This is a genomic window from Sphingomonas soli NBRC 100801 (assembly GCF_001591025.1).
In the GTDB taxonomy this organism is placed as follows: domain Bacteria; phylum Pseudomonadota; class Alphaproteobacteria; order Sphingomonadales; family Sphingomonadaceae; genus Sphingomonas; species Sphingomonas soli.
Map to the genome: position 1 here is coordinate 169647 of NZ_BCTZ01000003.1, position 56009 is coordinate 225655.

Below are 56009 nucleotides of genomic sequence, written 5' to 3' on the forward strand. Positions count from 1 at the left end.
TGCGATGCGCAATGGCGCTCCCGCCACCTTTTATGACCCCGAAGCATGGCGTGCCCAGGCCGAAATGGGCTGGGCGAGCATATTGGTGCCGGAGGAGCAGGGCGGCGTCGGGATGGGGTATCTGTCGCTCGGGCTGGTGCTGGAGCAGCTGGGGCGCAACCTGGCCGCTACGCCGCTTGCCGCGACGGCTGGGGCGACCAGCGCGATCCTGATCGGCGGATCGGATGCGCAAAAGGCGGCATGGCTGCCCCGGATCGCAAGCGGCGAGATCGTCGCGACGCTCGCTTTGGACGAAGGTCCGCGCTTCACGGGTGCCGCGGGGACCGCGACGGTCAGCGGCGGCAAGCTCAGCGGCACCAAGGAGTTCGTGGCGGAAGGCGATAGCGCGCAGCTCTTCGTCGTTTCGGCGGCTGACGGGCTGTATCTTGTCGAGGGCGGCGAAGGCGTGACGCGCGCGCCGCGCAAGCTGACGGATTCGCGAAGCCATGCGCAGATCCGCTTCGACAATGCACCGGCGGAGAGGCTGGAGGGCGGCGAGGATCTGCTGACCCAGGTGACCGATCGTGCCGCGATCGGCATCGCCGCCGAGATGCTGGGCATGGCCGAGAGCGCATTCGCCCAGACCAACGATTATCTGAAGACCCGCGTCCAGTTCGGCCAGACGCTGGCGAGCTTCCAGGCACTCCAGCACCGGATGGCGAAGATGTTCACCGAGCTGGAATTGATGCGCTCGGCGGTGGAGGCTGGGCTTGAGGCCGCCGATTCGGGACGCGCCAGCATCAGTCAGGAAGCCAGCCTGGCTAAGGCGCTGGCCAACGAGACGCTGCACCTGGTGAGCCGCGAGATGATCCAGCTGCACGGCGGGATCGGCATGACCGACGAGCATGACGCCGGCTTTTACCTGAAGCGTGCGCGCGTGCTGGAGCAGATGTGGGGCAATGCCGCCTGGCACCGCGACCGGTTTGCGCGGCTGAGCGGCTACTGAACCCCATCCGATGGAATTCCGGATCGGGCGGGCCCCGCGCGGCAGCGGCTGCGCGGGGACGGTACTATGACATTTGCGCAACAGTCCATGTACGTCCCGCTTTGCAACTCTTGTTATGCTTGACGGACCTTAGGGAAATCGCTGTATTCGAGTTTCCGGTATGGAGCCGCAAAGTGCTCCGGCCAGTGGTGGGAGAGGTTTTATGACGCGGTTACGTCTTTTGGCGGCTTGTGCAGTTCCGGCGTTGATCCTGGGGGTGGCGGCACCCGCTTATGCGCAGGATGCGCCCGAGGCCACGCAGGGCGATGACGAGATTATCGTGACTGCGCAAGGCCGTTCGCAGGTTCTGTCCGAAGTGCCGCTGGCGATCACCGCGATCAGCGCGGACAGCCTGGAGAATACGGGCGCGACCGACATTCGCCAGCTCAACCAGATCGCGCCATCGCTGATGGTTTCGTCGACGGGCAGCGAAGCGAACGGATCGGCGCGTATTCGCGGCATCGGTACGGTGGGCGACAATCCCGGCCTGGAAAGCTCGGTCGCGGTCTTCATCGACGGTGTGTACCGCTCGCGTTCGGGCATGGGGCTGAACGAACTGGGCGATATCGACCGGATCGAAGTGTTGCGCGGCCCGCAGGGGACGCTGTTTGGCCGTAACGCATCGGCCGGCATCCTCAGCATCGTCAGCAAGGCGCCTTCGGCCGCCGGCTTCAGCGCCGGCGCCGAAGCCACCTATGGCAATTACGACTTCCTGCGCCTCGCAGGGCACGTCAACGCGCCGCTCAGCGAATCGCTCGCCGGACGCATCGACGCGACCTATGTGAAGCGCGACGGCTTCTATCGCGACGTGACCAACAATCGCGACGTGAACAATCGCGACCGCTATTTCGTTCGCGCGCAGCTCCAGTACGAGCCTTCGAGCGATCTGACGATCCGGCTGATCGGCGACTATACCAAGCGCAACGAGGATTGCTGCGGCGCGGTCTATCTCGATTCGGCGGCCAACCAATATATTGGCGGACTCAACGATCCGGCGCAGAACAGCATCGTTCGCGTGCTCCAGGGCCTGGGCCAGCCGATGGCGGCGTTCAGCAATCCCTATAGCCGCAACCTCTATGTGACGCCGGGCCGCTCTTATGGCGGATCGACCACCGATGGTGGCGTGTCGATGGAGGTGAACTGGGATCTGGGCGGCGCGAAGCTGACCTCGATCACCGGCTATCGCGACTATAAGAGCGATCAGGCTTCCGACACCGACTATAGCTTCGTCGATATCCTGTATCGCGCGGACAATGGCGGCGCCGCCCGCTCGTTCAAGACGTTCAGCCAGGAGCTTCGCCTCCAGGGGACGGCGATGGACGAGAGCATCGACTGGCTGATCGGCGGCTATTACGCCAACGAAGACCTGGAAGTGACCGACAATCTGCGGTTCGGCAGCCAATATGGCCGCTTCGCCACCTGCCGCATCGTATCGGGCGGCGGATTGGCCGCGCTCTACTCGCCTACGTCGGCGGGCTGTCTCGCGGCCCGGCCGGCTGCGTTCGGCGCGGCGTCCCCGCTGATCTATGCGGCGTTCGACACGCTGGACGGGATCAACAATCGCGGCTCCACGCTCGATCGCTACAAGCAGAACAGCCGCAACTATGCGTTCTTCACGCACAATATCGTCCACATGGCACCCGGCCTCGATCTGACGCTTGGCCTGCGTTACACCAACGAGCGCAAGCGGCTGAATTCGACGTTCGGTAACGACAATGTGGGCTGCGTGGCGAACCAGACCGCGCTGCTGCCGCTCCGGTCGAACGCGGCGCTCACCGCAGTGGTCGACGCGCTGATCGGCCTTTCGTGCCAGGGCAATTCGACCGCCGAGCTGAACAATGTCAGCATCGCATCGACCCGCAAGGAGGACCGTTGGACCGGCACGGCCGTGCTCTCGTACAAGTTCAACGAAGACCTGATGGGATATGGCAGCGTTTCGACCGGCTATAAGGCGGGCGGCTTCAACCTCGACCGTTCCGCGCTCAAGGCTCCGATCGCGCCGTTCGGCGGGCAGGCGGGCGCGCAGGCGCTGGTCGGCAACCTGCAGTTCGATCCGGAAACGGTGACGTCCTACGAAATCGGCCTGAAATATGGCAGCGGTCCGTTCAGCGCGAGCCTCGCTCTGTTCCGCCAGGAGTTCAAGAACTTCCAGCTGAACACGTTCAACGGTACGGTTTTCCTCGTCCAGAACATCAACGGCTGCAAGAGCGATCTGGGCGGTGCGGATCGCGACCAGAGCAAGTTCACTGGGACCGCAAACTACAACGCCAATGCGAGCGCCACCGGCGCGTGCGCAGCGAACCAGACGACCTATGGCGTGGTATCGAGCGGTATCGAGTTCGAAGCGTCGCTGGTGCCGATGCGCGACCTGCGCTTCGGCATGGGCCTCACTTATGCCAAGACCAAGTATCACGACCAGCTCGTCGGCAATGCGCGCGGCGCGCCGCTCGATCAGGCTCTGCGGCTGCTGCCGGGCCAGAACCTGTCGAACGCGCCGGAGTTTGTCGCCACCGCCTCGCTGGCGTTCACGCCGGAACTGGGCAGCTCGGGCCTTAGCGGCCTGTTCTACCTCGATGGCCGCCTGACCGACGATTACAACACCGGATCCGATCTGTTCCCGCAAAAGGCGCAGAACAGCTTCGCGGTGTTCAACGCGCGCATCGGCATCCGTGGGCCGGAGCAGCGCTGGGGCGTCGAATTCTGGGGGCAGAACATCTTTGCCAAGAACTATACCCAGGTCGCGTTCAACTCGCCGTTCCAGGAGGGAGCCACCGGCGCGCCCTTCACCGACCCGCAATATCCGGGCGGCCGCCAGATCTTCTCGGCCTATCTCGCCGAGCCGCGGACCTATGGCGTCACGCTCCGCGGCAAGTTCTAAGCCGGATTTCATAGCGCAATAAGGGAAGGGCCCGCGGGAAACTGCGGGCCCTTTCGCGTTTCACGCGCGGTTCATGCGGCGCGGCGGAAAGCAGGAGGAAAGGAGCCTGTGATGAAATATGTGTTCGCCGCCACCCTCGCGCTGATCGTAACCACGGTCAGCGCAGCCGCTCAGCCGGTCGCGCACGGAGCATGCGACGTGAAGGTGAGCTTCGGCAGCTACGCGATGGGGATCGACCGCCCCACCTTCGAGCGGGTGGAGCGCTTGCTGGCACGAGACCGGCGCGTGGCGAAGAGCGAGCAGCAACGCTGGGGCCGTGAGGGCGAGGTGACGATCTGCGCCAAGCTGGGCCGCCGGGCCGACGCCGCGCCCTTATTCTACCGGATCAAGGCGTTGTTCCCCCGCAATCCGCGCGGACCGCTGACGCTGGAGGCCGGCCACCGCAAGGCGCAGGCGGGCAGGCCGCCGCGCGGCTAGCGAAAGCGGGGACCCACGGGTTGCTGGATTCAAACGCTAGCGGCCGAGCACGCCATCGTCGAACAGGCCGAACGCCAGCGTGGAGGCGTAATAGGCGATCGCCTGTTCGCGGGGCATGGTGCTCGCCCATTTGCGCATGTCGAACGCCGCGTTCTGGAGCGCCATCAGCGCCTGCGACGCCACCAGCGGATCGATCGCGCGGATCGATCCCTCGGCGATCCCATCCGAAAGCATGCCGGCGAAGCGCCGGGCGATGCGGTTCGAGCGATCGATCATCGTGGTGCGCACGCGCGGGGGCAGGCCCGACAGCGCGGTGGTGCGCAAAAGCGGGCCGCGTTCCGAGAATTGCACGTCGAGCAGCGTGGCGATGGTGCTCTCCAGCCGCTGCCAATGGCTGCCTTCATGGCTTTCCGCCAGTCGCTGCGCATCGGCGATGATGTCGAAGCTGCGCTTGTAGCAGGCGATGACCAGCTCATCCTTGGCATCGAGATGGTGGTAGAAGCTGCCTTTGGTCACGTTGAGCTCGCTGGCGATCTTCTGCACCGATGCGCCGCGATAGCCGAGTTCGTTGATCAGCCGGGTGGCGGCGAGCAGGAAAGCTTCACGGCCGGGCTCGGGCTCGTCATGCTCAAGGCTGAAGATCTCGGGAGTCCATGCCTGCCCCGGCGCCGCAATGCCGTGGCGGAAAACGTCCATCAGGCGCGCTTCGACACGGGGATATTCGTCGACTTCGTAGCGGGTGAGCCAGGCGGGCAGCCAGAAGGTGTTTTCGAGAAGCACATGCGCGCGCGCGCCGAACAGGTCGGTCTGGTTTCGATTGGCCGGCGCGCCCCACAGGCTGCGCGTCTTGCGGAACACGCCGCGCCAGCGCTCTAGCAACTCGCGCTTCACTGGATCTTCCATGGCGCGCAGATCGGAGAGGATCGCGAAATCGCGCTCCTCGCCCCGGCGGATGCGCGCCAGCCGCTCCATATTGACCGTGAGGTAACGGCGGACGCGCGATTCCGGATCGGGATAGGCCGCAGCTTCGGCCAGCATCGCATCGAGCCGGTCGAGCGTCTGTTCGAACGCGGCGGCGGCAAGATCTTCCTTGCGCTTGAAATAATAGGTGACGGAGGTGGTGTTCAGCCCGACGCGGCGCGCGACATCGGCGAAGGTCATGCCCTTCGCGCTCTGCTCGTTGATCGCATCGGCGGCGGCCGCGAGGATAGCATCGCGCTTGGCCTGAAACCGCTTGGTGCCGCTTTCGATTTTGTCTGGCGCGTTCATCCGGCCAATCTAGCCAATTTGCGGCCATGCCAAAGCGCTTTTTTGAATGCGCGATGTGCCGAATTTTCTCCGCCAACCGCCTTTACCGAATATCGGGTACGCTCTAAGCCCGGTAGAACGATTTGATGGAGAGCATGTCATGGACTTCACGCTGACCGAGCGCGAAACCTATTTCCGCGACCGCGTGAAAACGTTCATCGATAGCCGCATCCGGCCGCGCGACGCCGATTACCATGCCGAGGCGGCAACGGGCGATCGCTGGAAGGTCAATCGCGTTCTCGAGGAGGTGAAGGCCGAGGCCAAGGCTGCGGGCCTGTGGAACTTCTTCATGCCGCCGCATTCCGGGCAGGCTCATGTCGATGACAGTTTCGAGTTTCGGGGCACCCAGCTCACCAACCTCGAATATGCGCTGTGCGCGGAGGAAATGGGCCGCATCGGCTGGGCGTCCGAGGTGTTCAATTGCTCGGCCCCCGATACCGGCAATATGGAAGTGTTCCACCGCTACGGCACGCGCGCGCAGAAGGACCAGTGGCTCAAGCCGCTGATGGAGGGCGAGATCCGCTCGGCCTTCCTGATGACCGAGCCTGCGGTGGCTTCGTCGGATGCGACCAATATCCAGACCGCGATGGTCCGCGACGGCGATCATTATGTCATCAACGGCCGCAAATGGTGGTCCTCGGGCGTGGGCGATCCGCGCTGCAAGGTCGCGATCGTGATGGGCAAGACCAATCCGGACGCCGCCAAGCACGCCCAGCAGAGCATGATCCTGGTGCCGATGGACGCCTCCGGCGTGAAGATCGAGCGGATGCTTTCGGTTTACGGGTATGATCACGCGCCGCACGGGCATGGCGAAGTGGTGCTCGAAAATGTGCGCGTCCCGGTGGACAGCATATTGTTGGGCGAAGGGCGTGGTTTCGAGATCGCGCAGGGTCGCCTGGGGCCGGGGCGCATCCATCACTGCATGCGCACCATCGGTGTGGCCGAAGAAGCGATCGAGGCGATGGCAAAGCGCCTGCTTAGCCGCGTCGCCTTCGGCAAGCGCATCGCCGATCATTCGGTTTGGGAACAGCGCCTCGCCCGCGCGCGCATCGATATCGAGATGACGCGGCTCCTGTGCCTCAAGGCGGCCGACATGATGGACAAAGCGGGCAACAAGGCGGCCCAGCTAGAAATCGCGATGATCAAGGTGCAGGCTCCCACCATGGCGCTGCAGATCCTCGACGACGCGATCCAGGCGCATGGCGGCGGTGGGGTCTCCGGCGATTTCCATCTGGCGCACGATTGGGCTGCGATCCGCACGCTGCGCTTCGCCGATGGTCCGGACGAGGTGCATAACCGGGCGATCGCGCGCAACGAGTTCGGGAAGTGGGGTGCGTGGAAGGCGGAGGTTGCGCCGCGCCACTGATCGTCACCTCGGCGAAAGCTGGAGTCTCGTATAACAATGCGCCGCCCCGAGTGGCCTAAGATCCCAGCTTTCGCTGGGATGACGGAGTGGGAATGGAAGCAGCGATTCTCCGCGAACCCGGAAAGCCCCTCGAAATCACTGAGGTGAAGCTGTCCGCGCCCGGCCCGCGTGAGGTGCTGGTGCGCACGGCGGCGGCGGGCGTGTGCCGCTCCGATCTCCATTTCGCGGACGGTGCCTGGCCGCATCCGATGCCCACGGTGCTGGGGCATGAGGCGGCGGGCGTGGTCGAGGCGGTGGGCAGCGACGTGATGCATGTGAAGCCCGGCGATCACGTCATCACCTTCTTCACGGTCTTTTGCGGCACCTGCGAATTCTGTGTGAGCGGCCGTCCGTCCTTGTGCGTCGATCCGTCCACAAAGCGCGGCAAGCACGCAGAGCCGCGGCTGAGCCTGCCCGATGGCACCCCGGTAAACCAGTTCATCAACCTCTCTGCCTTTGCCGAGCAGATGCTGATCCACGAAAATGCCTGTGTCGCGATCGACAAGGCGATGCCGCTCGATCGTGCGGCGTTGCTCGGCTGCGCGGTCATCACCGGAGCGGGCGCGATCTTCCATGACTCCAAGGTCCAGCCGGGCGACACCGTCGCGGTGATCGGCGCGGGGGGCATCGGCCTCTCGGCGATCAACGCCGCGAAGATCGCGGGCGCGGGGACTATCATCGCGATCGATCCGGTGCCGGAGAAGCGCGCGCTGGCGTTGAAGATGGGCGCGACGCATGCGCTCGACGCCGGCGACGCCGACGTCGCCAAGCAGGTGCTCAAGCTCACCGGCGGCGGCGCGCATTATGCGATCGAGGCGGTCGGGCGCTCGAACACCGCCGAGCTCGCCTGGAATATCCTGCGGCGCGGCGGCACCGCGACGATCCTAGGCATGATCGCCCCGGGTAACACGGTGAACATTCCCGGCCATACCTTCCTGAGCGGCAAGAAGCTTCAGGGTTCTTCGCTGGGCAGCACGCGCTTCCCGATCGACATGCCGCGTCTCGTGAAGATGTATCTCGATGGCCTGCTGGATCTCGATACGATGGTCGCCGAGCGTATCCGGCTGGAAGACGTCAACGATGCGCTGGAGAAATTGCGCAAGGGAGACACCGCGCGTTCGGTGATCCTGTTCGAATGAGCGATCTGGACGAAACCCGGCTGGGCGAATGGCTTTCGGCGAATGTGAGCGGGTTCGCGGGGCCCTTCACGGTGGAGAAGTTTCCGGGCGGGCAGAGCAACCCGACCTACCGGATCGATGCGGCGAGCGGTTCCTATGTGCTCCGCCGCAAGCCGTTCGGCCCGATCCTGCCATCCGCCCATGCCGTGGAGCGCGAGCACCAGCTCATCGCGGCCTTGCACCCGGCGGGGTTCCCGGTCGCCAAGCCCTATGGGCTGTGCGAGGACGGCGCGGTTATCGGCGCGCCTTTTTACATCATGGAGATGGTGGAGGGCCGCACGCTCTGGGACGGGTCGCTGCCCGGCATGGCCCCCGCCGAACGGACCGCGCATTATAACGCGATCACCGATACGCTCGCGGCGTTGCACTCGATCGATTACGCCGCGGTCGGGCTTGGCGAATATGGCAGGCCGGGCAATTATTTCGAGCGGCAGGTGGCGCGCTGGTCGAAGCAGTATCGCGCGAGCCAGACCGACGATCTGCCTGAGGTGGAGGGGCTGATCGAGTGGCTGCCCCGCACCGTGCCCGAGCAGACGCGGACCAGCATCGTCCATGGCGATTTCCGCATCGACAACATGATCTTCGCCCCTGCGGAGCCGCGCGTGATCGCAGTGCTCGACTGGGAATTGTCGACGCTGGGCGATCCGCTGGCGGACTTCTCCTATTATCTGATGAGCTGGGTGACCGAGCCGGAAGGCCGTTCCGGCGTGAAGGGGCTGACCGGTGAAACCGGCATCCCGGCGATCGAGCAGGTGGTGGAGCGTTATTGTGCTGCCACGGGCCGGGATGGCGTTCCCGATCTCAACTGGTATTTCGCCTATAATCTCTTCCGGCTCACCGGGATCGTCCAGGGAATCAAGAAGCGGATGATCGACGGCAATGCCTCCTCGGCGCAGGCGGCGGCAACGGTCGAGCGGCTGCCGGATCTCGCCGCGGCGGCGTGGAGTTTCGCAAGGCAGGCAGGGGCGTGAACGCATGTGGACCCTCACCCTTCCGGCGCTTCGCGCCTCCCTCCCTCTCCCAATGGGAGAGGGAAGGGGCCCGCGAGGCGCAGCCGAGTGGGAAGGGTGAGGGTGAGGATGGAGGCAACACATGAGGCTTAAAGGCAGAACCGCCATCATCACCGGCGCAGGATCGGGCATCGGCCGGGCCACCACCCGCCTGTTCGCCGCTGAGGGCGCGAGCGTGGTCGCCGCCGATCTGAGCGAAGCAGTCCATGACACGGTCGCGGGGCTCGACAAGGCGATCGCCGTCCGGATGGACGCGGGTTCCGAGCCCGATGTCGAGGCCCTGGTCGCCACCGCCTGTGAGCGCTTCGGCGGGCTGGACATCTTCTATGCCAATGCCGGGATCTCCGGGGGAGGGGACGGCATCTTCGATTCCTCGGTTGAGCTGTGGACCGAAGTGCTGCGGGTGAACTTGATCGGCCCGGCGCTGGCGATCAAGCATGCCGGCCCGAAGATCGTGGAGCGTGGCGGCGGCGCGATCCTGTGCACCGCGAGCGTAGCGGGGCTGCGTTCGGGCGCGGGCGGCCCGGCCTATTCCGCGAGCAAGGCCGGCGTCATCAATCTGGTCCAGACCGCCGCGCAGCAGCTTTCCACCTCAGGCGTCCGCGTCAACGCGATCTGCCCCGGGCTGATCGAGACCGGCATGACCCAGCGTGCCTTCGATTATGCGCGAGAGGCGGGCAAGCAGGACAAGCTCGGCCAGCTCAATCCGCTGCGGCGCGCGGGCGCGCCGGAGGAAATCGCGCGGGTGGCGCTGTTCCTGGCCAGCGACGAAGCCAGCTATGTCAACGGCCAGTCCTGGGTAGTTGATGGCGGGCTCTCCACAAGCCATCCTGTAACCCGGCAGTTGTTCGGCAAAACGTCGTTCTGATCGCTGCGATTCGACGGGCGCAGCCTGTCTCCCGCACGATCCTGCCCGTTGAGGGAGGGTTTTTGATGCGTTCGATTACCAAGCTGTTGGTCACCGCCACCGCGCTGGCCAGCGCGACATCCGCATGGTCGCAGGAAGTTGTTGTCACCGCCAGTCGGCAGGGCTCTTACCTCAATGCCGAACGGAATGCGCCCAGCGAGCGCCCGATCATCAACCTGAAGCGCACCGCCGATTTCGCTGTGTTGCCCGCCCAGATCCTGGGCGACACGCGCGAGGAAGCTAAGCGGCACGAGGAAATCTACGCCATGTTGCGCAGCGCGATCGAACTCGCGCCAAAATTCGGCGTCGAGCTTTCAACCGGCGACTATCTGGTCGAGGCGCTGACCCTTGCCAATTACAAGAATCTCACCTTGTCGGGTGGCGGACGAAGCGACACCAATGCTGCGCGGTTTCTGGTGAAGACCCGGCTGGCCGATGGTGTGGATTCCAAGACGGCGCTCGAACGCATCACGAAGTTCATCAAGGCCGTGCCCGCTATCGGCCGCGCGGAGCTTAACGCCACTTCGGGCCTTACGCTCTCCGTGGTGAGCCCGGATCAGTACCGCACTGCGATCATCGATCTGATCCTTGCCGACGCCAAGGCTACCGTCGCGAAGTTCGGTACGGATTATGGCGTGCAGGTAACCGGGCTGGATCGTCCCGTCGAATGGGCGCGCGCGAGCCTGACCGAAGTGTTCCTGTATCTGCCCGCTGCTTATACGGTCGTGCCGAAATAAGCGGCGGCCGGGGGCTAATCCCGCACCCGGATCAACCCCTCCTGCGCGCAGCTGGCGACCAGCCGGCCGTCCTGCGTGTAGATTCGACCGCGATTGAAGCCGCGCGAATGGCCGCTCCACGGGCTGTCGGTGGTGTAGAGGAGCCAGTCGTCGAAGCGGAACGGCTCGTGAAACCACACCGCATGGTCTAGGCTGGCGGTCTGCACGCCGCCCATCCACGAAACGCCGTGCGGCAGCATGCAGGTGCCGAGCAGGGTCATGTCGCTGGCATAAGCAAGCATCGCGCGGTGCAGCGCGGGCTCGTCGGGGAGGGGGGCGATGACCCGGAACCAGCTGTGCTGGATCGCCGGATCGGTCTTTTCCGGGCGGAACCAGTTGCGCGGGGCGACCGGGCGGATCTCGATCGGGCGGGCGCGCAGGAAGAAGCGGCGGAGCTTTTCGGGCACCTGATCCTCGATCTCCTTGCGCAGGTCGCGCTCGGAGCGGAGGTCTTCGGGCGCTGGCACATCGGGCATCGGCTGCTGATGGTGCAGCCCCTCGGCCGGCAGCTGGAAGCTCGCGGTCATGTTGAGGATCGGCTGGCCCTTCTGCATCGCGATGACGCGTCGATTGGCGAAGCTGCGCCCGTCGAAATCGCGGACCACGCGGTAGATGATCGGGAAATCCTCATCCCCCGGCCGCATGAAATAGGCGTGGAGCGAGTGCGCCGCCTTGTCATCCTCGATCGAGCGCTGCGCCGCCTGCAGCGCCTGCGCGATCACCTGTCCACCAAACACGCGCCCGACCCCGCCGGGCTGGCGCGGGCCGCGATAGAGATCGGTGTCGATCTGCTCGATATCGAGCAGGGTGAAGAGCTGCTCCACCAGCTCCAAGGGCGACAATTCCGGGCGCATCAATATCCCGCCGCCCGCGCCAGCGCGTCCGCATGGAAATTGCTGTCGCCGAACATCTCGGCAAGGACGCGCGCGCGCTTCATGTAGAAGCCGATATCATATTCGTCGGTCATGCCTATGCCGCCATGCATCTGCACGCCTTCCTGCACCGCCAGCGTGGTGGCGAGCCCGGTCATCGCCTTGGCCACGGCCACTGCCTCGCGGGCGTCCTCGCCGCTGTCGAGCAATTGCGCTGCCTTGAGCACGGCCCCCCGCGCCACTTCCATCTCGCTATAGAGATGCGCCGCGCGGTGCTGCAGCGCCTGGAAGCTGCCGATCAGCACGCCGAACTGCTTGCGTTCCTTGAGGTAGCTCACCGTCATGTCGGCCGCGCCGCCGCCCACGCCCAGCAATTCCGCCGACGCTCCGGTGCGCCCCGCAGCCAGCAGACGGCCAAGCGGGCCGTCGCCCGCATCCACGTCCCCGATCACCGCATCGGCGTCCACCTCGACCCCGTCGAACCGGATGCGCGCGGAAAGCGAGGCATCGGCCAGCCGCTCGGGGGCTGCCGAGAGGCCCTTTGCATCATTGGGAACGGCGAACAGCGTCGTGCCACCGCCGGTCTTCGCGGCGACCAGGATCAGATCGGCGACATGGCCATGCGCGACGAAGGTCTTGGCGCCGGTCAGGCGAAAGCCGTTGCCCGCGCGCTCGGCCTGCATCTCGATCCGGCCATTATGCTTCGGGCCCTCGTCGATCGCCAGCGCGGCGACGGTCTCGCCTGCCAGGATGCCGGGGAACCAGCGCGCGGCATGCGCGGTGCCCTTTAGCGCCTCGACCGCCGCGACGGCGGTGCTGAGAAACGGGGAGGGGGACAGGTTCCGCCCGATTTCCTCCAGCACCACCCCCGCTTCGACATGGCCCAGGCCCAGCCCGCCATCGCTCTCCGGGATCAGGATGCCGGTGAGCCCCATTCCGGCAAACTGTTTCCACAGATCGCGGCTGAATCCAGTCGAGTCCTTGGCGTCGCGCAGCGCGCGCATATGGCTGACCGGGGCGTGCTCGGCGACGAACTCCTTCGCGGTATCGCGGAGCATCGCCTGTTCGTCGTTCAGATAGAGAGGCATTCTTCTTCCTTCGTCATCCCAGCGAAGCTGGGATCTCTCGCCTCAGGCGCGCGCTCGCGGCCTGAGACCCCAGCCTTCGCTGGGGTGACGGTGTGGGTTACGAGGGCAGGTCCAGAATCCGCTTGGCGATGATGTTGAGCTGGATCTCGCTGGTCCCGCCCTCGATCGAATTGGCCTTTGTGCGCAGCCATGCGCGGGGTGCGGCGCCGCCGTTCGATGCCTCGCTTTCCCATTCCAGCGCGTCGCTGCCGCCCGCCGCCATCAGCAATTCGTGGCGAGTCTTGTTCAGCTCGGTGCCGTAATATTTCATCATCGAAGGCTGCGCCGGATGCGCCTTGCCGGCCTTCAATTCATCGATGAAGCGCTCGGACATGGCGGCGAATGCGCGCGAGCGCACGTCGAACAGGGCGATCTGCCCCCGAAGGATCGGGTCGACGCCCTTGCGCGCCGCCTCGATCAGCTGATCGGTACCTGCGCCGAGCCCCATGCCGGAGATCATCTCGCGCTCATGGCCGAGCAGATATTTGGCGACGTCCCAGCCCTTATTCTCGTCATGCACGCGATTGGCCTTGGGCACCTTCACATTGTCGAAAAAGGTCTCGCAGAAAGGCGAATAGCCGCTGATCAGCAGGATCGGCTTGGTAGAGACACCTTCGCTCGCCATGTCGAACAGCAGGAAGCTGATGCCGCCCTGCTTGGTCGTCTTGTCGGTCCGCACCAGGCAGAAGATCCAGTCGGCCTTGTCGGCGTAGCTGGTCCAGACCTTCTGCCCGTTGACGATATAATGATCGCCTGCATCCTCGGCCGAGGTGGCGAGGCCCGCCAGATCGGATCCCGCGTTCGGCTCCGAATAGCCTTGGCACCAGCGGATCTCGCCGCGCGCGATCTTGGGCAGATGTTCGAGCTTCTGTTCCTCGGTGCCGTATTTCAGCAGCGCAGGGCCGAGCATCGAGATGCCGAAGCTGTTCAGCGGATTGCGCGCGTTGATGCGCTTCAATTCCTCGCGCAGGATCTTGGTCTCCGCCGGAGAGAGCCCGCCGCCGCCATACTCCTTCGGCCAGTCCGGCACCGTCCAGCCGCGTGCGCCCATCCGGTCCATCCAGACCTTCTGGTCGGGATGCGCATATTCGGGATTGCGCCCGCCCCAGGTCGCGTCCTTCTCGCCGCGCATCGGCTTGCGCATCTCGGGCGGACAGTTCTCCTCGAGCCAGGCCCGGGTTTCTGCGCGGAATTGTTCGAGGTCAGACATCACTCTCTCCACTCGTCACCCCAGCGAAAGCTGGGATCTCAAGCCGCAGGGACGTCCTCGCGGCACGAGGCCCCAGCTTTCGCTGGGGCGACGGCAATCAATTAAATCGCTCGCCCTTCTCGGCCTTTTCGCGGAGCAGCGGGGCAACCTTGAAGCCGTGCTTCTCAAGCCCCGCCACGATCGTCTTCAGGCCCACCGTGTCCGCCCAGAACATCGGGCCGCCCCGATAGACCGGCCAGCCATAGCCATAGATCCAGACCACATCGATGTCGGAAGCCCGCTGCGCCTTGCCTTCGGCCAGGATCAGCGCGCCTTCGTTGACCATCGTGTAGAGCGTGCGCTCGATGATCTCCTCGTCGGTGATCTCGTGCTGCGGGGTGCCGGTCTTCTTGCGGAATTCCTCGATGATCTCGGCGACGCGCGGGCTGTTCGAAGGTTGGCGCTTCTCGTCATAATCATAGAAGCCCGCGCCCTTTTTCTGGCCCCAGCGGCCTTCGGCGGCCAGCGCGTCGCGGATATTCTCGATGCGGCTGGGATCGCGGTGCCAGCCGATATCGACGCCGGCAAGGTCGCTCATCTGGAACGGCCCCATCGGCATGCCGAATTCGACATGGACCTTGTCGACCTGCTCGGGGGTGGCGCCCTCGTGCAGCATCTTCATCGCTTCCATCTGGCGCGGGATCAGCATGCGATTGCCGATAAAGCCGTAGCAGACGCCCGCGACGACAGCGACCTTCTTGATCTTCTTGGCGATCGCCATGGCGGTGGCGAGCACGTCGTCGGCGGTCTTGTCGCCACGCACCACTTCCAGCAGCTTCATGACGTTGGCGGGCGAGAAGAAGTGCAGGCCCAGCACGTCCTGCGGGCGCGTGGTGCTCGCGGCGATCTCGTTGATGTCGAGATAGGAGGTGTTGGAGGCCAGGATCGCGCCAGGCTTGGCGATCTTGTCGAGCTTGCCGAAAATGTCCTTCTTGACGTCCATGCTCTCATACACGGCCTCGATGATCAGGTCGCAGTCGGCCAGGTCGGAGAGGTTGAGGGTTGGGGTCAGCAGCGCCATCGCGCCCTCCACCTGCTCGGCGGTCATGCGGCCCTTGGCGGCGCTTGCCTCGTAATTCTTGCGCATCACGCCCGTGCCGCGATCCAGCGCTTCCTGCTGCATCTCGACGATGGTGACCGGGATGCCGGCGCTCAGGAAGTTCATCGAAATGCCGCCGCCCATCGTGCCGGCGCCGATCACGCCCACCTTCTTGATGTCGCGCAGCTTGATGTCGTCCGCCACGCCGTCGATCTTCGAAGCCTTGCGCTCGGCGAAGAAGATGTGGCGAAGCGCTGCGGATTGCGTGCCCATGATCAGCTTCATGAAGCCCATGCGCTCGGCCTGGACGCCCTCGGCATAGGGCTTGCCGGCGGTCTGCTCGATCAGGTCGATGATCGTCGCGGGTGCCTCGAAGCCGCGGAAACGCTTGGCGTTGGCCTTGCGGAACGCGTCGAACACGGCGGGATCGACGGTCACCGGGCGCTCGCTGGAGCGCGAAATCGGCTGGTCGATGACTTCGTTCGCAAAGGCGACCGCATCGGCGAGCAGGCTGTCCTCGCCCGCCAGGCGATCGACCAGCCCCGCTTCCTTGGCCTTGCCTGCGGAAACCGGATCGCCCTTGGCGGCCAGTTCCAGCGCGAACTCGACGCCCGCGACGCGCGGCATGCGCTGCGTGCCGCCCGCGCCCGGCAGGATCCCCAGCTTCACTTCGGGCAGGCCGAACTTCGCGGAGGGGACCGCGATCCGGTAATGCGATGCCAGCGCGACTTCGCAGCCGCCGCCCAGCGCGGTTCCGTGCACCGCCGAGATCACCGGCTTGTCGAGCGCTTCGATCTGATCGAGCAGCACCGGCAGCGACGGCTCCTGCATCGGCTTGCCGAATTCGGTGATGTCGGCACCCGCGAAGAAGGTCTTGCCCGCGCAGATGATGACCACCGCCTTGATGCCGTCGTCATTCTTCGCTTCCTCGATCCCGGCCTGAAGGCCCTGGCGGACGGCCGCGCCGAGCGCGTTCACCGGCGGGCTGTCGGAAGTGAGGATCAGGACTGCGCCCTGGCGGCTCGTGGTGATCGGCGAGGTCATTTTCGTCTCCAAATCGTCGCCCCAGCGAACGCCGGGGTCTTTTGCGGCATTAGATCCCAGCGTTCGCTGGGGTGATGGTCACGTCAAAGCGGAATAGATCAGCGTCTTGAGTTCGCGGCGGACGGTGAAGGCGGAGGAGGGGCTCACCTGGGTCATGAAGACCATGTGCAGCCGCTCGACCGGATCGATGAAGAAGGCGGTCGAAAACATGCCGCCCCAATAATATTCGCCCTCGCTGCCCGGCAGCAGCGTCTTGGCCACGTCCTTGGTGATGGCGAAGCCCAGGCCGAAGCCGGTCCCGGCGTTGGTCGTCTCGCTGAACAGCGATTGCGACATGGCGGCCAGATCGGAATCGTTCGGCAGGTGGTTGCGCGTCATCAGGTCGATCGTCTTGCGGCTGACAATGCGCACGCCGTCCAGCTCGCCGCCGTTTAGGCACATAGTGCAGAAGCGGTGATAATCCAGGCTGGATGATACCAGCCCGCCACCGCCGGAAAGCAGCGTGGGCTGCTTTGCCCATCCCGATTCGGCCCCGCGATCGTACATCACGCGCTCGCCCTTCGGCGTCATGGAGTAGCAGTCGGTCAGGCGATGGAGCTTGTCGGCAGGGACGGTGAAGAAGGTATCGTCCATACCGAGCGGCGCGAAGATCTGCTCGCGGAAGAAGGTGTCGAGGGTTTGTCCCGAAACGCGCTCGATGACCGCGCCAAGCACGTCGGTCGACACCGAATAATTCCATTCGTCGCCGGGCGAAAATTCCAGCGGCAGCTTGCCCAGATGTGCCACGAAATCGTCGAGCGTCGGTCCGCCATGCCAGCGATCCAGGCGAAGTTCGCGATAGGCGGCGTCCACAGGGGTACGCTCCTGGAAGCCGTACGTGAGGCCGCTTGTGTGGCGGAGCAGATCGATCATCCGCATCGGCTGGGCCGTCGGGCGGGTCTCGAAATTGCCATATGCGCCGCCTGCGAACACCGCCAGGTCGCGCAGCTCGGGCAGAATGCGGTGAACCGGGGTGTCGAGCGCGACCTTGCCCTGTTCGACCAGCATCATGAAGGCGATGGACGTGATCGGCTTGGTCATGGAAGCGATGCGGAACAACGATCTTTCGTCAATCGCCGTGCCGCCTTCGCGCGCGCTGCCCTGATGCGAAAAATGCGCGATCTCGCCGTTGCGGGCGATGAGCAGCTGGCAGTGCGGCAGCAGCCCCGAATCGAGATAGCGCTGCTGCAGATAGGGCTCGATCCGCGCCAGCCGCGATTGATCGAAACCCAGCGTCCCGGCGGCAGTGCTTGTCATGGAAACGCCATACCTCTCGTTCGAATCCTGCTCGCGGCTGCGTGTCAGCCGCGTTCGACTCCTATTGCCTTGAGCGCGGCATGAATCAACACTAACGTGGCGCTTGGTGGGGCTTTCTGGTCCAAACCCAACATTCAGAAACACAAAGATGGAGAGAATGCGCGTGGCCTCCGAACCTATCGTGCCGCTGGATCCCAATTGGCCCGCAATGTCCCTGGAACAGGTTCATGCGTTGTTGACCGCGCCGGGCGCACGTTTCGAGACGGAGACCGTTGATATTCGGGGGGTGCCCACCCGCGTGTGGAAGAATGCGCCGCCCACCCTACGGATTCTTGCCCAGATGGTCCGCGCTTATGGCGATCGCGACTTCACCATTTATGAGGACGAACGCGTCTCCTACGAGGCGAATTATCGCGCGAGCGCCCATATCGCGCACAAATTGGTGGCGATGGGAGTGCGCAAGGGCGACCGTGTCGCGCTTGCGATGCGCAACCTTCCGGAATGGCCGGCGATCTTCTTTGCTGCGGTGAGCATTGGCGCGATCATGGTGCCGCTGAACGCGTGGTGGACCGGCGGGGAGCTCGAATATGCGCTCAACGATTCGGGGGCGAAGGTGCTGTTCGTCGATGGCGAGCGGCATGAGCGGCTGAAGGATTGCTACGACAAGCTGCCCGCGCTTGAGCGCGTGGTGGTTAGCCGCGCGCGCGGCGAGCTCGATGGTGGTGCCAGCCGGCTGGAAGTGTGGATCGGCATGCGGCACGAATGGGCGGCGCTGGAGGATATCGGTTTCCCCGATGCGGCGGTCGCGCCCGACGATGATGCGACGATCTTTTACACCAGCGGAACCACGGGCAATCCGAAGGGCGCGCTCGGCACGCACCGCAATTTCGTTACCAATATCATGTCGAGCGGCTATGTCGCCGCGCGGGCGATGCTGCGCCGGGGCGAAACCCCGCCAGCCACCCCCGACCAGAAGGTTATGCTCCTCGTCATCCCCCTCTTCCACGTAACCGCCTGCAGCGCGGCGATGATGACCGTGATAGCATCGGGATCGACGATGATCTTCATGCGGAAATGGGACCCGGAGCTGGCGATGGAGATCATCCAGCGCGAGAAGGTCAACGCTACGGGCGGCGTGCCGACGATCGCGTGGCAGCTGATCGAGCACCCCGCGCGCAAGAATTACGATCTCTCCAGCCTGGAGAGCATTTCCTATGGCGGCGCGCCCTCTGCGCCCGAGCTGGTGAAGCGCATTTTCGAGGAATTCGGCGCGCTGCCCGGCAATGGCTGGGGGATGACCGAGACGACCGCGACGGTGACGCAGCATTCGGGCGAGGAATATCTCAACCGGTCGACCAGCGCCGGTCCGCCGGTCGCCACCGCCGATCTGAAGATCATGGATGCCGACGCAACGCGCGAGCTTCCCGTTGGCGAGGTCGGCGAGCTTTGGGCGCGCGGTCCGATGGTGGTGAAGGGCTATTGGAACAAGCCCGAGGCGACGGCGGCGACATTTGTGGACGGCTGGGTACGCACGGGCGATCTGGCTCGCCTGGATGAGGAGGGGTTCCTCTACATCGTCGATCGCGCCAAGGACATGATCATCCGGGGCGGCGAGAATATCTATTCGTCGGAAGTGGAGGACGTGCTGTACGCGCATCCCGCCGTCACCGATGCGGCGTTGGTGGGCGTGCCGCACCGCCAGCTCGGCGAAGTTCCCGCGGCCGTGGTGCATCTGGCACCGGGCCATAGCGCGACCGAGGCGGAACTGCAGGACTGGGTCCGCGAGCGGCTCGCCGCGTTCAAGGTCCCGGCGCATATCCGCTTCACCAAGGACGTGCTTCCGCGGAACGCGAACGGCAAGATACTGAAGACCGAATTGCGGGGGCTGTTTGCGGAGGAAGCTACGTCCTAGCTAGCTCCGTTTCGGACCCCGGTTCGATCGATATCGGAGCAGACCCCTGCTTGCCTGATTCCGTCTAGCGATCATCCTCTCTCCCGCGATACGCGCCGTTTGGCCGCGCGCATATGGGGGGCAGAGGGTGATCAAGAAGAACCATGTAACGGGCGGGCATTACATAACCTATGTTCCCTTCGTCGATCGCACCAAGCGGACGCGATTTGTGAAGGAGCAGATGGTCCGGACGCCAAATGCTTTCATCGGCTGGATTCTGGACTGGATGCGCGGCGGGCCCAATCCCTTCCTGGCGTCGCCCGTGGCCACCCGAATCGACCGGCGGCTGAAGATCGAGAAACAGGCGCGGCGCGCGAACGGCGCTGCGGCCAGTTCGGCGATCGGCAGCCAGATCAACGCCGCGCTCAGCCGCTATGTTCGCCAGGCGATGGGGGAGGCCGACGCCGAGCTGGACAGTCTGGACGGCTATATCACCGAGGAAGAGAATTGCCTGCGCGCCTGCCGCCCTAGCGAAATCGAAGCGCGGCTGGATACCGATCTCAACGAGGTGCTCAATGACGTGAACGCGGAGCTGGGGCCGCCGGTCGCTGCAATCGCGCGGAAGCAGATCGCGCTCGAGCAGTTCATGGAGCATTTCAAGTTGCCCCGCGTGATGCACTGGGGAAAGCCGGTGACGCGCCAGTCGGTCTATCTGCTGCTTGCGATCACGATATTCGAGTTCGTGCTGAACACTGCATTCTTCGCGGGGAGCCAGCGGACGGGCATCGTCGGCGGCGCTGCGCTGGCGATGCTGCTGTCGATCACAACGATCATCCTGGGCGTGGGTTTTGGCTTCGCCTTCCAGTTCTCGAGCAGCAAGGCAGAGGGCGGCGGATGGTTCGGCCGCGTCGGCGTCGGAGTCTTCACGCTCGTCACGCTATATTATCTGCTGTTGCTCACGCTCGCCCGGCTGGCGGGGGAGGCGGGTGACCTGCGCATGTTCGAGACGGCGGCGCGTGAAATCCAGGTGCAGCCATTCGCCGGGCTGCTGGATCTCCCCGCTCTCGCCTATTTCTTCTTCTCGATCGCCGTGATTGCGGGCGTCTTCTACAAATTCATCGATACGATGGGCCATTTCCCCCGCTTGCGCAGCCATCGGCTTGCCGTGGAGAAGGCAGAGAGGCTGGTTGACGACATTCAGCTAGGCATGATCGACGCCGCGCGCGAGCATGGCGAAGACGCACTCCGCGCGCTCGATGCCGCGCCGGGCCTGATCCAGGCTACGATCGTGCCGATCCAGGCGCTCGTGATGAACTACGAGAATGTCGCCGACCAGCATGGCGATAATCTGAAGGACATCCAGGAAGGCGGAAAGCTGCTCACGGAAGTCTGCGCGGGGCATCTCGGCGTGCCCGATATTCCGCTGACCATCGATGTGGAGACCCCGCGAAAGCAGGTGATCGACCGGTTCAAGCAATTTGCGGCCCGGGCATCGGAGCTTACCAATTGGGATGAAGTGGCACAGGCGGCGCTCGATCGTTCGCGCAAGCGCTTGTCGGAATTAACCACGGAGAAGCTGGCCGAGATCGAGGCGCGCTGTGCGGAGATCCGGGCCACCCGCTATGCGGAGGTCCGCGAACTCGAAGCCCAAACCGTCGCGCCCGCTCAGCCGATCCCGGCCGGGGAGCCCGTTCTGGGAGTCGCGCAATGAGCAAATATGCGCGCGGCGGACGTAGTGGCCGATCCGGTTCGGGCGGTGTCGGAACCTGGATGGTCCCGGTTGTCGGCGCCTTGGTTCTGGCGGGGGCGGGCTATGGCGCCTGGTCGTATATGGACGGGATAAAAGAGCGGGCGGTTGACGCCGAAACCGGATGCCTGGCCAATGCCCCGACACCGCAGGCCGTGGTATTCCTGGTCGATGAAACCGATCATCTGAGCCACGAGAACGCGATCCGCATCCAGTCTCGCATCCACGACGCGGTCATGACGATGCCGCGGTACAGCCGCGTTACGATCGTGCCCTTTGGCGGAGACACCGCCGCGCCGCTCTTGCCGATCTTCAACAAATGCCTACCCGGACGTTCGAGCACTGCGCGGATCGATGAGGGGAGCCTGCTGCTGGAAGAGGAATATAAGGCCTTCGATGCGGCGCTGAACAAGATGGTGGCGCAACTAGAGAAGCTGCCCGATTCGCGCACATCGCCGATCACGGAGCAGATCGTGCGCGCGGCGAGCGATCCGCAGCTGCATTGGCAGGGGAAGGCGCGCACGATGGTCATCATGACCGACGGGCTCGAATCGAGCATCTATTGGACGCGGAACCTAAAGCTGGCCGATCCCCCTGGCGAGCTGCTGCGCGACGTCAGCGTCGAGTATTTCGAGATTGGCAATGCGAAGGGCAACCGCTTCCAGACGCCCCAGATGCGGCTGGAATGGAAATCCTGGCTCGAACGCGCCGGCGCGAACGTGCGGATTACCGCGCCGGGCTATTCGGCGCGGGATAGCTGAGCGGACCGCCACCAGCGCTCTGCCGCGAGCACGATCAGCGCGCCGGCTGCATAGGCGATGAAATCGGCCAGTTCGAAGCCGTAGCCCAGAACGGTGCGCGCCACCTTGCTTTCGGCAAGGCCGAGCAGATCGAGCAGTTGGAAATACTGCCCTAGCTCTATGGCGCAGGCGATGAGGAAGGCGATCGCCGCAGCAGCGACTGGCCCGGTTCGCAATGTCGCGCGCAGCCCTGCATAGACGAGAATGACCGCAAGCGTGTCTCCCAGATACGGGCGCACGAACCGGTCGCGGGCGAACAGGGCGATCATCACCTCGATCAGGAACACAGCGAGCGCGAGCAGCGCATAGCCGCGATGGAATCGCATCAGCGGATGACGCGTTCGACCGCAGCCTTCCAGCCGGCCAGCCGTCTCGTGCGCGCTTCGGCGTCGAGCTTGGGTTCGAACGCGACCTCGGGGCCCCGCATCTTTGTGGCTTCCTCCAGGTTGGCGAACAGTCCGGAGCCGACGCCGGCGAGCATCGCCGCGCCCAGTGCCGTGGTTTCGGCAAAGTCGGGGCGATCAACGGGCAGGTCGAGCACGTCCGCAAGGTCCTGAGCCAGCCAGTTGTTGGTTACCATGCCGCCGTCCACCCGCAGCCGCGCCCAATCGGCGCCGTCCGCGGCGAAGGCGGTCTTCAGGTCGTGGCTCTGGTGCGCCATGGCTTCGAGCGCGGCGCGGACGATATGGGCCCGGGTGCTGGAGAAAGAGAGGCCGGAGATTGCCGCGCGCGCATCCGGTTCCCACCAGGGCGTGCCCAGGCCGCTCAGCGCGGGCACCAGATAGACGCCGCCATTGTCCGGAACCGATCTCGCAATTGCTTCGGTCTCCGGTGCGGTCTCGATCAGGTTCACGGCGTCGCGGAGCCACTGGATCAGGCTTCCGGCGACGAACACCGAACCCTCGATCGCATAGGTTCGCCTGCCGCCAAGCTGCCACAGCACCGTCGCGAGCAGGCGGTTCTTCGAAGAAGGCGGGGTGGTGCCCGCATTGGTGAGGACGAACGCGCCGGTGCCGAAGGTCGCCTTGGTATCGCCCCGGGCGAAACAGGCCTGGCCGATTGTGGCGGCCTGCTGGTCGCCAGCCATGCCGCAGATCGGGATCGATCCGCCGAAGACAGGCGTGGTGCCGAACTGGCCGGCGCAATCGACAATCTCGGGCAGGGCGTCGCGTGGGCAGCCGAACATATCGACCAGCCCGTCGCTCCAACCTCCGCTGCCCAGCCCCATCATCAATGTGCGCGAGGCATTGGTGGCATCGGTGATGTGGAGGCCACCGGTAAGCTTCCAGACGAGCCAGCTCTCGACGGTCCCGACCGCCAGCCGCGCGCCTGCGCCGCGCAACTGCGGCCAATGCTCCATCGCCCAGGCGATCTTGGTACCCGAGAAATAGGGATCGAGCAGCAGCCCGGTGCGAGCCTGCACGCCCGGCTCCTCGCCTGCTTCCTTGAGCTTGCGGCAAAGAGCCGCGCTCCGGCGATCCTGCCAGACGATGGCGGGGGCCAGCGGTTCACCCGTGCTCTTGTCCCAGAACACGATGGTCTCGCGCTGGTTGGTGATGCCGATCGCCGCAATGGTATCGGGCCCGCCCGCTTCGGCGACCATCGCGGAGGCGCATTCGAGGGTGCGGCGCCAGATTTCGCTGGCGTCATGCTCCACCCAGCCGGGGCGGGGGTAATGCTGGGTCAGGTCCGCCGAATGGCTGCCAAGACACTTGCCCCCCGGCGCGAACAGCATCGCGCGCGTGGAAGTGGTGCCTTCGTCGATGACCAGCAGCTTCTCGCCCATTTTGGCAGGCTAGCCGGGATTACATGCGGTGCAAATGGCGCTACGATGTTCCATCAAGGGAGAGACCGTGAGCGACAAGCAAAACACCACCGGAAACAGCGGTCAGCCGGAAGAGCAGCGTGTGCCCGCGATGGCACCGGCGCTGCCGATCCTGGACGATGGCGACGAGACGCCGGGCGAGGGGCAGAAGCGCGACCGGCTGATGGCCTCGCTGGCGCTGTTCGCGGGCGGCGGGTTCCTCCTGGCGCTTCCCTTCGCGCTGCAGGCCGGATCAGTCTTCTTCCTGCCGCTCACCATGGCGATCGTCATCGCGATTGCACTGGTGCCGCTGCTCGAATGGCTGGAGCGCCACCGCGTGCCCGCGCCGGTGGCTGCGTTCACCTGTGTCCTGCTGTTTCTGGTCGCGGCAAACATCGCGCTGGCTTCGATCATCGTTCCGGCCTGGCAATGGGTGCGCGACCTGCCGAGCAAGATTCCGCAGATCCAGGCGAACCTGAAGCCGCTGTTCGATTTCTACGCGAACCTCGATCAGTTCGTGAACAAGACGCTGCTTAATTTTGCCAATGAGCCGATGCGCCAGCAGCCCGAGGTGATGGCGGCCACGCCACCGCGCTCGCTGCTGGATCTGTTTGCCACCTCGGCGCCATCGGCGCTGATCGAGATGTTCTTTGCGATCTTGGTCATTTATTTCTTCCTCTCCGGCTGGACGCGGCTGCGGCGCAACGCGATCACTTCGCGCTCCAGCTTTGGCGGCGCGATGGCCACGGCGCGGGTGATTCAGGACGTGGTGGACGATACCTCCGCATATCTGGGCACGATCACGGTGATCAACCTGACGCTTGGCTTGATCGTCGCGGCGGCGCTCTGGATGATGGGCATGCCGACTCCGCTGATGTGGGGCGGCATCGTCACGCTGCTCAACTACATTCCCTATTTCGGCCCGGTCCTGGCGGCGCTCCTGCTGGCGATGGGCGGGCTGATGACCTTTCCCGACCTGTTCTGGGCACTGGCACCTGCGGGAATCATGATCGGATCGCATCTGATCGAGGCAAATGTGGTGACGCCGCTGGTGGTGGGCCATCGGTTGACGATCAGTCCGCTGCTGATCCTGATCTCGCTGAGCTTCTGGGGATGGGTGTGGGGCACCCCGGGCGCGTTGCTGGCGGTTCCGTTGCTCATCATCATCCAGACCGTCCTCGCTGCGGCGGGGAAGCCCGATATCGCCGGTTTCCTGTTCGAGCACGGCACGCTGGTGAGCGACGGAGGCGACCAAAAATCGCAACGGCGACAAAGTCGCGATCAATCCGGTTGACACCCCAAAAAGGCGCGGCTAGTGCCCGCCTCCTCGCAAGGATACTGCGGGTGTAGCTCAGTTGGTTAGAGCGCCGGCCTGTCACGCCGGAGGTCGCGGGTTCGAGCCCCGTCACTCGCGCCATCCCCTTCTTTTGTCGGGGGATAGGCGAGAATTCAGATCATCGTTGATCAGCGCCGTTGGCAGGCCCGCTGCCGCGCCAGCCACCCCTTGGCGGCCTCGACCACGGCATCGTCGGGATCGCTGGCCAGCCCCTCGCCGGGCATCACCTGCACATCCACCGGTACGCCTTGCGGATAGATTCGGCCCGTACGATCGCGCATCATTCCGGTGGTCACGACCAAGTTGGTCTCGTCAGGCAGCACGAACCCCTCATTCTCGCTCGCCACGCCATAGCTTTGCTGGCCAAAAAAGCGCGTGTGAGAGCGGCCCTTGAACGCGATCGCAGTCTGTTCACCCGAACTGCCGACAATATCATCGATCAGCACCGCCACGGGCGCCTTGGCCAGGCTGGGCAGGGGCCTCCACGCGGCAAGCTCGAACATCGCCGCATCCTTATGCTCGCCATAGTTGACGATCGCCTTGCCGCCCGCGATTCGCGCGAAGGGCATTGCAGCTTCAGCCATGCCGGGGGCCGGTGTACCGAACCCGTTGCCCAGCAGCGCGGTAAGCCCGGTCAGCATCGCCCATGCATTGCCGCCCGCATTGCCGCGAATGTCAACGATATAGCCGCAGGCCCCGGGATTGGCGGTGAAATTGCCGTAGAGCTTGTCGGCATAGGCCCGCGCCGGTGCACCGCCGCCGACCACGAACGGCACGATCACGCGCAACGCAAACTTGCCGCCGATCGCATGGCGGAATCCGTCGGGCGAACGCCGCAGATACCATTTGGAGAGTGTCGCCTTGTGGACGCGCGCGGAATCGAACTCGCGGCCGTAACGCGCCTTGAACGCCGCACGGCGTTCGGCATCGACATTCACGAAGCTATGCCCGTCGCCAAGTCCGGAGAGCAGTGTTTCGTAAGCGGTGAGCATGTCGATCGGGTCACGAGCCTTGGCCGCCTCGGCTCGGACCTTCGCCTCCAGCACCGGCCAATCGACCTTGTCGCGGCGATACGCCATCGCCCGGACACGGGTGATGGCTTCCTCTATCAACGTTGACGAATCGAATGATGGAGATTGTTGAGCGTAGGCAGGCGGGGCTGCGAGCAATGCCGCGAGGAGAACAGCTTTCATCGTCGCGATGATAGAAGTCGACCTGCTACATTCCAGCCGGATGAGACTGGTATGCGCCCAAAGTGCGGATATCGGCCGATCAGGCCCGCCAGCGCCCCGTTTCCATCCAGATCATCAAGGGGCGGAGCGGCAGGATCCAGACCACGCCGGCGACCAGATAGATCGGAAGCTGCAGCAGGGTGTGCAGCCCGCCTACCCAGCGCGAGCCGGTGGCGATCAGGATGATCCACACGAAGATCCAGGCGAGAATGGCGAGCGCCCCGGCGGGCTTCCGCCAGGAAGGTTCTACGCGTTGTGCCACGACATGCCTTTCTCGGTGATGATGGCGTGCAGCGGCACGTCCCAGATGTCGGCGGGGATAGCGGGCAGCTCCTGCACCGACCAGGCCACGCCGACGCGCCATGCGGCCTCGTAGCGGGCGAATGCACGGTCGTAATGCGCCGCGCCCTGGCCCAGCCGGTTGAAGCGCGCGTCATAGCCGAGCAGCGGCGTGAGGATCAGATCGGGCGCCGCCTCTTCGCTCGCCGGATCGGGCTGGCGGAGGCCATAGGGCCCAGCGACCAGCGGCGCGCCGGGCTCCCAAACAAGGAAGCGAATCGGCGTCGCGCGATCAATCACATGGGGCAGGGCGATCCGGCATCCGCGCCCCGATGCGGCCGCGGTGAGAAGAGCGGGGTCGGCCTCGCTGCCGAGCGGGACATAGCTGGCGACGGTCATGCCGGGGCTCAGCCGGTCGACAAATGCCTGAGGCGCGGGGATCGCGACGCTGCCTTCGCTGGCGAAAGCGTCGCGCGCGGCGCGGAGCTGGGCTCTCAGGGCGGGCTTTTCCGGGCTGATGGTCTTCGGGCTCATGGAATCAGGTGGCGGGTCCGCCATGGCCGTTTGCTTGAATATCCTCTGACGCCGTAAACGTCAGGTGGGGACCATGTGCCGCAGACCAGGATCTGCACAGGGACAGCCCCCTTGGATGATGAATCGCCTCAGGGATAATCGCTAAAGCTCGTACCGGGCAGAGCCCGCCGCCTGCTTATTTAGGCGTTAGAGACGGGTTCCTCAAGGGCCGCGGCGACCGCTTCGAGGCGATCTGCGATCCGATCGAGCAGCACGGGCGACACGCCCCCCGGAGGATTGCGTTCGCTCTCGTCGAGCAAATCGGCCAGAATCAGCGCGAGATAGACCAGGGTGCGCTCAGAATTCAGCCCGCCCGACGCGCGCAACGCCGTCGCCGCATGCTTTTGCAACACGCCTTCAAGATGGCGGAGATGCACTTCCTCGCCATCGCGGGCGAGGATCGAATAATTGCGTCCGGCGATGCTGAGATTGACGTCTGCCATCAATCGCTCTCCGCCTCGGAGTCGCGGGAAGCCTCGTCCTCGGACTCTCGGGCAATCAGGCCGTCGAGCGCGGCGACGGTCGCTTCGATGCGGCCCCGCAACCGATCGTGGCGAAGCTGGATCCGCTCGAGTGCAAAGGACTTCGCCGCGGCTGCGGCTTCGATCCGGGCGAGTGCATTCTCGATGCGGTCAGCAGGATCAACGGACATGCAATCCGATTAAGCACAGGACAGTCGGGGGACAACCCCTGTTCGCAGCAGCTTACGGCCAACCGGTTGACGCGCGGGCGCGACCGCCGCAAAGGCGTCCGCGTCACCACCCGGGAGTATTTGTCTGTGACCGCATCCTTCACCGATTGCGCCAACGCGATCCGCGCGCTGAGCATGGATGCCGTCGAGGCAGCGAATTCAGGACATCCCGGCATGCCGATGGGCATGGCCGATGTCGCGACCGTCCTGTTCCAGAATTACCTGAAGTTCGATCCCGCCGATCCCAAATGGCCCGATCGCGACCGCTTCGTGCTTTCCGCCGGGCATGGATCGATGCTGATCTATTCGCTGCTGCACCTGACCGGATATGCGCGCCCGACGCTGGAGGACATCAAGACCTTCCGACAGGTCGGCAGCCCGTGCGCCGGGCATCCCGAGAATTTCGAGCTTCCCGGCGTGGAATGCACCACCGGCCCGCTGGGGCAGGGCCTGGCGATGGCCGTGGGCATGGCGATCGCCGAACGGCACCTGAACACCGGCTTCGGAGACGCGCTGGTCGATCACAAGACCTGGGTGATCGCCGGCGACGGCTGCCTGATGGAAGGCATCAACCACGAAGCGATCGGGCTTGCCGGGCATCTGAAGCTCGGGCGGCTGATCGTGTTGTGGGACGACAACAAGATCACGATCGACGGCGCGGTCTCGCTCTCGTCGAACGAGGATATTCCCGCGCGGTACATCGCGACCGGTTGGCATGTCGTGGAATGCGACGGGCACGATCCGAAGAGCATCGCAGCGGCCTTCGACGTGGCGCTCGCCGATGACCGGCCCTCGCTGGTTCGCTGCAAGACGATCATCGGCAAGGGCGCGCCGAATTTCCAAGGCACGTCCAAGACGCACGGCTCGCCGCTGGGCGCGGACGAAGTCGCCGCCGCACGCGCGACGCTGGGTTGGAACCATGCCCCATTCGAGGTGCCCGGCGATATTCGCGAAACCTGGCTGAAGGCGGGCGCGCGCGGGGCGGAACCTCATGCCGCGTGGAAGCAGCGCCTGGCAAGCGATTCGAATGCCGCGGAATTTACACGCCGCATGGCGGGCGACCTGCCCGAAGGATTCTCGCTCGATGGGCATATCGCCGCGTTGATCGCCGAGCCCAAGAAGATCGCGACGCGCTCCGCGAGCCAGCTCGCGCTGGACGCGCTCAACGCGACTTTGCCCGAGACGATGGGCGGATCGGCCGACCTGACCCCGTCGAACAACACGCTGACCAAGGGGCTGGAAGACTTTACCGCGGAGAATCGCGGCGGGCGCTATCTGCGCTACGGCATCCGCGAATTCGGCATGGCGGCGGCGATGAACGGCATGGCGCTGCACGGCGGCGTGCTGCCCTATGGCGGCACCTTCCTGGTGTTCAGCGATTATGCGCGGCCCGCGATCCGGCTCGCGGCGCTCCAGCGCGCCCGCGTCGTATTCGTAATGACGCACGACTCGATCGGGCTTGGCGAGGACGGCCCGACGCACCAGCCGATCGAGCATGTCATGTCGCTGCGGCTGATCCCCAATCTGGAGGTCTGGCGCCCGTGCGATGCGGTGGAGACGGCAGAGGCATGGGCGGCTTCGGTCGCACGTTCTGAAGGACCGTCGCTGCTTGCGCTTTCGCGGCAGAATCTTCCGCAGCTCAGCACTGGCGGATCGGCGAAGGGGGCCTATCGGCTCCAGGGCGCAGAAGCGTCGCGCAAGGTGGTTCTGCTCGCCTCCGGCTCGGAAGTGGAGATCGCGGTCGCGGTGCGCGCGGCGCTCGAAGCGGAAGGCGTGGGCGCCGATGTGGTTTCGATGCCCTGCTGGTCGCGCTTCGACACGCAAACCAGGGAATATCGTGCCGATATCCTGCCGCGCGACGCGCTGATCGTTTCGATCGAGGCGGGCGTGACCACCGGCTGGGAGCGCTACACCGGGATCGACGGGCTGAATTTCGGCATCGATCGCTATGGCGCGTCGGGGCCGGCCCCGGATCTGTTCAAGCATTTTGGCCTGACGGCCGCGGCGATCGTGCCGCAAATCCTCGAAAAACTGAAGGACTGACAGCATGACGAAGGTTGCGATCAACGGTTTCGGACGCATCGGCCGCCTGGTGGCGCGCGCAATTCTGGAGCGCCCCGAAAGCGGTCTTGAACTCGTGACGATCAACGACCTCGCCGATGCGAAGTCGAACGCGTGGCTGTTCAGCCGCGACTCGGTGCACGGCAAATATCCGGGCACGGTTACCGCCGAGGGCGACGACCTGATCGTTGACGGCAAGCGCATCAAGGTGACCAAGGAGCGCGATCCGGCGAACCTGCCGCACGCCGCGAACGGCGTGGAAATCGTGCTCGAATGCACCGGCTTCTTCACCGATCGTGCATCGGCCCAGAAGCATATCGACGCAGGTGCGAAGAAGGTGCTGATCTCGGCGCCGGGCAAGAATGTGGACCTGACCGTCGTGTACGGCGTCAACCACGAGAAGATCGAAGCCGGCCACACGATCGTTTCCAACGCATCGTGCACCACCAACTGCCTGGCGCCCGTCGCCAAGGTGCTGAACGACACGGTGGGCATCGAGCGTGGCCTGATGACCACGATCCATGCCTATACCAACGATCAGAAGATCCTCGACCAGATCCATGACGATCTGCGCCGCGCACGCGCTGCTGCGATGAGCATGATCCCGACCACCACGGGCGCGGCCCGCGCGGTGGGCGAGGTGCTTCCCGAGCTGAAGGGCAAGCTGGACGGTTCGTCGGTGCGCGTGCCCGTGCCCGATGGCTCGCTGATCGACCTGACCTTCACCCCGAAGCGCGACACGACCAAGGAAGAGGTCAACGCGATCCTCAAGGCCGCGTCGGAAAGCGGCCCGCTGAAGGGCGTGCTGGTCTATTCGGACGAGCCGCTGGTTTCGATCGACATCGTCCACACCCCGGCTTCGTCGACGATCGACAGCCTGGAAACCGCGGTGATCGACGGCAAGCTCGTTCGCGTCGTCAGCTGGTATGACAATGAATGGGGCTTCTCTAACCGCATGATCGACACCGCTTCGGTCATGGCGAAGCTTTCGTAACAGCAGTTACCCCGGCGAAAGCCGGGGTGCCTTGCGGCAAGCCCTGCGTTCTATTTGCCTGGGATTCCGGTGTTGGCCGGGATGACGGAGATTTCGATGACCCGACCGTTCAAGACCCTCGACGATATGGGCGATATCGCCGGCAAGCGCGTGCTTGTCCGCGAAGACCTGAACGTTCCGATGGCGGACGGCGCGGTCACCGACGATACGCGCTTCCGGGCGGCGGTGCAGACCGTCGCCGAATTGTCGGACCGGGGCGCAATCGTGCTGATCCTCGCGCATTTCGGGCGGCCCAAGGCGCCTTCGCCCGAGCTTTCCACCGCGCAGCTTGCCGCGCCGTTCGGCCAGGTGCTGGGCCGCCCGGTGCGCTATGTCGATTGGGAAGGCGATGCGGCGAATGTCGCGACGCTGGAGCCGGGCGATGTCGCGCTGCTGGAGAATACCCGCTTCTTCGGGGGCGAGGAAAAGAACGATTCCGCGGTGGTGGACCGCTTCGCCGCCCTGGGCGATCTCTATGTCAACGACGCCTTTTCGGCGGCGCACCGCGCGCATGCCTCGACCGAGGGGCTGGCGCACAAGCTGCCCGCATTCGCCGGGCGGCAGATGGAAGCCGAGCTCGACGCGCTCGACAAGGCGCTGGGCAATCCCGAGCATCCGGTGGCGGCAGTGGTGGGCGGGGCGAAGGTTTCGACCAAGCTCGACGTGCTCAAGCATCTGGTCGCCAAGGTCGATCACCTGATCATCGGCGGGGGCATGGCCAACACCTTCCTCGCGGCGCGCGGCGTGAATGTCGGAAAGTCGCTGTGCGAGCATGATCTGACCGGCACGGCGGAGGAAATCCTCGACGCCGCCGACAAGGCGAATTGCATCGTGCATCTTCCCTATGACGTGGTGGTCGCAAAGGAATTCGCGGCGAACCCGCCGAGCCTGCGCACCTGCAACGTCCATGAGGTTGCGGCGGACGAGATGATCCTCGACGTCGGCCCGGCGGCGAGCGAGGCGCTGGCGGACGTGCTCAAGAATTGCCGCACGCTGGTTTGGAACGGTCCGCTGGGCGCGTTCGAGACACCGCCGTTCGACGCGGCGACGATGGGCCTAGCGCACACGGTGGCGGCGCTGACCAAGGAAGGTTCGCTGGTTTCGGTCGCCGGGGGCGGGGATACCGTCGCGGCGCTGAATCAGGCCGGTGTGGCGGACGACATGACCTTCATCTCCACTGCGGGGGGCGCGTTCCTTGAATGGATGGAAGGCAAGGAACTGCCCGGGGTCGCCGCGCTGGCGCGGTAACCGGGCAGCTATAGCCGAAGATTCTCCACGCGCGTCCGGCATGTCCAGCTGAGGCCCAGCGGATCGAAGTCGAGCGCGACATTGGCGTTCAGCGTCTTGGTCACCATCCGCTCGACAACCCGGCGGCCGAAGCCCGAGCGCGTGGGCGGAATCACCAATGGTCCTTCGCGCTCGCGCCAGATGATCTCGGTCTGGCCGGGATCGTCCGGTTGCGGGCCGATCGAGAGATGAAGTTTCCCCAGCGGCGTGGAGAGTGCGCCATATTTGCACGAGTTCGTCGCCAGTTCGTGCAGCGCCATCCCGATGATTCGCGTGGCGGCCATGCCAAGTTCGACATCGCCCCCGCTGTGGATGATGCGCGGGTCGGCTGGGGCAACAAAGGCGCGCAGTTGCTTGTCGACCAAAGCCCAGAATGATGCGGCCTCGCCCTTCTCGCCCAGCATCAGATCCTGCGAGGCGGCAAGGCTCACGATCCGGGTTTCGATGTGCTTGCGGAATTCATCGACCGTGTCCGCCTTGGTTTGCGCGATCAGGTTTAGCATGATCGTGAACATGTTCTTCGAGCGGTGGGCGAGCTCGTGCAGCAGGAAGTCCATGCGCTCTTCGGCTCGCTTGAACGCGCCGATATCGGTGACGATCGCGATCATTCCCTTTATCTCGCCGTGTTCGCCGCGAAGAACCGTGGCGTTCAGATCGGCCCACAGGATCTCGCCATTGGCGCGGAGATAGCGCTTCTGAAGCCGGTATGAGTCGATCTCGCCGCGTCTTGCGCGTTCCAATACGTCGAGGTTGAGATCGAGATCGTCAGGATGCGTGATGTCCTGAAAGCGCAATCCGAGCAGCGCTTCGCGCGAATGGCCGATCATCGTGCAGAAATGCTGGTTTACGTCGGAGAACCCGCCCGAATTATCGACGCGTGCCAATCCAGCGCCAGCAAGTCTGAAAGTGTCGTGGTAGTGCGAGGCGGTGGCCGACTTCTCGGCCGGTCGGTTTGCTTCGATGTGACGATCCCCTCCAGCGATTTTGCCGCAGTCTGTCGCAACGCAGCGTGCGCGTCTATGAAAAGATGTTTCCGTAATATTACGGAGCCGAAAGGCGTACGAGGCTATCGATCCCGGTTGCAGCCGCTTCATTTTTACCAGCCAGCGTTGTCAGCCTTCCCAGGCTCGCGCTGCGCTGTAATAGCCCGTCGGCGAAGATATTCAGCACAGGGAGCAAGCATGAACACCGCCGAGATGACCGCCAAGATCGCCGACGGAAAGGGCTTCATCGCCGCGCTGGACCAGTCCGGCGGCTCCACGCCCAAGGCCCTCAAGGGCTATGGCGTCGAGGAAGGCGCGTGGAGCAACGACGAAGAGATGTTCGGCCTGATCCACGAGATGCGCAGCCGGATCATTTCGTCGCCTTCGTTCACCGGCGACAAGGTGATCGGGGCGATCCTGTTCGAGCGGACGATGGATGGCCAGGTCGGCGGCAAGCCCACTCCGCAGGCGCTGATCGACAAGGGCGTCGTGCCCTTCCTCAAGATCGACAAGGGCCTGGAGGACGAGGCCAATGGCGTTCAGATGATGAAGCCGATGCCGGGCCTCGACACGCTGCTCGCGCGCGCCAAGTCGCTGGGCGTGTTCGGCACCAAGGAGCGCTCGGTGATCAACCTCGCCAACCGCGAGGGCATCGCCGCGATCGTTGCGCAGCAGTTCGAAGTCGGCCAGCAGGTGCTCGCCGCCGGGCTGGTGCCGATGCTGGAGCCTGAGATCAACATCAAGAGCGCCGAGCGCGCCGAATGCGACGCGATACTGCTCGAAGAGACGCTCAAGGCGCTCGATGCGATGCCGGGCGACGACAAGGTGATGCTCAAGCTTTCGATCCCCGCCAAGCCTGGCCTGTACGATCCGCTGGTCGATCACCCGCGCGTGCTGCGCGTCGTGGCGCTTTCGGGCGGGTTCAGCCGCGCCGACGCCTGCACCGAGCTTGCCAAGAATCGCGGCATGATCGCCAGCTTCAGCCGTGCATTGCTGTCGGACCTGCGCCGCGGCATGACCGATGCGGAGTTCGATGCGTCGCTCGGCGAGGCGATCGGCGAGATCTACACCGCATCGACCGAGAAGACGGCGGCGTGACGCCGCGCCGCCCAGTGCTCGCGGGCCTTGCGCTTGCGATGCTGGGCGGCCCCGCTTTTGCAAAGGGGGTGGCCGTGGAAGAACAGATTCCTCCCTTTGGCATGATCGGCAAGATCAAGGCAGTGCCGGGGAAGCGCGACGCGCTGATCGCGATCCTGGGATCGGGCACCGATACGATGCCCGGTTGCCTGGCCTATCTGATCGCCGAAGACGCCAAGGATCCCGACGCGATCTGGATCACCGAGATCTGGGACAATAAGGAAAGCCACGCAGCGTCGCTGGCGCTACCCGCAGTCAAGGAAGCGATCCGCATGGGCCGCCCGCTGATCGCCGGTTTCGAGCTGAGCGCGGAGACTCGGCCGCTACCGGGGGCGAGCTTCATCAGCCGCGCTTGACCGCCGCGCCCGCTCGGCCGAAGGAGCGGGGATGATTGAAGACGAAGACGGACTCCCTCCGCTCGACCCGAATTTCGCCGACCAGTTCCGGCGCGATGACCGGCGGCCGCCGTGCCAGCTCTATCTGATCTCCCCTCTCGACGTGACCGGCGGGTTCGCGGATCGGCTCAAGCGCGCATTCGACGCAGGACCGATGGCTGCGTTCCAGTTTCGCGTGAAGGGCGTGGACCAGCATGAGGCCGCGCGGCTGGCCGAGCCGCTGCAGCGGATCTGCGCGGACGCGGACGTTGCATTCATCGTCAACGACGATGTCGGACTGGCCAAAAGGCTGGGCGCGGACGGCGTGCATCTGGGGCAGGGCGATGGCGATCCGCGCGACGCGCGTGCGTTGTTGGGTCCGGCCGCGCAGATCGGCGTGACCTGTCACGACAGCCGGCACCTTGCGATGGAGGCAGGCGAGGCGGGGGCGGACTATGTCGCCTTCGGCGCTTTCTACCCGACGGCGACCAAGGAAACGCACCACCGCCCCGAGCCGGTGATCCTGAGCTGGTGGTCCACCGTGTTTGAGATACCGTGTGTGGCGATCGGTGGCATCACGCCGGCCAACGCAGCGCCGCTGGTAAAGGCCGGTGCGGACTTCATCGCAGTGAGCAACGCGGTGTGGGGCGGTGATGAAGCCGCCGCGATCAAGTCTTTTACGGACCTCCTGAACGCATAGATCGTTCTCCCGGGCGAGCCATTGTTCGTCAGGAGATTGAATCGGTGCGGAAAAAGCTGGCCATCGCTGCCTTCCTCGCAAGCGTCGCCGGCGCTTCCGGCGCTCCGGCGGAGGAAGCGAAGCCGCGCCCGCCGATCGATTATACCGTCCTCCATGCGCAGGTGATCCTCGATCATCTGGGCTTCTCGCCGGGTGTGCTCGACGGGCGCGAGGGGCAATCGCTGACAGCGGCGATCAAGGGGTTTCAGGCCGCGCACGGAATGGAAGTGACCGGCAAGCTGGACCGGACGATGCTGGAGGCGCTGTATCCCTATCGCGCGCGCCGCCCCGTCACGCGGGTTACCCTGGACGCGGCCGCGCTGCGCGGTCCCTATGTCAATCCGCTTCCCAAGGACCCGGCCGAGCAGGCCAAGCTCGAATCGCTCGCTTATACGCGGCCGCTGGAGAAGCTTGCCGAGGCGTTTCACACCACGCCCGAAGTGCTGGTGGAACTCAATCCGGGGGGCGGGGCGATCGGCGTGGGCGCTACCTTCACATTCCCCAACGCATTGCCGGCATCGCGCGATTATCCGGCGAGCCTGAGGGAGGATTGGCGGCAGACGCTGGGCGACCTCAACATAAGTTCGGAGCAACCTGCGGGCGACCGCGTGGTGGTCGACAAATCGGAAGGCGTGCTCAGGGTCTATCAGGGGCAGCAACTGGTCGCGCAGTTCAGCGCCACCATGGGCAGCGAGAAGGACCCGCTTCCGATCGGCACGTGGAAGATCAACGGGGCCGACTATAATCCGAAATTTCACTATAATCCGGACCTGTTCTGGGACGCCAAGCCGGGTGACGAAAAGGCGATGCTGCCGCCGGGGCCGAACGGACCGGTGGGGGTGATCTGGCTCGACCTGTCGAAGGAGCATTACGGCATCCACGGCACGCCGGAGCCGCAAACGATCGGGCGCGCCGAGAGCCATGGCTGTATCCGCCTGTCCAATTGGGACGCCGCGCGGCTTTCGCTGATGGTAAAGCCGGGTACGCCCGCTATCTTCCAGGAATAGCCGCATGGTGTGGCTCAGGCGGATGGGATGGGGGGCTGCGGGGATCATGCTGTTGCTGCTCGCCGCCTTCGCTTCGCTGGTGCGAGTCACGATCAATCCGCCAGACGCGGCGACCGGGCAACGCGCCGCGATGCCCGCAGCGCAGAACCAGATCGATCCTGCCACGCTGATCATACCGGTGGCGGGCGTAACCTCGCGCCAACTGACCGACACCTGGGGCCAGAGTCGCGGCGGCGGTACGCGCGAGCACCATGCGATCGATATCATGGCGCCGCGCGGTACCCCGGTGCTCGCCGCCGCTTCGGGCATTGTCGAGAAGATCTTCGAGAGCGCGAATGGCGGTCATACCATCTATATCCGCACGGCGGACCGGTCGGTGGTCCATTATTACGCGCATCTCGATGCCTACGCCGTGAGCGAAGGGCAGAAAGTGACGCAGGGCCAGCAGATCGCGACCGTTGGCAATACGGGCAGCGCCGCCGGCGGCGCTCCGCACCTGCATTTCGAGATCAAGACGATGCAGCCGACCGAAGGCTGGTGGCAGGGAGTGAACGTCAATCCCTATCCGTTGCTGGCGTTCGGCCCGGGCCGGGGGGAATAGCTCCGCCTCCAAGTGAGTGTTGCGGCTGGGCCGCGTCCCCGCTAAAGGCCGCGCTCGCTCTTTCTCAGCTTATAGGTCTCTTCCCATGAAGATCAGCGGCGTGGACATCCGTCCCGGCAATATCATTGAATATGAAGGCGGCATCTGGCGCGCGGTTAAGATCCAGCATACCCAGCCCGGCAAGGGTGGGGCCTATATGCAGGTCGAGCTGAAGAACCTGCGCGACGGCCGCAAGAACAATGTCCGCTTCCGCTCGGCGGAAACCGTGGAGCGCGTGCGGCTCGACACCAAGGATTTCCAGTTCCTCTTCGCCGATGGCGAACAGCTGACCTTCATGGACAAGGAAACCTATGAGCAGACGACGCTGCCGCGCGACCTGCTGGGTGACGCCGCTGCTTTCCTGCAGGACGGCATGGACGTGGTGATGGAGCTCTATGACGAAGAGCCGATCAGCGTGCAGCTTCCCGACACGATCGAGGCGCTGATCGTCGAAGCCGATGCGGTGGTGAAGGGCCAGACGGCGTCTTCGTCGTACAAGCCCGCCGTGCTCGAGAACGGCGTTCGCGTGATGGTGCCGCCGCATATCGCCGCCGGCACGCGCATCGTCGTCGACGTGTACGAGCAGACCTACGTGCGGCGCGCCGACTGAGCGGCAATGCCCAAGATCATCCAGGATGCGCGTGGTTTCCGGGCCGATCGGGCCTGGGGCGCACGCGACATTGCGGAGATCGAGGGCGCTACCGTCCGGCTGCATTGGACGGATCAGCGGTATAAGTGGCATGTTAATGATGGTGCCGAGGCGTTCCTGGTTCTCGATGGCGTCGTGGAAATGCGATACCGCGAGGGTGACGGCGAACATCGGGTTTTGTTGAAAGAAGGCGACATTTTCGTAGCGGAAACCGGGGACGCGCACGTGGCGCATCCGATCGGCGAAGCGCGTGTCCTGGTCGTAGAAGCTAAAGGCTCTGTGTAATGGTTTCCCACTCCGGCCTCATCACCGTGATCGAAAAGGCCTGCCGCAAGGCGGGGCCGCGGCTGCGGCGTGACTTCAACGAAGTCTCGCACCTGCAGGTGAGCCGCAAGGGGCCGGCCGACTTCGTTTCGATGGCAGACAAGCGCGCCGAAGACACGCTGATCGAGGAACTGGGCAAGGCGAGACCGGACTGGGGTTTCCTGGTCGAGGAGCGCGGTGAGATCGCCGGCGATCCGGACAAGCCGCGCTGGATCATCGATCCGCTGGATGGCACCACCAATTTCCTGCACGGCATCCCGCATTTCTGCATCTCGGTCGCGGTGGAGGATCCGCGCGGGGCGCAGGGCAAGCCCGAGGTGACGCACGGCTATATCTATCAGCCGCTGACCGACGAGAGCTTCTGGGCCGAAAAGGGCCGGGGCGCATGGGTGCAGAGCGATCGCCTGCGTGTATCGGCGCGCCGCGACCTGGGCGACGCGGTGATCGCGACCGGAATCCCGTTCCTGGGCCATGGCAATTTCGCGCAGTGGAGCCGCATTTTCGGTGCCATCGCGCCGGAAGTGGCGGGCATCCGCCGGCTAGGATCTGCGGCGCTCGACATGGCATGGGTCGCCGCGGGCCGCTTCGATGGCTTCTGGGAGAGCGATCTCCAGCCGTGGGACGTCGCCGCCGGCATGCTGATGATCAAGGAAGCCGGCGGCTTCGTCACCGATTTCCGCGGACAGGACCTCGCGATGCAGCGCAGCCAGTTTCTCGCGGCAAATGATGTGCTGCATTCGAAGCTGCACAAGCTGGTCGCGAACGCGCTGCGGTGATCCTGCTGCTCGGCCTGCTGGCGCAAATGCCCCCGCAGACCGTGCTGACCATTCCTGCCGGGTATCGCCTGATCGAAGGCGTGGCTTCGGACGGCGAGACGATCTGGGTGAGCAGCATCCTCGATCGCGTGATCGTGGAGCATAGGAACGGCAAGTTTCGCACGATGCCGATGCCCGATGGGGCAGGGGCGCCGCTGGCGATCAGCTATGACACGCGGCGAGGCTGGATATGGATCGCGTCGCATTGTCCCCGGCCGCTGAAGGTTGCGGGCTGCACCGGCGCCTGGCTGGTCGCGATGGACCGCAAGGGCAAGGTCCGCCGCAGGCTGCGCCCCGCCAATGATGCGGTCTTCACCCCCGGGGATGTGTCGGTCTGGCGCGATCAGGTGTTCGTCAGCGACTCCGCCAATGGTGCGGTCTATCGCTGCAAGACCACGTGCCAGTCGCTCACGCCGCTGATCGCGCCGCGCCAGAAGGGCAGCGCGCAGGGGAGCGCCGTCTATGACGAAGGCCGCAAGCTGCTCGTCGCGGATTACGGGCTGCGCCTGATCAGCGTGGACCTCGCAACGGGTGTGGAAACTCCGGTGCTGATGGCGGACGGAAACCGGCTGCGCGGGGTGGACGGGCTGGTGGCCGATGGCGACGGATTTGTCGCCGTGCGCAATCCCAACGTGCCCGGCAAGGCGTGGCGCTTCCGCATTTCGGCGGACAACAAGGTCGTGGACCCGGGCGTGGCGGCAGAGGGCGGGGCAATCGTCGATCCCACCCAGATCGCCCGCGCGGGCAAGCGGCTGCTGATCGTGGGCGACGCCCAATGGTCCGCGCATTTGCCGGACAAGGACGGGAAGGTCTCCGGCGTGCAGAAGCCGACGCCGATCATCGCCATTCCGGCGCGCTGAGCCGTCACTTATTGCGAATGATTCTCAGGGCTTCCGGGCCTTGCCGCACTCAGCCCATCGTCCTAAAGCCGCCCAGAGATTCCGCATCCGCGAGAAGGCAATTGGTCGATCTATCCGAATACCTGCCGATCCTGTTGTTCCTCGGCGTCGCGCTCGTGCTTTCCTGCACGTTCGTGTTCCTGCCGATGCTGGTCGGTCGCCTGACGGGCGCGCACAAGCCAACCGAGGCGAAGCTCAGCGAATATGAGTGCGGCTTCCCCGCATTCGAGGATTCGCGCAGCCAGTTCGACGTGCGTTTCTATCTGGTCGCGATCCTCTTCATCATCTTCGATCTTGAAGCGGCGTTCCTGTTTCCCTGGGCGGTGTCGGTGTTCGATCTGGGGTGGGTCGCCTGGATCTCGATGATGGTCTTTATCGGCGAGCTCGCGCTCGGCCTTGTTTACGCATGGAAGAAGGGAGCGCTCGAGTGGGAGTAGAACTCACCGCGCAGTCGTCGCCGCTCCCGGGCAGCAGCCTGATCGGCGGTCCGCCGCCGGGCACGCTTCCCGATGTCGGCTTCCTGAACGACATCAATGCCGAGATTGGCGACAAGGGCTTTCTGGTCACCTCGACCGAAGAGCTGTTCCAATGGGCGCGCACCGGCTCGCTTTGGTGGATGACCTTTGGCCTCGCATGCTGCGCGGTCGAGATGATCCATGTGAACATGCCGCGTTACGACATGGAGCGCTTCGGCGCCGCGCCGCGCGCATCTCCGCGCCAGTCGGACGTGATGATCGTGGCGGGCACGCTGTGCAACAAGATGGCTCCGGCGCTGCGCCGCGTGTACGATCAGATGTCCGAGCCGAAATACGTGATTTCGATGGGATCGTGCGCGAACGGTGGCGGCTATTATCATTATAGCTATTCGGTGGTGCGCGGTTGCGACCGCATCGTGCCGGTGGATATCTATGTGCCGGGCTGTCCGCCGACCGCCGAGGCTTTGCTGTACGGCGTGATGCAGCTCCAGCGGAAGATCCGCCGCAGCGGGACGATCGAACGGTGAAGTCTGTCGCACCCCGCATGATCGATCGCGACGAAGCGATCTGGGCTCCTTTGCTGGCCGAGGGCGTGACGCGCCGTCCGGGCGTCGAGGTGGCGTTCAACGTGACGCGCGAGAAGCTGATCGAGACGCTCGATCGCCTGCGCGTCGAGTTCGAATATCAGCAGCTGATGGAGATCGCCGGCGCTGACTATCCGGAGCGCGCTGAGCGCTTCGAGGTGGTCTATTGCCTGCTCTCGCTGACCAAGAACCATCGCATCCGCGTGCATGTCAGCACCGATGAGGTGCAGCCCGTGCCGTCGGTCACGCATATCTGGCCGGTCGCCGGCTGGCTCGAGCGCGAAGTGTACGACATGTATGGCGTTCTGTTCGACGGGAACACCGATCTGCGCCGCATCCTGACCGACTATGGCTTTGTCGGGCATCCGCTGCGCAAGGATTTCCCGCAGACCGGCTATGTCGAGCTGCGCTATTCGGAAGAAGCGAAGCGCGTGGTCTATGAGCCGGTGAAGCTGGCGCAGGACTTTCGCAGCTTCGATTTCCTGAGCCCGTGGGAAGGCGCGCAATATGTGCTGCCGGGCGACGAGAAGGCGGCAACCCCGCCTGCGCCGCAGCCCGAAGCCAAGGGTGCGCCGACGCCGCTCAAGGCCGAAGAAATCGCGCCGGTCACGCCAAAGCCTGCCAAGGCAAAGGTGGCTAAGCCCAAGACCAGTGATTCGACCGCCGATACCGGCGCCGGCAAGGCCGGCCCGAGCGACGGCCCCAAACCCCGCAAGCCGCGCGCCAAGAAGACGCCGGAGGGTAATGCGTAATGGCTGAGTATCTGGAAGAGATTGCGGGCGTGATCGATGGCGACAAGCCAGAGGTGGGCGACACCGAGATCCAGAACTACACGATCAATTTCGGCCCGCAGCACCCCGCTGCGCACGGCGTGCTGCGTCTCGTGCTCGAACTGGACGGCGAAATCGTCGAGCGCGTCGATCCGCATATCGGCCTGCTCCATCGCGGCACCGAGAAGCTGATCGAGTACAAGACCTACACCCAGGCTTTGCCCTATTTCGATCGCTTCGATTATTGCTCGCCGCTGGGCATGGAGCATTCGTATGTGCTCGCGGTCGAGAAATTGCTCGATCTCGAAGTGCCGCTGCGCGGCCAGTATCTGCGCGTGTTCTTCGCCGAGCTGACCCGCATCTGCAATCACATGCTGAACCTCGGTTCGCACGTCATGGACGTCGGCGCGATGACGCCGAACCTGTGGATGTTCGAGATCCGCGAGGATTGCCTGAACTTCTTCGAGCGTGCCTCGGGCGCGCGCATGCATTCCAACTATTTCCGCGTCGGCGGCGTCCGTCAGGACGTGCCGCTCAAGCTGCTCACCGATATCGGCGAATGGCTCGATACGCGGCTGCCGCAATTGTTCGAGGATGCGATCAGCCTGGTGGCCGAGAACCGCATCTTCAAGCAGCGCAATGTCGATATCGCCGTGGTCAGCCGCGACGATGCGATCAAGTGGGGCTTCTCCGGCCCGATGATCCGCGCCGCCGGCATCCCGTGGGATCTGCGCAAGTCGCAGCCTTATGACGTCTATGACCGGATCGACTTCGACATTCCCGTCGGCACGCGCGGCGATTGCTATGATCGCTTCATGGTGCGCGTGGAGGAGGTCCGCCAGTCGGCCCGCATCATGAAGCAGTGCCTGCAGGATATGCCGGAAGGTCCGGTACTGACGCTCGACCGCAAGGTCGCCCCGCCGAAGCGCGGCGAGATGAAGCAGTCGATGGAAGCGCTGATTCATCACTTCAAGCTGTTCACCGAAGGCTATCACGTGCCGGCGGGCGAGGTTTACGTGGCGACGGAAAGCCCCAAGGGCGAGTTCGGCGTCTATCTGGTCAGCGACGGCACCAACAAGCCCTACCGCTGCAAGGTCCGCCCGACGGCGTTCAGCCACCTCCAGGCGATGGACTTCATGTCGCGCGGGCACATGCTGGCGGACACGACGGCGATTCTGGGTGCGATGGATATCGTGTTCGGGGAGTGCGACCGGTGAGACGCTTTGCACAAGATATCGTTCTCGCTGGGGTCTCGGGATATCTCGGGCTTATGATAGCGGGCGATGTTAGCCGCGAATTTGCGTTGCTTGTCTGTGGCACACTCATGGTGACAGGCTTCGGCATCCAGGCAGTGACTTGGCTGCAACGGCGCCATGGCAACCCGATCAATCAGAGTTCGACCAATGGCTGACGCACCCCAAATCCCCGACGAAGCCGAGACCCGCGCCCGCTGGGGCAATTTCGCATGGACTGCGGAAAATGCCGAGAAGGCGCGTGAAATCGCGAGCCGCTATCCGGAAAATCGTCGCCTTTCCTGCTCGATTCCGTTCCTCGATCTGGCCCAGCGTCAGGTGGGTGCGGAGACGAATACGCAGGGCTGGCTGCCGATCCCGGTGATCGAGTTTGTCGCGCGTGAAATCGGCGCGCCCTATATCCGCATCTTCGAGGTCGCGACCTTCTACACCATGTTCAACCTCGCGCCGGTCGGCCGCTATCATGTGCAGGTCTGCGGCACCACGCCGTGCATGCTGCGCGGATCGGACGATGTGATGGCCGCGTGCAAGTCGCGCGGGCTGCACAAGGGTGGGACCACCGCTGACGGCATGTTCACGCTCACCGAAGTCGAGTGCCTGGGCAATTGCGCCTCGGCGCCGATGGTGCAGATCAACGACGATAATTACGAGGATCTGGATTTCGACCGCACGGTTGCGATCCTCGATGCGCTGGCCAAGGGCGAGAAGCCCAAGGCGGGTTCGCAGGAGCCGGGCCGCCACACCGTTGAGGCATATGGCGGGCCGACCAATCTGACCGCGATGGTTTCCGAAAACCATGATTTCCGGGGAGAATGGTGATGGGCGACAACAAGAATCTGATCGTCACGATCCTTGCGATCATCGGCGGCATCGTCGTTCTCGGCTGGGTGCTGCGCGCGACCTTCGCGCTGCTGGGGCCGATTGTGCTGATCGGCATCGCGGTTCTGGTCTACATCATGTTCTTCAAGGATAAGGGAAGCAGCCGGTAATGCTTGCCGATAAGGATCGCATCTTCACCAACGTCTATGGCTTCCAGCCGTGGAACCTGCCTGCTGCGCAGAAGCGCGGCGATTGGGATGCGACGAAGAATCTGATGGCCATCGGCCAGGACGCGATCATCGACAAGATCAAGGCGTCCGGTCTGCGCGGTCGTGGCGGGGCAGGGTTCCCCACCGGCATGAAGTGGAGCTTCATGCCCAAGGAGCCGCGTGCCGATCGTCCGAATTTCCTCGTCATCAACGCCGACGAATCCGAGCCTGGTTCGTGCAAGGATCGCGAGATCATCCGCCACGATCCGCACAAGCTGATCGAAGGCGCGCTGATCGCCGGCTATGCGATGCGCGCGCGCGCCGCGTACATCTACATTCGCGGCGAATATATCCGCGAGGCCGAAGTGCTCTTCGCGGCGGTCAAGGAAGCCTATGCGGCTGGCCTGATCGGCAAGAACGCATCCAAGTCGGGCTATGATTTCGACGTCTTCGTCCATCGCGGCGCGGGCGCCTATATCTGCGGCGAAGAGACCGCGATGCTCGAAAGCCTGGAGGGCAAGAAGGGCCAGCCGCGCCTTAAGCCGCCCTTCCCGGCGGGCGCGGGGCTCTATGGCTGCCCGACCACGGTGAACAACGTGGAGTCGATTGCGGTCGTCCCGACGATCCTGCGCCGAGGGCCCGAATGGTTCGCGTCGTTCGGCAACGAAGGAAACAAGGGCACCAAGCTCTTCCAGATCAGCGGCCATGTGAACAAGCCGGTGGTGGTCGAAGAGGCCATGTCGATCTCGTTCCGCGAGCTGATCGAGAAGCATTGCGGCGGCATTCGCGGCGGCTGGGACAATCTGCTGGCGGTGATTCCGGGCGGCTCCTCGGTGCCTCTGGTTCCCGCCGAGCAGATCATGGACTGCCCGATGGACTTTGACGGCCTCAAGGCTGTCGGCTCCGGGCTCGGCACCGCTGCCGTGATCGTCATGGACAAGTCCACCGACATCGTCCGCGCAATCTCGCGCCTCTCTTACTTCTACAAGCATGAGAGCTGCGGCCAGTGCACGCCGTGCCGCGAAGGTACCGGCTGGATGTGGCGCGTCATGGAGCGCATGCGCACCGGCGACGCCGATATCAGCGAAATCGATACCCTCTATCAGGTGACCAAGCAGGTCGAGGGCCACACCATCTGCGCGCTCGGCGACGCGGCGGCATGGCCGATCCAGGGCCTGATCAAGCACTTCCGCCCGGAAATGGAGCGTCGCATCGTCGAGCGTAACGGATCCGGCGAGGCCCCCATGATGGAGGCTGCGGAATGACGGAAGGTAAGCGAGGGAGGATGTATATGAACTACCGAGCTATGATGACGGCCGCGGCTGCGGTGGCCTGCTTTTCGGGCACCCAGGCTTTCGCCCAGGCGCAGGGCGCGCCGAACACGAACGTGAATCTCGCGGGCGGCCCCAGCAGCCGCAACAGCATGACCGATCTCGAGCGGCGCATGAACCTCGACAAGATGTTCGAGGATCCCGCCTCCGCGGCGCAGGCCTATGACAGCTCGCGCCTGATCGCGCAGTGCGTGGTCAAGCTGAGCGGCGACAAGGCCGGCGCACTGCTCGGCGGGCCGGGCACCAGCGATCCGCGCTTCAGCAAGCTCAGCAACGCGATGACCGGCCGCTACACGTCGTGCCTGCGCGGCGCGAGCGCGAAGAGCCTGTCGCCCGCGCTGCTGACCTCGGCGATCGCCGAAAACCTGGTCGAGCGCGACACCAGTGCCGTTCCGGACCGCGCGATGACGCTGGACACCACCAAGGCTGCCGCGTTCCACGGCGATCTGGCGGGGCCGGTCACGATCGTGAACATCGCGCGCTGCACCGTCACATATTCGCCGGGCCTGGCGCGCAAGGTGCTCGCCACCGATGCGGGCTCGCCCGAAGAGACGGCGGCGCTCGGCGCGCTGTATGCCGGCACGCCGGAATGCGGCATGGCCACGGTGCCGACCAGCATCGGTCCGGTGTTCCAGCGCTCGGCGATCGCCGATGCGCTCTACGCCTGGAGCCAGCAGAAGTGAGAAACGGGGGAGGCGGCGGCAAGCCGCCTCCCAGCCGTGAAAACGGCGAACAAGGACCGAATTGAATGCCGAAGTTGACGGTGGACGGAATTGAAGTGGAGGTGCCCGCCGGTGCCACCGTGCTCCAGGCCTGTGAGGCTGCGGGCAAGGAGATTCCGCGTTTCTGCTATCACGAACGGCTGAGCATCGCCGGCAACTGCCGCATGTGCCTGGTCGAAGTGAAGCCGGGGCCGCCCAAGCCCCAGGCTTCGTGCGCCCTGCCTGCGGGCGACGGCCAGGAAATCCGCACCGACAGCCCGATGGTGAAGGCCGCGCGCGAAGGCGTGATGGAATTCCTGCTGATCAATCACCCACTCGATTGCCCGATCTGCGATCAGGGCGGCGAGTGCGACCTGCAGGACCAGTCGGTCGCTTACGGCAAGGGCCATTCGCGCTACACCGAGAACAAGCGCGCGGTGACCGAAAAATATATGGGTCCGATCATCAAGACGATCATGACCCGCTGTATCCAGTGCACCCGCTGCGTGCGCTTCGGCGAAGAAGTCGCGGGCGTGGAGGATATCGGCGCGATCTATCGCGGCGAGAACATGCAGATCACGACCTATCTGGAAAAGGCGTTCAAGAGCGAGCTTTCGGGCAACACCGTCGATCTCTGCCCGGTCGGCGCGCTGACGCATAAGCCGGTGGCGTTCGAATACCGCCCCTGGGAATTGCGCAAGCATCTCTCGATCGACGTGATGGACGCGGTCGGCACCAACATCCGCCTCGACAGCCGCGGCCGCCAGGTGATGCGCGTGCTTCCGCGGATCAACGAAGACGTGAACGAGGAATGGGCGCACGACAAGACGCGCTACCATGTCGACGCGCTGGTCCGCCGCCGTCTCGACAAGCCGTTCGTCCGCGTGAAGGGCAAGCTGGTCGAGGCAAGCTGGGACGAAGCGTTCGATGCCGTCGCCAAGGCCGCGAAAAAGGCCAGATCGAGCGTCGCCGCAATTGCTGGCGATCTGCTCGACTGCGAGACCATGTTCGCCGCGAAGAAGCTGGTCCAGTCGCTCGGCTCGAACCTGCTCGAAGGCCGCCAGACTGGCATGGCGTATGACGTGACCAACCTCGGTTCGGTGGCGTTCAACACGACGATCGCCGAGATTGAGAACGCCGATGCGATCCTGCTCGTCGGCACCAATCTCCGCTGGGAAGCGCCGCTGATCAACACGCGCGTGCGCAAGGCGATCAAGAAGGGCGCTAAGGTCTTCGCGATCGGCCCCGAGATTGACCTGACCTACAAGGTTCAGTGGCTAGGCAACGATCTCGGCCTGCTCGGCAAGATGCCTTCCGAAGTTTCGGAAGTGATCGAGGCGGCCAAGGCACCGGTGCTCATCCTTGGTCCGGGCGCGCTCAAGGACGGGCACGGCCCGGCTCTGGCGGTCGCGGGCAGCTTCATGCGCGACGGATGGAACGGCTTCAACGTCGTCCACACGGCCGCCGCGCGGATGGGCGGGTTGATGCTCGGCTATGCGCAAAAGGGCGGCATCGCGGACGTGATCACGGCGGATCCGAAGCTCACTTTCTTCCTGGGCGCCGACGAAGTCGATTTCTCGGCCTTCGCCGGCAGCTTCAAGGTCTATATCGGCCATCACGGCGACAAGGGCGCGCATCACGCCGATGTGATCCTGCCCGCCGCCGCTTATTCGGAGAAGCCGGGCACCTATGTGAACCTCGAAGGCCGCGTCCAGCGCGCTGATCGCGCGGTGTTCGCCCCCGGCGACGCGCGTGAGGACTGGACGATCCTGCGCGCGCTTTCGGACAAGTTGGGCAAGGCGCTGCTGTTCGACAGCTTCGAGCAGCTTCGCGCCGCGATGGCTGCCGAGGTGCCCGAACTGGGGCAGGAGGGTCTTGTCCGCTACGCATGGGCGCCGCCCAAGCTGCCTGCGAAGGCGAAGGGCCCGGTCAATTATCCGATCGCGGATTTCTACCTCACCAACGCCATTTGCCGCGCGTCGGAGACGATGCAGCGCTGCTCGGCCGAACTCGTCCATGGCGAGGAATTTGCGGAGGCGGCGGAATGAGCGGGCCCGTTTTCGTCATCCCGGCGAAAGCCGGGATCGCGTGCCGCGAGGGTACGCTCCGCAACACTGAGACCCCGGCTTCTGCCGGGGTGACGAGTATTTCCGCATGACCGCTTTCTTCCAGAACACCATCGGCCTGCCTTATGGCTGGGCCTGGTTCGTCGCCACGATCGTCGGAATCCTGGTCATCGCGCTGCCGCTTATGCTGGCGGTGGCGATGATCATCTATGCCGATCGCAAGATCTGGGCGGCAATGGCGCTGCGCCGCGGCCCGAACGTCGTCGGCCCGCTCGGGCTGCTCCAGTCCTTCGCGGACGGGCTCAAGGTCTTCCTGCAGGAAACCATCATCCCGTCGAGCGCGAACAAGGGACTGTTCCTGCTCGCGCCGATCATCACCTTCACGGTCGCGCTGATCGTCTGGGCGGTGATCCCGTTCCAGGCGGGCGTGGTGCTGTCGAACATCAATGTCGGCCTGCTCTACATTCTCGCGGCATCGTCCCTGGGCGTGTACGGCATCATCCTCGCCGGCTGGTCGTCCAACTCGAAATACCCGTTCTATTCGGCGATCCGCGCAGCGGCGCAGATGGTGTCGTACGAAGTTTCGATCGGCTTCGTGCTGATCTCGGTGATCCTGTGGGCGGGCACGTTCAATCTGTCGGGCATCGTCGAAGCGCAGCAGGGCCATGTGCTCGGCTTCCTCAACGGCTTCGGGTTCAACCCGCTTTTGTTCCCGCTGGCCGTGGTGTTCCTGATTTCGGCGCTGGCGGAAACGGCGCGCGCACCGTTCGATCTTACCGAAGCGGAGTCGGAGCTCGTCGCCGGCTATCAGACCGAATATTCGTCGATGGCCTTCGCGCTCTACTGGCTCGGCGAATATGCCAACGTGATCCTGATGTGCACGCTCAACGCCGTGCTCTTCTGGGGCGGTTACCTGCCACCGGTCGATTGGGCGCCGCTGTACATGGTGCCGGGCATCCTCTGGCTCTTCGCCAAGATCCTGTTCTTCTTCTTCATCTTCAGCTGGGTGAAGGCGACGGTCCCGCGCTATCGCTATGACCAGCTGATGCGGCTGGGCTGGAAGATCTTCCTGCCGCTGTCGCTGATCTTCGTGTTTCTCGTTTCCGGCTGGCTGATGTTCCAGCGCGTAGGATTGCCCGCATGAGCGTTGCCCAACTCGTCCGTTCCTTCACGCTCTGGGAGTTTGTGAAGGCGCACGCTTTGACCTTGAAGTACTTCTTCAAGCCCAAGGCGACGATCAACTATCCGTACGAGAAGAACCCGATCTCGCCTCGCTTCCGCGGTGAGCATGCACTGCGTCGCTATGCCAATGGCGAAGAGCGCTGCATCGCGTGCAAGCTGTGCGAAGCGGTGTGCCCGGCGCTGGCGATCACGATCGAGGCTGAGCCGCGTGACGACGGCAGCCGCCGCACGACGCGCTACGATATCGACATGACCAAGTGCATCTATTGTGGGCTCTGCCAGGAGGCGTGCCCCGTCGATGCGATCGTCGAAGGCCCGAACTTCGAATTCTCGACCGAAACGCGTGAGGAGCTGATCTACAACAAGGATAAGCTGCTCGCGAACGGCGACCGCTGGGAGCGCGCAATCGCCGCGAACCTTGCCGCCGATGCACCGTACCGTTAAGCGCGCGAGCCAACAGTGGGACCGCAGATGAATTACGCTCTTTCCGCAAAGGTGGGCTCACCCTCACCCTTCCGGCGCTTCGCGCCTCCCTCCCTCTCCCATTGGGAGAGGGAAGGGGCCCGCTCGCCGAAGGCGAGTGGGAAGGGTGAGGGCGTGGGAGTGGCTTTGTGATCCAGATCCTCGCCTTTTATCTCTTCGCCGCAGTCGTGGTCGCGTCCGCCGCGATGACGATCCTCGCGCGCAATCCCGTGCATTCGGTGCTCTGGCTGATCCTCGCTTTCTTCAACGCCGCCGGGCTGATGGTGATCGCGGGTGCCGAGTTCATCGCGATGCTGCTCGTCATCGTCTATGTCGGCGCGGTCGCGGTGCTCTTCCTGTTCGTCGTGATGATGCTCAACATCGATTTCGCCGAGCTGCGCGCGGGCGTGATGCGCTATGCCGCGATCGGCGTGGCGCTGGCCGTCGCGCTGGCGGCAGAAATCGTGATCGCTGTCGGCGCCTGGAGCGCGGGCGGGCTCGAGCTGGGCCGCCGCATCGCCCCGATCGATGAGAGCGTGCCCAATATCGAGGCTGTCGGCCAGCTGCTCTACACGCGCTATCTGTTCGTGTTCGAAGCCGCCGGGCTGGTGCTGCTCGTCGCGATGATCGGTGCGATCGTGCTGACGCATCGCCAGCGCAGCGATGTGCGCCCGCAGAACATCAGCCGCCAGATCAACCGTCGTTCGAAGGACGCAACCCGCAACATGAATCCGGCAGTCGGGCAGGGGGTCGAGCTGTGATCGGCGTCACGCATTATCTGGTCGTCTCGGCGATCCTGTTCACGCTGGGGGTGCTCGGCATCTTCATGAACCGCAAGAACCTCATCGTCATCCTGATGGCGATCGAGCTGATCCTGCTGAGCGTGAACCTGAACCTCGTCGCGTTCTCGGCTGCGCTGGGCGATCTCGTCGGCCAGGTCTTCGCGATGTTCGTGCTGACCGTCGCAGCTGGTGAAGCGGCGATCGGTCTCGCCATCCTCGTCATCTATTTCCGCGGCCGCGGCACGATCTCGGTCGACGACGTCAATCGGATGAAGGGCTAATGCCTGTGCCTAACTTCGTCATCCCGGCGAAAGTCGGGATCTTGTGCGGCTCCTGCCTCGGGCATTCGCCTGAGACCCCGGCCTTTGCCGGGGTGACGGGAGCGTGCTGATGTCGCCGATCCTCTTCATCGTATTCCTGCCGCTTCTGGCAGCGATCGTCGCCGGCTTCGCGAACAAGACGTTCGGAGCCACGCTTCCCAAGGTCGTGACCACTGGATCGCTGTTCATCGCGTGCGCGCTGAGCTGGCCGATCTTCATCAGCTATCTTTCGGGCACTGCCGAGCCGACCGTGGTTCCGGTGCTGCACTGGATGACCAGCGGTTCGTTCAGCGCCGATTGGTCGCTTCGGGTCGACAGCCTCACCGCGGTGATGCTCGTCGTGGTCACCAGCGTCTCGGCGCTCGTCCACCTCTATAGCTGGGGCTATATGAGCGAGGAGCCGGATCAGCCGCGCTTCTTCGCCTATCTGTCGCTCTTCACCTTCGCGATGCTGATGCTCGTGACGGCCGACAATCTGATCCAGATGTTCTTCGGCTGGGAAGGCGTCGGCCTCGCATCCTACCTCCTGATCGGCTTCTGGTTCCGCAAGCCTTCGGCCAATGCCGCCGCGATCAAGGCGTTCGTGGTCAACCGCGTCGGCGATCTGGGCTTCATGCTCGGCATCTTCGGCACGTTCCTGGTGTTCGGCACCGTCTCGATCTCCGAGATCCTGGCGGCGGTGCCCAACATGCATGGCTCGACCATCGGCTTCCTGTGGTTCCGCGCGGATACGATCACCGTGCTCTGCCTGCTGCTGTTCGTCGGCGCGATGGGCAAGTCGGCGCAGCTCGGCCTGCACACCTGGTTGCCGGACGCGATGGAAGGCCCGACCCCGGTGTCGGCGCTGATCCACGCGGCAACGATGGTCACCGCGGGCGTGTTCATGGTTTGCCGCATGTCGCCGATGTTTGAAGCAAGCCCGGTTGCACTGGGCGTGGTCACCTTTGTCGGCGCGGCGACATGTCTGTTCGCGGCCACGGTCGGCCTGGTGCAGACCGACATCAAGCGCGTGATCGCTTATTCGACCTGCTCGCAGCTCGGCTACATGTTCTTTGCGGCCGGCGTCGGCGCTTATGGCGCGGCGATGTTCCATCTGTTCACGCACGCCTTCTTCAAGGCGTTGCTGTTCCTCGGTGCCGGCTCGGTGATCCATGCGATGCACCATGAGCAGGACATGCGCTATTATGGCGGCCTGCGTAAGAAGATCCCGGTAACCTTCTGGGCGATGATGATGGGCACGCTCGCCATCACCGGCGTGGGTATCCCGGCGGTGTTCGGAAACCACACGCCGATGGGCTTTGCCGGCTTCCACTCGAAGGATGCCATCATCGAAGCGGCCTTTGCGGCTGGTTCCTACGGCGCCTTCTGGGTCGGCGTTTTCGTTGCGCTGCTCACCAGCTTCTATTCGTGGCGCGTCGTTTTCCTGACGTTCTACGGCAAGCCGCGCTGGGCGGGCTCGGAGCATATCCAGCACGCAGCGCATGATGCGCACGGCCATGACGATCATGCGCATGCAGCGCATGGCCATGACGATCACGCACACGGCCATGGCCATGCGGGGGATGACGGCACTGCCGGCTATCACCCGCATGAGAGCCCGGCGGTGATGCTGGTCCCGCTCGTGCTGCTGTCGGTAGGTGCGGTGCTTGCCGGTTTCGTCTTCTATGGCTTCTTCATCGAAGCGGACACGGGCGCGGCCTTCTGGAAGGGCGCGATCGCATTCAACGAGCATCTGATGCACGAAATGCACAATGTGCCGACCTGGGTGAAGCTGAGCGCGACCTTCGCGATGCTCGGTGGCCTGGTCACGGGATGGTATGCGTATGTGCGCAATCCAGGCTTCCCGGCGCAGTGCGCGGAGCAGTTCCACGTTCTCTACAAGTTCCTGCTCAACAAGTGGTATTTCGACGAGCTCTATAACTTCCTGTTCGTGCGGCCCGCATTCGCAATCGGCCGGCTGTTCTGGAAGGCGGGCGACGAGGGGACCATCGATCGGTTCGGGCCTAACGGCATCGCGCGGCTTATCCAGTTCGGCGGCGTCGGCACGGCGAAACTGCAATCGGGATATCTATACACTTATGCGTTCATCATGCTGATCGGTCTTACCGCAGCTCTCACTTGGGTGATTGCAGGATGACCGGTTTCCCGATCCTTTCGCTGATGTTGGCGATCCCTGCGGTCGCGGCGGTCGCTTGTCTCTTCTCGAGCGCGAATAACGCGCGCTGGATCGCGCTGTGCGCCACGCTCATCGATCTGGCGCTCGGCATCTGGCTGTGGGCGAGCTTCGATCAGGGCGCGGGCGCTGCCCAGTGGCAGTTTGTCGAGCATGTCCGCCTGTTTGGCGTCGGGGGCGTAGATTTCGCCTGGGCGCTGGGCATCGACGGCTTTGCGCTGATGCTCATCATGCTCTCGGTCTTCCTCATGCCGATCTGCGTCGGCGCGAGCTGGACCGCGATCGAGAAGCGCGTTCCCGAATATATGGCGGCATTCCTCGCCACCGAAATCCTGATGATCGGCACCTTCGCCGCGCAGGATCTTCTGCTCTTCTACGTCTTCTTCGAAGGCGGCCTGATCCCGATGTTCCTGATCATCGGCATCTGGGGCGGCGCGAACCGGGTGTATGCGTCGTACAAGTTCTTCCTCTACACGCTGATCGGCTCGCTGCTGATGCTGATCGCGATGATCGCGATGATCCTCAACAGCGGCACCGCCTCGATCCCGGAACTCATGAGCCATGATTTCCCGGTGAACTGGCAGACGTGGCTGTGGCTCGCCTTCTTCGCTTCGTTTGCGGTGAAGATGCCGATGTGGCCGTTCCACACCTGGCTTCCCGACGCGCACGTGCAGGCGCCGACTGCAGGTTCGGTGATCCTGGCGGGCGTGCTGCTGAAGCTCGGCGGCTATGGCTTCCTGCGCTTCTCGCTGCCGATGTTCCCCGAAGCCTCGGCGCAGTTCATGAACCTGGTGTTCGTGCTGTCGTGCGTCGCAGTGGTGTACACGTCGCTGGTCGCGCTCGTGCAATCCGACATGAAGAAGCTGATCGCTTATTCGTCGGTCGCGCACATGGCGATCGTCACCATGGGGCTGTTCGCGTTCAACCATCAGGGTATCGAAGGCGCGATGATGGTCATGCTGGGCCACGGTCTGGTCTCGGGCGCGCTCTTCCTGTGCGTCGGCGTCATCTATGATCGCCTGCACACCCGCGAAATCGATCGCTACGGCGGTTTGGCGATCAACATGCCGCGCTATGCGCTGCTGTTCATGCTCTTCACCATGGCCTCTGTCGGTCTGCCGGGCACGAGCAACTTTGTCGGCGAGTTCCTGGGCCTGATGGGCGTGTACAAGGTTTCGACCTGGGCTGCGCTGATCGGCACGAGCGGCATCATCCTTGGCGCGGCATATATGCTGTACCTCTATCGGCGCGTCGTGTTCGGAGATCTGACCAAGGAAGATGTCCGCGCAATGCCCGATCTCAACGCGCGTGAGATATGGCTGCTCGCCCCGATCGCTGCCGCTGTGCTGTGGATGGGCGTGTATCCTGAGAGCTTCCTCAAGCCGATGCGTCCGGATGTCGAGCGTCTGGTCGAGCGGATGAGCCGCGCGGCCCCCGCCGGGGACTCGCAGCCCACCGCTGGCAAGCCGGCACCCGCCGGCGAGCATCACGGCGCAACTGCCGCTGAAGATCACCAAGCCCCCGCTGCTGCGCACGGGGAGGCGCACTGATGAGCTATTCTACCCAATTGATGATGGTGTTGCCCGAGCTGGTGCTCAGCCTGGGCGCAATTCTCCTGATGCTCGTTGCCGCATGGGGCGGGCAGCAAGCGACCAAGCTGGTTAGCTGGGCGGCGATTGCCGTGCTGATCGGCGCGGGCATCGCGCTCGCGGGCCCCGCATCGGCGGGCGGTGAGGCGTTTGGCGGCTTGTATCGCCCCGATATGTTTGGCGCGGTCGCCAAGGCGATGATCTTCTTCGCTGCGGCCGTCTCGATCCTGATCGCTCCGCGCTTCTTCCAGACCAGCTCGGGCGACGATCTTCGCCCCGAATATCCGGTCCTGATCCTGCTCTCCGCAGCGGGCATGGGCATGATGGTCTCGGCCGGCGATCTGATGAGCCTCTATGTCGGCCTCGAGCTGCAGAGCCTTGCTGCCTATGTTCTCGCGAGCTTCATGCGCCGCGACACGCGCTCGGCCGAAGCGGGCCTGAAGTATTTCGTCCTGGGTTCGCTCGCCTCGGGCATCCTGCTGTACGGCATCTCGCTGGTCTATGGCTTTAGCGGCACCACGCTCTTCGCGGGTATCGCCGATGCCTATGCGGGTGAGCGTTCGATGGGGCTGTTGTTCGGTCTCGTGTTCGTGTTCGCGGGTCTCGCGTTCAAGATCAGCGCCGTGCCGTTCCACATGTGGACGCCCGACGTGTACGAAGGCGCGCCGACCCCGGTCACCGCCTTCTTCGCGTCCGCGCCTAAGGTTGCCGCAGTGGCACTTGCCACCCGCGTCGCGATCGAGGCGATGGGCCCGGCGATCGCAGACTGGCGCCAGATTGTGATCTTTGCCGCTTTGGCCTCGATCATCTTCGGTGCCGTCGCGGCGATCGGTCAGACCAACATCAAGCGACTGCTGGCGTACAGCTCGATCAACAATGTCGGCTTCGCGCTGATCGGCCTTGCGGCTGGTGGCGAAGCGGGCGTGTCGTCGGTGCTCTACTACATGGCGATCTACGTCGTCATGACGCTCGGCAGCTTCCTCGTCGTGCTCCAGATGCGCGGCGCCGACGGACAGCCGATCGAGAGCATCGCTAGCCTGGCGGGCATGTCCCGCACGCGGCCTGGCCTGGCGCTCGCGCTCGCGATCTTCATGTTCAGCCTCGCCGGCATTCCGCCTCTGCTCGGCTTCTTTGCCAAGCTGCAGGTGTTCGTTGCGGCCGTGGATTCGGGGCTATTCGTCTTCGCGGCGGTGGGTGCTGCGGCGTCGGCGATTGGCGCCTATTATTATCTGAAGATCGTGAAGACGATGTACTTCGATGAGCCGGCACCTGCCTTTGCGGGCAAGACCGATCCGGTCGAGGGTGTGTTGCTGGTGCTCGCCGCAGCAGTGATCTCGCCGCTTGGCTGGCCGCTGCTCGGCTATCTAGAAGTCTTCACGGCTTCGGCCGCCAAGGCGCTGT

The 56009-nt window shown here is 64.4% G+C and carries 54 protein-coding genes, 1 tRNA gene and 1 other RNA gene (2 of these 56 cut by a window edge); 41 read left to right on the top strand and 15 right to left on the bottom strand.

Annotated elements, in window-relative coordinates; translation table 11 throughout:
• The 3 genes from SSO01S_RS02535 to SSO01S_RS02545 all read left to right on the top strand — a co-directional run.
• On the top strand, nucleotides 1-985 hold the 3' portion of the coding sequence (locus SSO01S_RS02535; protein WP_066794678.1) for an acyl-CoA dehydrogenase family protein. The gene continues 86 nt to the left of window position 1, outside the view; only the last 985 of its 1071 coding nucleotides appear in the window; the start codon falls outside the window, past its left edge; its stop codon occupies nucleotides 983-985.
• Nucleotides 986-1187: 202 nt separating this feature from the next.
• The gene (locus SSO01S_RS02540; RefSeq protein ID WP_066794680.1) at nucleotides 1188-3902 is read left to right on the top strand and encodes a TonB-dependent receptor; all 2715 of its coding nucleotides are present in this window, start codon (nucleotides 1188-1190) and stop codon (nucleotides 3900-3902) included.
• Nucleotides 3903-4013: 111 nt separating this feature from the next.
• Nucleotides 4014-4379: a hypothetical protein gene (locus SSO01S_RS02545; protein WP_066794681.1), complete on the top strand. Its 366-nt coding sequence runs from the start codon at nucleotides 4014-4016 to the stop codon at nucleotides 4377-4379.
• Between the two features lie 36 nt (nucleotides 4380-4415).
• On the opposite strand, the gene SSO01S_RS02550 is transcribed toward SSO01S_RS02545, so the two are convergent.
• Entirely contained in the window at nucleotides 4416-5648 is a 1233-nt protein-coding gene (locus SSO01S_RS02550; RefSeq protein WP_066794685.1) for a TetR/AcrR family transcriptional regulator, read from the bottom strand.
• Nucleotides 5649-5787: 139 nt separating this feature from the next.
• Here SSO01S_RS02550 and SSO01S_RS02555 point away from each other — a divergent pair, with 139 nt between their 5' ends.
• The 5 genes from SSO01S_RS02555 (at nucleotide 5788) to SSO01S_RS02575 (ending at nucleotide 10924) form a co-directional block, all read left to right on the top strand.
• A complete protein-coding gene (locus tag SSO01S_RS02555; protein ID WP_066794687.1) occupies nucleotides 5788-7053 on the top strand; it encodes an acyl-CoA dehydrogenase family protein in 1266 nt (421 codons plus the stop codon).
• 92 nt (nucleotides 7054-7145) lie between these two features.
• The gene (locus SSO01S_RS02560) at nucleotides 7146-8231 is read left to right on the top strand and encodes a Zn-dependent alcohol dehydrogenase (protein WP_066794689.1); all 1086 of its coding nucleotides are present in this window, start codon (nucleotides 7146-7148) and stop codon (nucleotides 8229-8231) included.
• The gene (locus SSO01S_RS02565; RefSeq protein ID WP_066794692.1) at nucleotides 8228-9241 is read left to right on the top strand and encodes a phosphotransferase family protein; all 1014 of its coding nucleotides are present in this window, start codon (nucleotides 8228-8230) and stop codon (nucleotides 9239-9241) included. The genes SSO01S_RS02560 and SSO01S_RS02565 overlap by 4 nt, the downstream gene beginning before the upstream one ends.
• A 121-nt stretch (nucleotides 9242-9362) precedes the next feature.
• A complete protein-coding gene (locus tag SSO01S_RS02570) occupies nucleotides 9363-10148 on the top strand; it encodes an SDR family NAD(P)-dependent oxidoreductase (RefSeq protein WP_066794695.1) in 786 nt (261 codons plus the stop codon).
• 65 nt (nucleotides 10149-10213) lie between these two features.
• The gene (locus SSO01S_RS02575; protein ID WP_066794698.1) at nucleotides 10214-10924 is read left to right on the top strand and encodes a hypothetical protein; all 711 of its coding nucleotides are present in this window, start codon (nucleotides 10214-10216) and stop codon (nucleotides 10922-10924) included.
• Nucleotides 10925-10938: 14 nt separating this feature from the next.
• On the opposite strand, the gene SSO01S_RS02580 is transcribed toward SSO01S_RS02575, so the two are convergent.
• The 5 genes from SSO01S_RS02580 to SSO01S_RS02600 all read right to left on the bottom strand — a co-directional run bounded on the left by SSO01S_RS02580 (nucleotide 10939) and on the right by SSO01S_RS02600 (nucleotide 17590).
• On the bottom strand, nucleotides 10939-11817 hold the full coding sequence (locus SSO01S_RS02580) for an acyl-CoA thioesterase (protein WP_066794703.1): 879 nt from the start codon (nucleotides 11815-11817) through the stop codon (nucleotides 10939-10941).
• Complete coding sequence (locus SSO01S_RS02585) at nucleotides 11817-12923, bottom strand: acyl-CoA dehydrogenase family protein (protein ID WP_066794706.1); 1107 nt, start codon at nucleotides 12921-12923, stop codon at nucleotides 11817-11819. Before SSO01S_RS02585 ends, SSO01S_RS02580 begins: the two co-directional genes overlap by 1 nt.
• Before the next feature lie 97 nt (nucleotides 12924-13020).
• Complete coding sequence (locus tag SSO01S_RS02590; RefSeq protein WP_066794709.1) at nucleotides 13021-14172, bottom strand: acyl-CoA dehydrogenase family protein; 1152 nt, start codon at nucleotides 14170-14172, stop codon at nucleotides 13021-13023.
• A 97-nt stretch (nucleotides 14173-14269) separates the two neighbouring features.
• Entirely contained in the window at nucleotides 14270-16294 is a 2025-nt protein-coding gene (locus tag SSO01S_RS02595; RefSeq protein WP_066794712.1) for a 3-hydroxyacyl-CoA dehydrogenase NAD-binding domain-containing protein, read from the bottom strand.
• 78 nt (nucleotides 16295-16372) lie between these two features.
• Nucleotides 16373-17590, bottom strand: coding sequence for a serine hydrolase domain-containing protein (locus SSO01S_RS02600; RefSeq protein WP_066794716.1), 1218 nt, complete (start codon nucleotides 17588-17590; stop codon nucleotides 16373-16375).
• 157 nt (nucleotides 17591-17747) lie between these two features.
• Between SSO01S_RS02600 and SSO01S_RS02605 the strand changes: the two genes are divergently transcribed.
• From SSO01S_RS02605 to SSO01S_RS02615, 3 genes are all read left to right on the top strand, one after another.
• Nucleotides 17748-19502, top strand: coding sequence for a class I adenylate-forming enzyme family protein (locus SSO01S_RS02605; RefSeq protein WP_066795180.1), 1755 nt, complete (start codon nucleotides 17748-17750; stop codon nucleotides 19500-19502).
• A 127-nt stretch (nucleotides 19503-19629) separates the two neighbouring features.
• A complete protein-coding gene (locus SSO01S_RS02610; protein ID WP_066794719.1) occupies nucleotides 19630-21192 on the top strand; it encodes a hypothetical protein in 1563 nt (520 codons plus the stop codon).
• Complete coding sequence (locus tag SSO01S_RS02615) at nucleotides 21189-21989, top strand: hypothetical protein (RefSeq protein ID WP_157073597.1); 801 nt, start codon at nucleotides 21189-21191, stop codon at nucleotides 21987-21989. The genes SSO01S_RS02610 and SSO01S_RS02615 overlap by 4 nt, the downstream gene beginning before the upstream one ends.
• Here SSO01S_RS02615 and SSO01S_RS02620 read toward each other — a convergent pair.
• The gene (locus tag SSO01S_RS02620; protein ID WP_066794724.1) at nucleotides 21968-22354 is read right to left on the bottom strand and encodes a ribosomal maturation YjgA family protein; all 387 of its coding nucleotides are present in this window, start codon (nucleotides 22352-22354) and stop codon (nucleotides 21968-21970) included. The genes SSO01S_RS02615 and SSO01S_RS02620 overlap by 22 nt on opposite strands.
• Nucleotides 22354-23814 carry an FGGY family carbohydrate kinase gene (locus SSO01S_RS02625; protein ID WP_066794728.1) on the bottom strand — a complete coding sequence of 487 codons (1461 nt, stop codon included), beginning with the start codon at nucleotides 23812-23814 and terminating at the stop codon, nucleotides 22354-22356. Before SSO01S_RS02625 ends, SSO01S_RS02620 begins: the two co-directional genes overlap by 1 nt.
• Before the next feature lie 130 nt (nucleotides 23815-23944).
• Between SSO01S_RS02625 and SSO01S_RS02630 the strand changes: the two genes are divergently transcribed.
• Complete coding sequence (locus tag SSO01S_RS02630; protein WP_066795181.1) at nucleotides 23945-25126, top strand: AI-2E family transporter; 1182 nt, start codon at nucleotides 23945-23947, stop codon at nucleotides 25124-25126.
• 46 nt (nucleotides 25127-25172) lie between these two features.
• Nucleotides 25173-25249, top strand: a tRNA-Asp gene (locus SSO01S_RS02635).
• A gap of 47 nt (nucleotides 25250-25296) precedes the next feature.
• Here the strand turns inward: SSO01S_RS02635 and SSO01S_RS02640 are convergent.
• From SSO01S_RS02640 to SSO01S_RS02660, 6 genes are all read right to left on the bottom strand, one after another.
• A complete protein-coding gene (locus tag SSO01S_RS02640) occupies nucleotides 25297-26361 on the bottom strand; it encodes a S41 family peptidase (protein ID WP_083942797.1) in 1065 nt (354 codons plus the stop codon).
• A 79-nt stretch (nucleotides 26362-26440) separates the two neighbouring features.
• Nucleotides 26441-26662 carry a DUF2842 domain-containing protein gene (locus tag SSO01S_RS02645; protein WP_066794735.1) on the bottom strand — a complete coding sequence of 74 codons (222 nt, stop codon included), beginning with the start codon at nucleotides 26660-26662 and terminating at the stop codon, nucleotides 26441-26443.
• Nucleotides 26647-27213, bottom strand: coding sequence for a 5-formyltetrahydrofolate cyclo-ligase (locus SSO01S_RS02650; protein WP_066794738.1), 567 nt, complete (start codon nucleotides 27211-27213; stop codon nucleotides 26647-26649). Before SSO01S_RS02650 ends, SSO01S_RS02645 begins: the two co-directional genes overlap by 16 nt.
• A 10-nt stretch (nucleotides 27214-27223) precedes the next feature.
• Nucleotides 27224-27380: non-coding RNA, 6S RNA (gene ssrS / locus SSO01S_RS18100), on the bottom strand.
• A 12-nt stretch (nucleotides 27381-27392) separates the two neighbouring features.
• The gene (gene zapA, locus SSO01S_RS02655; RefSeq protein ID WP_066794742.1) at nucleotides 27393-27695 is read right to left on the bottom strand and encodes a cell division protein ZapA; all 303 of its coding nucleotides are present in this window, start codon (nucleotides 27693-27695) and stop codon (nucleotides 27393-27395) included.
• Nucleotides 27695-27904 carry a hypothetical protein gene (locus SSO01S_RS02660; RefSeq protein ID WP_066794744.1) on the bottom strand — a complete coding sequence of 70 codons (210 nt, stop codon included), beginning with the start codon at nucleotides 27902-27904 and terminating at the stop codon, nucleotides 27695-27697. Before SSO01S_RS02660 ends, zapA begins: the two co-directional genes overlap by 1 nt.
• 126 nt (nucleotides 27905-28030) lie before the next feature.
• Between SSO01S_RS02660 and tkt the strand changes: the two genes are divergently transcribed.
• The 3 genes from tkt (at nucleotide 28031) to SSO01S_RS02675 (ending at nucleotide 32285) form a co-directional block, all read left to right on the top strand.
• On the top strand, nucleotides 28031-29986 hold the full coding sequence (gene tkt / locus SSO01S_RS02665) for a transketolase (protein WP_066795183.1): 1956 nt from the start codon (nucleotides 28031-28033) through the stop codon (nucleotides 29984-29986).
• Between the two features lie 4 nt (nucleotides 29987-29990).
• Nucleotides 29991-30998, top strand: a complete 1008-nt coding sequence (gap, locus tag SSO01S_RS02670) for a type I glyceraldehyde-3-phosphate dehydrogenase (protein ID WP_066794747.1) — start codon at nucleotides 29991-29993, stop codon at nucleotides 30996-30998.
• Between the two features lie 96 nt (nucleotides 30999-31094).
• Complete coding sequence (locus tag SSO01S_RS02675; protein WP_066795186.1) at nucleotides 31095-32285, top strand: phosphoglycerate kinase; 1191 nt, start codon at nucleotides 31095-31097, stop codon at nucleotides 32283-32285.
• 8 nt (nucleotides 32286-32293) lie between these two features.
• Here the strand turns inward: SSO01S_RS02675 and SSO01S_RS02680 are convergent, their stop codons facing one another.
• The gene (locus tag SSO01S_RS02680) at nucleotides 32294-33418 is read right to left on the bottom strand and encodes a PAS domain S-box protein (protein WP_083942799.1); all 1125 of its coding nucleotides are present in this window, start codon (nucleotides 33416-33418) and stop codon (nucleotides 32294-32296) included.
• A gap of 87 nt (nucleotides 33419-33505) precedes the next feature.
• Between SSO01S_RS02680 and SSO01S_RS02685 the strand changes: the two genes are divergently transcribed.
• From SSO01S_RS02685 to nuoN, 25 genes are all read left to right on the top strand, one after another.
• A complete protein-coding gene (locus SSO01S_RS02685; protein WP_066794751.1) occupies nucleotides 33506-34405 on the top strand; it encodes a fructose bisphosphate aldolase in 900 nt (299 codons plus the stop codon).
• Nucleotides 34406-34473: 68 nt separating this feature from the next.
• Nucleotides 34474-34800 carry a putative quinol monooxygenase gene (locus SSO01S_RS02690; RefSeq protein WP_245646555.1) on the top strand — a complete coding sequence of 109 codons (327 nt, stop codon included), beginning with the start codon at nucleotides 34474-34476 and terminating at the stop codon, nucleotides 34798-34800.
• Nucleotides 34801-34831: 31 nt separating this feature from the next.
• Entirely contained in the window at nucleotides 34832-35518 is a 687-nt protein-coding gene (gene thiE / locus SSO01S_RS02695) for a thiamine phosphate synthase (protein WP_174520746.1), read from the top strand.
• A gap of 44 nt (nucleotides 35519-35562) precedes the next feature.
• Nucleotides 35563-36564 carry a L,D-transpeptidase family protein gene (locus SSO01S_RS02700; protein ID WP_245646556.1) on the top strand — a complete coding sequence of 334 codons (1002 nt, stop codon included), beginning with the start codon at nucleotides 35563-35565 and terminating at the stop codon, nucleotides 36562-36564.
• A gap of 4 nt (nucleotides 36565-36568) precedes the next feature.
• Nucleotides 36569-37165: a M23 family metallopeptidase gene (locus SSO01S_RS02705; protein ID WP_066794754.1), complete on the top strand. Its 597-nt coding sequence runs from the start codon at nucleotides 36569-36571 to the stop codon at nucleotides 37163-37165.
• An 85-nt stretch (nucleotides 37166-37250) separates the two neighbouring features.
• Nucleotides 37251-37814, top strand: a complete 564-nt coding sequence (efp, locus tag SSO01S_RS02710) for an elongation factor P (protein WP_066794757.1) — start codon at nucleotides 37251-37253, stop codon at nucleotides 37812-37814.
• 6 nt (nucleotides 37815-37820) lie between these two features.
• Nucleotides 37821-38138: a cupin domain-containing protein gene (locus tag SSO01S_RS02715; RefSeq protein WP_066794761.1), complete on the top strand. Its 318-nt coding sequence runs from the start codon at nucleotides 37821-37823 to the stop codon at nucleotides 38136-38138.
• Entirely contained in the window at nucleotides 38138-38953 is an 816-nt protein-coding gene (locus tag SSO01S_RS02720; RefSeq protein ID WP_066794763.1) for an inositol monophosphatase family protein, read from the top strand. The genes SSO01S_RS02715 and SSO01S_RS02720 overlap by 1 nt, the downstream gene beginning before the upstream one ends.
• Nucleotides 38950-39852 (top strand): SMP-30/gluconolactonase/LRE family protein, encoded by a 903-nt coding sequence (locus SSO01S_RS02725; RefSeq protein ID WP_066794765.1) that lies wholly within the window; start codon nucleotides 38950-38952, stop codon nucleotides 39850-39852. The genes SSO01S_RS02720 and SSO01S_RS02725 overlap by 4 nt, the downstream gene beginning before the upstream one ends.
• A 101-nt stretch (nucleotides 39853-39953) precedes the next feature.
• Entirely contained in the window at nucleotides 39954-40328 is a 375-nt protein-coding gene (locus tag SSO01S_RS02730) for an NADH-quinone oxidoreductase subunit A (protein ID WP_066794767.1), read from the top strand.
• Nucleotides 40319-40894, top strand: a complete 576-nt coding sequence (locus tag SSO01S_RS02735) for a NuoB/complex I 20 kDa subunit family protein (RefSeq protein WP_066794770.1) — start codon at nucleotides 40319-40321, stop codon at nucleotides 40892-40894. The genes SSO01S_RS02730 and SSO01S_RS02735 overlap by 10 nt, the downstream gene beginning before the upstream one ends.
• On the top strand, nucleotides 40891-41703 hold the full coding sequence (locus SSO01S_RS02740) for an NADH-quinone oxidoreductase subunit C (RefSeq protein WP_245646557.1): 813 nt from the start codon (nucleotides 40891-40893) through the stop codon (nucleotides 41701-41703). Before SSO01S_RS02735 ends, SSO01S_RS02740 begins: the two co-directional genes overlap by 4 nt.
• Nucleotides 41703-42938 carry an NADH-quinone oxidoreductase subunit D gene (locus SSO01S_RS02745; RefSeq protein WP_066794786.1) on the top strand — a complete coding sequence of 412 codons (1236 nt, stop codon included), beginning with the start codon at nucleotides 41703-41705 and terminating at the stop codon, nucleotides 42936-42938. The genes SSO01S_RS02740 and SSO01S_RS02745 overlap by 1 nt, the downstream gene beginning before the upstream one ends.
• Before the next feature lie 186 nt (nucleotides 42939-43124).
• Nucleotides 43125-43793 (top strand): complex I 24 kDa subunit family protein, encoded by a 669-nt coding sequence (locus SSO01S_RS02750; protein ID WP_066794788.1) that lies wholly within the window; start codon nucleotides 43125-43127, stop codon nucleotides 43791-43793.
• Nucleotides 43793-43963: a hypothetical protein gene (locus SSO01S_RS17445; protein WP_157073598.1), complete on the top strand. Its 171-nt coding sequence runs from the start codon at nucleotides 43793-43795 to the stop codon at nucleotides 43961-43963. The genes SSO01S_RS02750 and SSO01S_RS17445 overlap by 1 nt, the downstream gene beginning before the upstream one ends.
• Nucleotides 43963-45267: an NADH-quinone oxidoreductase subunit NuoF gene (nuoF, locus tag SSO01S_RS02755; RefSeq protein ID WP_066794789.1), complete on the top strand. Its 1305-nt coding sequence runs from the start codon at nucleotides 43963-43965 to the stop codon at nucleotides 45265-45267. The genes SSO01S_RS17445 and nuoF overlap by 1 nt, the downstream gene beginning before the upstream one ends.
• Nucleotides 45268-45293: 26 nt before the next feature.
• Nucleotides 45294-46016: a hypothetical protein gene (locus SSO01S_RS02760; RefSeq protein ID WP_157073599.1), complete on the top strand. Its 723-nt coding sequence runs from the start codon at nucleotides 45294-45296 to the stop codon at nucleotides 46014-46016.
• A 65-nt stretch (nucleotides 46017-46081) separates the two neighbouring features.
• Nucleotides 46082-48082: an NADH-quinone oxidoreductase subunit NuoG gene (gene nuoG / locus SSO01S_RS02765; protein WP_066794794.1), complete on the top strand. Its 2001-nt coding sequence runs from the start codon at nucleotides 46082-46084 to the stop codon at nucleotides 48080-48082.
• Between the two features lie 106 nt (nucleotides 48083-48188).
• A complete protein-coding gene (gene nuoH, locus SSO01S_RS02770; protein WP_066794801.1) occupies nucleotides 48189-49244 on the top strand; it encodes an NADH-quinone oxidoreductase subunit NuoH in 1056 nt (351 codons plus the stop codon).
• A complete protein-coding gene (nuoI, locus tag SSO01S_RS02775; RefSeq protein ID WP_066794804.1) occupies nucleotides 49241-49726 on the top strand; it encodes an NADH-quinone oxidoreductase subunit NuoI in 486 nt (161 codons plus the stop codon). The genes nuoH and nuoI overlap by 4 nt, the downstream gene beginning before the upstream one ends.
• A 167-nt stretch (nucleotides 49727-49893) precedes the next feature.
• Nucleotides 49894-50505 (top strand): NADH-quinone oxidoreductase subunit J, encoded by a 612-nt coding sequence (locus SSO01S_RS02780; RefSeq protein ID WP_066794807.1) that lies wholly within the window; start codon nucleotides 49894-49896, stop codon nucleotides 50503-50505.
• Nucleotides 50502-50807: an NADH-quinone oxidoreductase subunit NuoK gene (nuoK, locus tag SSO01S_RS02785; RefSeq protein ID WP_066794813.1), complete on the top strand. Its 306-nt coding sequence runs from the start codon at nucleotides 50502-50504 to the stop codon at nucleotides 50805-50807. Before SSO01S_RS02780 ends, nuoK begins: the two co-directional genes overlap by 4 nt.
• 109 nt (nucleotides 50808-50916) lie before the next feature.
• Nucleotides 50917-52983: an NADH-quinone oxidoreductase subunit L gene (gene nuoL, locus SSO01S_RS02790; protein WP_066794815.1), complete on the top strand. Its 2067-nt coding sequence runs from the start codon at nucleotides 50917-50919 to the stop codon at nucleotides 52981-52983.
• Complete coding sequence (locus tag SSO01S_RS02795) at nucleotides 52980-54569, top strand: NADH-quinone oxidoreductase subunit M (RefSeq protein WP_066794818.1); 1590 nt, start codon at nucleotides 52980-52982, stop codon at nucleotides 54567-54569. Before nuoL ends, SSO01S_RS02795 begins: the two co-directional genes overlap by 4 nt.
• Nucleotides 54569-56009 carry the 5' portion of an NADH-quinone oxidoreductase subunit NuoN gene (gene nuoN, locus SSO01S_RS02800; RefSeq protein ID WP_066794820.1) on the top strand. Its footprint extends 5 nt past the window's final position, so 1441 of the gene's 1446 nt are visible here — the first part of the coding sequence; the start codon lies at nucleotides 54569-54571; its stop codon lies off the right edge, out of view. The genes SSO01S_RS02795 and nuoN overlap by 1 nt, the downstream gene beginning before the upstream one ends.

Bases quoted from the DNA above. Each gene is read 5' to 3' on its own strand.
- SSO01S_RS02540 (WP_066794680.1), top strand. From the start codon at position 1,188: ATGACGCGGTTACGTCTTTTGGCGGCTTGTGCAGTTCCGGCGTTGATC.
- SSO01S_RS02545 (WP_066794681.1), top strand. From the start codon at position 4,014: ATGAAATATGTGTTCGCCGCCACCCTCGCGCTGATCGTAACCACGGTC.
- SSO01S_RS02550 (WP_066794685.1), bottom strand. From the start codon at position 5,648: ATGAACGCGCCAGACAAAATCGAAAGCGGCACCAAGCGGTTTCAGGCC.
- SSO01S_RS02555 (WP_066794687.1), top strand. From the start codon at position 5,788: ATGGACTTCACGCTGACCGAGCGCGAAACCTATTTCCGCGACCGCGTG.
- SSO01S_RS02560 (WP_066794689.1), top strand. From the start codon at position 7,146: ATGGAAGCAGCGATTCTCCGCGAACCCGGAAAGCCCCTCGAAATCACT.
- SSO01S_RS02565 (WP_066794692.1), top strand. From the start codon at position 8,228: ATGAGCGATCTGGACGAAACCCGGCTGGGCGAATGGCTTTCGGCGAAT.
- SSO01S_RS02570 (WP_066794695.1), top strand. From the start codon at position 9,363: ATGAGGCTTAAAGGCAGAACCGCCATCATCACCGGCGCAGGATCGGGC.
- SSO01S_RS02575 (WP_066794698.1), top strand. From the start codon at position 10,214: ATGCGTTCGATTACCAAGCTGTTGGTCACCGCCACCGCGCTGGCCAGC.
- SSO01S_RS02580 (WP_066794703.1), bottom strand. From the start codon at position 11,817: ATGCGCCCGGAATTGTCGCCCTTGGAGCTGGTGGAGCAGCTCTTCACC.
- SSO01S_RS02585 (WP_066794706.1), bottom strand. From the start codon at position 12,923: ATGCCTCTCTATCTGAACGACGAACAGGCGATGCTCCGCGATACCGCG.
- SSO01S_RS02590 (WP_066794709.1), bottom strand. From the start codon at position 14,172: ATGTCTGACCTCGAACAATTCCGCGCAGAAACCCGGGCCTGGCTCGAG.
- SSO01S_RS02595 (WP_066794712.1), bottom strand. From the start codon at position 16,294: ATGACCTCGCCGATCACCACGAGCCGCCAGGGCGCAGTCCTGATCCTC.
- SSO01S_RS02600 (WP_066794716.1), bottom strand. From the start codon at position 17,590: ATGACAAGCACTGCCGCCGGGACGCTGGGTTTCGATCAATCGCGGCTG.
- SSO01S_RS02605 (WP_066795180.1), top strand. From the start codon at position 17,748: ATGCGCGTGGCCTCCGAACCTATCGTGCCGCTGGATCCCAATTGGCCC.
- SSO01S_RS02615 (WP_157073597.1), top strand. From the start codon at position 21,189: ATGAGCAAATATGCGCGCGGCGGACGTAGTGGCCGATCCGGTTCGGGC.
- SSO01S_RS02620 (WP_066794724.1), bottom strand. From the start codon at position 22,354: ATGCGATTCCATCGCGGCTATGCGCTGCTCGCGCTCGCTGTGTTCCTG.
- SSO01S_RS02625 (WP_066794728.1), bottom strand. From the start codon at position 23,814: ATGGGCGAGAAGCTGCTGGTCATCGACGAAGGCACCACTTCCACGCGC.
- SSO01S_RS02630 (WP_066795181.1), top strand. From the start codon at position 23,945: ATGGCACCGGCGCTGCCGATCCTGGACGATGGCGACGAGACGCCGGGC.
- SSO01S_RS02640 (WP_083942797.1), bottom strand. From the start codon at position 26,361: ATGAAAGCTGTTCTCCTCGCGGCATTGCTCGCAGCCCCGCCTGCCTAC.
- SSO01S_RS02650 (WP_066794738.1), bottom strand. From the start codon at position 27,213: ATGAGCCCGAAGACCATCAGCCCGGAAAAGCCCGCCCTGAGAGCCCAG.
- zapA (WP_066794742.1), bottom strand. From the start codon at position 27,695: ATGGCAGACGTCAATCTCAGCATCGCCGGACGCAATTATTCGATCCTC.
- SSO01S_RS02660 (WP_066794744.1), bottom strand. From the start codon at position 27,904: ATGTCCGTTGATCCTGCTGACCGCATCGAGAATGCACTCGCCCGGATC.
- gap (WP_066794747.1), top strand. From the start codon at position 29,991: ATGACGAAGGTTGCGATCAACGGTTTCGGACGCATCGGCCGCCTGGTG.
- SSO01S_RS02675 (WP_066795186.1), top strand. From the start codon at position 31,095: ATGACCCGACCGTTCAAGACCCTCGACGATATGGGCGATATCGCCGGC.
- SSO01S_RS02680 (WP_083942799.1), bottom strand. From the start codon at position 33,418: ATGAAGCGGCTGCAACCGGGATCGATAGCCTCGTACGCCTTTCGGCTC.
- SSO01S_RS02685 (WP_066794751.1), top strand. From the start codon at position 33,506: ATGAACACCGCCGAGATGACCGCCAAGATCGCCGACGGAAAGGGCTTC.
- thiE (WP_174520746.1), top strand. From the start codon at position 34,832: ATGATTGAAGACGAAGACGGACTCCCTCCGCTCGACCCGAATTTCGCC.
- SSO01S_RS02705 (WP_066794754.1), top strand. From the start codon at position 36,569: ATGGTGTGGCTCAGGCGGATGGGATGGGGGGCTGCGGGGATCATGCTG.
- efp (WP_066794757.1), top strand. From the start codon at position 37,251: ATGAAGATCAGCGGCGTGGACATCCGTCCCGGCAATATCATTGAATAT.
- SSO01S_RS02715 (WP_066794761.1), top strand. From the start codon at position 37,821: ATGCCCAAGATCATCCAGGATGCGCGTGGTTTCCGGGCCGATCGGGCC.
- SSO01S_RS02720 (WP_066794763.1), top strand. From the start codon at position 38,138: ATGGTTTCCCACTCCGGCCTCATCACCGTGATCGAAAAGGCCTGCCGC.
- SSO01S_RS02745 (WP_066794786.1), top strand. From the start codon at position 41,703: ATGGCTGAGTATCTGGAAGAGATTGCGGGCGTGATCGATGGCGACAAG.
- SSO01S_RS02750 (WP_066794788.1), top strand. From the start codon at position 43,125: ATGGCTGACGCACCCCAAATCCCCGACGAAGCCGAGACCCGCGCCCGC.
- SSO01S_RS17445 (WP_157073598.1), top strand. From the start codon at position 43,793: ATGGGCGACAACAAGAATCTGATCGTCACGATCCTTGCGATCATCGGC.
- nuoF (WP_066794789.1), top strand. From the start codon at position 43,963: ATGCTTGCCGATAAGGATCGCATCTTCACCAACGTCTATGGCTTCCAG.
- SSO01S_RS02760 (WP_157073599.1), top strand. From the start codon at position 45,294: ATGAACTACCGAGCTATGATGACGGCCGCGGCTGCGGTGGCCTGCTTT.
- nuoG (WP_066794794.1), top strand. From the start codon at position 46,082: ATGCCGAAGTTGACGGTGGACGGAATTGAAGTGGAGGTGCCCGCCGGT.
- nuoH (WP_066794801.1), top strand. From the start codon at position 48,189: ATGACCGCTTTCTTCCAGAACACCATCGGCCTGCCTTATGGCTGGGCC.
- nuoI (WP_066794804.1), top strand. From the start codon at position 49,241: ATGAGCGTTGCCCAACTCGTCCGTTCCTTCACGCTCTGGGAGTTTGTG.
- nuoL (WP_066794815.1), top strand. From the start codon at position 50,917: ATGTCGCCGATCCTCTTCATCGTATTCCTGCCGCTTCTGGCAGCGATC.
- SSO01S_RS02795 (WP_066794818.1), top strand. From the start codon at position 52,980: ATGACCGGTTTCCCGATCCTTTCGCTGATGTTGGCGATCCCTGCGGTC.